The following is a 53,934-nucleotide window of genomic DNA, read 5'->3' on the forward strand; positions in this document are numbered from 1 at the left end:
GAGACAGGGGAAGGCAGAAGGGGGGTGGCAGGGGGACGTACGCTTTTGACACGTTGAAGCGTGTCAAAAGCGTACGTCCCCCTGCCACCCCCCTTCTGCCTCACGATATAATTTGTCCATGAGCTTCTCGGCCCCCACCACATATATTCCCCGGCAATCGCCCCTCCATGCGCTCGACGCGCGGGTGAAGCTGGTGCTGCTTTTGGCCTATTCCATCTCGCTGTTCTTCTTGAACACCTGGGCGGGGCTGGGGCTGGCGGCGGCCGCGTTAGTGGCAACCGTGGCCCTCGGCCGCCTACCCGTGCGCCCCTTGCTGGCGCCGCTTGTGCCCCTGTACGTACTAGTAGCCGTCACGGTAGTGCTCAATTGCTTAAATGGCGGCGGGGGGAACCCGGGGTTTGACGCACAGCGGATGCTCGCCGCCCTCATGGTGGGCGCCCGCATTCTGCTGCTGGCGTGGGCAAGCCTGGCGGTAACCTACTCCACCGCTTCCAACCAGCTGATGGAGGCCTTCGCCAGTTTTCTGCATCCGCTGCGGAAGCTGGGGGCGCCCGTTGACGACGTTGCCCTCACCCTCAGCCTTGCGCTGCGATTCATTCCCCTTGTTGCCCAGCAAATGGAAGCGGTGCGGCGCGCCCAGTACAGCCGCGGCGCCGCCTTCGATGCGGGGGCGTTGGCCGCCATCAAGGCCTGGGGCGACACGCTGGTGCCGGTGTTAGTGGGGATGTTCCGCCGGGGCGAAGTGCTTGCCACCAGCATGGAAGCGCGGTGCTACGGCGCCCCCGGCCCGCGCACGCGCCTTGCCAGCAACCCCTTCACACCGGCGAACGCCCTGGTAGCAATAGCGGGACTGGCTGGGTGCGTCTGCGCCTGCCTCTTTCTCTAACCTTTGAGCAAAAACAACCTCTACGCTGGGCAGATTTGTAGTCGGTATTGCCCAGCGCTCTGGTAGACTCAATGACTTCGTTTCCTCTGCAAGAAAGGAATGCCCCATGGAAAACGTTATCCCCGCATCCGCCACCCAAAGCCGCGTGCGATCCATCGTGTTCGTTGCCATCGCCATCGCCCTGACGGCCGCCTGCGCCATGGTCACCGTGCCCCTGGGTCCGGTTCCCTTCACCTTGCAGAACTTCGCCATATCCTTCACCGTTCTGGCGCTGAAGCCCAAGGAAGCTGTAGCCGCCATTGCTGGATATCTGCTGCTGGGAGCCATCGGGCTGCCGGTGTTCTCCGGGTTTGCCGGCGGCATTGCGAAGCTGATGGGCCCCACCGGCGGCTTTTTGTGGGGTTACCTGGTGGGCGGCATTGCCGCCTGCGCCATTGTGGCTTTCGGCCGGAAAATCAGCGGGCCGAAGGAGGCGGTTGCCGGTGCCCGCTGGAAGCAGGTGCTGCGCTCGGCCGGCTGGGAAATTGCAGCCATGCTGGTGCTCATTTGCATCATCGACGCATGTGGCTGCCTGCAGTATATGGCACTGTACCAGGTAGACTTCATGGGCGCCTTCGCGGTGTGCGCCGCGCCCTTCCTGGCAGTTGACGTGTGCAAGGCGCTGGCCGCCATCGTGTGCGCCGAAGCCGTCCGCGCCGCTCTGCCCACCAAATAGCGCCATCTCCCCGACACGAAAGAAGGCTCCCCGCGCGGGGAGCCTTCTTGGTTTCAGGCGAAATAACTTAGCAGCCGCAGCGGATGCTGTGCTTCACGCGGTCGTGTTCTTCGCTGCGCTTAGCATCGTTAAAGCGATCCAGCGTGCCCACTAGGTAGCCCGTAATGCGACGGATTCGGTCGAACTGCTGCGGGGCCAGGCCGTAATGGATACCCACCTCTTCGCCGTCCACATCCAGCGTCAGCGACTCCAGGTGCCCGTGGGGGAACTTCTCGTAGGCGCGCTTCAGGTATGCCGCAATTTCCTCATCCGACACCGGAGCATCGGTGCTATGGGCGTAGTTCAGGGTAATCTTCACGCCTTCAACGGTCTTAGTTTCCATCATGGCCTCCTTGTTAGCGGTAAAATATCCATATGTAGTTAGCGCATACGAATACTAGCACAATATCTAGTTGATTAGGCAATAGTTTTTCAGGTGTATAAAAAGAAACCGGCAGCGTGCCGAGGCGGGCTGCCGGAATAAATAACCCCATCCGCCACCAGAAGGATGAACCCACCTCAAAAGGTGGGTGCTCGCAGCTTGCTTCCCGGCTTTCGTATCAACGGACACGAATCTCCGTTCCGCCAGCTATCTTGAGCTCCCTCGTTGTAATACGTCGGTCCATCGCGTAAATGTGGTGGGGACGAGGTCTGATTTCAGTATAGCCAACCGCAATGGCAATGGAAGTCTTGACATCACCTGTAGCTTAGGCGTTGAATGGACGTCCCCGTCCCCAGGCGCAAAAAACGGGCCCCGAAGGGCCCGCTCAATTCAACCGCGGCTGAATGCGCTGGATTTTAAGGCTTACGCCTCAGGCACGGCCGGAACCTGGGTGGTGCCATAGTCGGAGTAGTCGGCAGTCACGTCCACCTTCACGGTAACCTCCTGGCCCTGGGTGGTAGTGGTGCCCTCCACCGACATGGTGTTCTTCACCAGCTGATCAGAGCTGTCGAACACATAGGTGGCATCGATATCGCCCACCGAGTCAACACCGTCGAAGTCAACGCCAGCAGCAGAAGCGCCATCGGTCACTACGGTGTAGGTTTTCTGGCCGTTCGACTCGGAAACCGAAATCTCCTTCGCAGCATTCACGATGGCAATGGCCTTCTCGTTGTCCACACCCATGGAGTCGTCCAGTTCGTCGGCCATCTCATCGCTGATGTCCACCGTCTGGTCGCCCAGGCGCACCACGGCCTTGCTGCCGTCCATGAAGGTTTCCATGCCGTCCATCTCGGTACCAGGGGCGGTGATCTTGGCATAGCCCTTGTAGCCATCGGCGTTGTCCACCATGGCCAGAATGTCCATCGACTGCGTGAAGCTTTGGCCCTGGGCCGAAACGGTGGTGTCGGTGGAGGTGTCCACGGTCACGTTCGTCGCCTGGCCATTGATGAGGTCCACCAGTTCGGACTTCAGCTCTTCCGGGCTCTTCTCAGCGGCGGCCGGCTGCTCCTGTTGAGCCGGGGCGTCGCCCTCCGCTTTCGGGTTGGGCGCCTGAGAACAGCCGAACATGGCCAGCGCCATAGCGCCGCAAACCGCAACGCTCAAAAGTTGCTTCTTCATTGTTTTCCTTTCCTCCTGCAAATCGGCAAGGAACGATATTAGCCGTTTGCGCTTAATTTCGCCAGCCACGCCCGGCTAATCCAGCGGCAGGTTGGTCACTTCCGCTTCCAGTGGCAGGCCGATGTCGTCCGCTTCCGCCTGCGCCGCCAGCCCGCCGTCCCAGTAGGGCTCTTCGTTGGGCAGCGCCATATTCAGCAAGATGCCCACCAGCGAACCCACCGCCAAACCGGAAAGCGAAATGGTGACAGCCCCCACCATGAAGGTGATGGCGCCATCGGCGCTGTAGGCAATGCCCAGCGACAGTACCAGAATGATGGCCGCCACCAGCACATTGCGGCTGCGCATGAAGTCTACGTGGTTCTCCACCAAGTTGCGGATGCCCACCGCCGAAATCATGCCGTAGAGCACCAGCGACACGCCGCCGATGACGCACGCGGGCATGCAGGAGATGACTGCCGCGAACTTCGGGCAGAACGAGAACACGATGGCGAACAGGGCGGCAAGGCGCACCACGCGGGGGTCGAATACGCGGGTAAGGGCCAACACGCCGGTGTTTTCGCCGTAGGTGGTGTTGGCAGGGGCGCCGAACAGCGAAGCCAGCATGGTAGCCAGGCCATCGCCCAGAAGCGTGCGGTGCAGGCCCGGCTCGGCGATGTAGTTGCGATTGCAGGTAGAGCTGATGGCCGACATATCGCCGATGTGCTCGATGATGGTGGCGAAGGCCAGCGGCATGATGGTGATGATGGCGGTGATGGCCAGGCCGGCATCGAACTGGGCACCGAAGATGGAGAACACCGTGTTGTCCCACAGCACCGGCAGGCCCACCCAAGCGGCATCCGCCACCGGTTGCCAATCAACTTCGCCCACCAGCGCCGCCACAACGTAGGCCCCGATGACGCCCAGCAGAATGGGGATAATGCGGATCATGCCACGACCCCAGATGTTGCAAACGACGATGATGGCGATGGCCACAATGGCCACCAGCCAGTTGGTTTGGCAGTTGGCAATGGCGGACGAGGCCAGAATGAGGCCGATGCAGATAACGATGGGGCCCGTGACCACCGGTGGGAAGAAGCGCATCACGCGCTTCGGGCCGAACACCTTGAAGCACAGCGACAGCAACAGGTACAGAAGCCCTGAACAGGCTACGCCCAGACAGGCGTAGGGCAAAAGCTCCGCCTCGCCGTTAGGGGCGATAGCAGCGTAACCGGCGATGAAGGCGAAGGAGCTTCCCAGAAACGCCGGCACCTTCCCCTTGCTCAGCAGGTGGAACAAAAACGTGCCGAGGCCGGCAAACAGTAATGTAGCGGAAACCGATAGACCCGTAAGGGTGGGCACCAAAATGGTAGCGCCGAACATGGCGAACATGTGCTGCAGCCCGAACAGGGCCATCTTGGGCGTCCCTTGAGTGCGCGCGTCGTATACGGCGTCGGGAGCGTCCTTTGCTCCCATAGTGGGCACGGGCTTGGTTTCCTTCATGAGGCCTCCTTACATAGCGGCCCCCTCGCCCCGCGCGAAAAGACCTTTGCCATTATGGCACCGCAAACGCCACCGCAACCCCTGTTCCTAAAAGCGCGGCGAGATTTTTTGGCAAAGGAAATACCCGGGGCGCACCGCTACGCCGAATCACCCATTTCGTTCTTTTGGTACACCAGGTCCAACAGCTCTTGCCTGTTGCTCACGCCGAGCTTTTTGTAAATATGGGCGATGTGGGTCTTCACTGTGTTCTCGGCAATGAACAGCTCTTCCTGGATGTAGAGACGGGTGCGGCCCTGGGCAAGCAACACCATAACATCGGTTTCACGCGGCGAGAGCCCTTTTTCGCGGGCAATTTCAAGGCAGCGCCCCTCGATGCTCTCCCCCAAACGGTCGGTAGCCGCCGGCGCTAATTCCGCCTCGACTGTTGGCGCCTGAACGGCGTCTTCCGCGGGCTGCTCGGCGGCGGGGCGGCGCCCCTCCCCTGTCTTCACCGCCACAATAGTAAGAATGTAGAGAATGGTGATGGCCGCCACCGAAGCCACTGTCTCCAGCATCTCGGCCTCGCCTATGAGCACTAACCATGCGATGGAGCTTGCCGCATAGGCCGCCAGCGCCAACCCCGCCAGATGGTGCGGGGCCATGCGCACGCTCCGCACAACGCAAAACACCGTTGCCCAAAACAGGATGTGGGCAAACGAATCGTTCAAGCACATGGAAGTGTACAGAATGGCGGACTGGGGCCCTTGGGTGTACAGGAGCACAATGGAGGTGAGCTCGGTAAGCACCACCAGCAAAAACGCCGGCTGAAAGCGCTTGAGAGCAGAGGCGCCCTCGGTATCCACCACGGCAAACCGGGCGAACAGGGCCACGCATACAGCGTAGAGCAGCACCAACCCCGCAGAAGAGGTCATCGGCGTGGGGTCAAACGGAGAATCCCAGGTACCCACGGGGCTCAGAGTGCGCACCGTGGCCAGCAACAATGCCGTGGCCAGCAGCATCACGGTTCTCGCCCGTGCCGCTCGCAGGCGGGCGGCCCCAGCCCCATCGGAGGGCCCAGCCAAGGCCGCTGCCCTACCACGGGCAAGAAGGCTTCGCAGGGAAAGCGATGCCTCCGCAACGGCAGAACCCGCCGCGGCCGGACCGGCCCCTTCCGTCCCTTCGCCGTCTGCCACCGGCACTGACGATTGGGCCCGCTCCACCAAACGCTGCGCGCCGTAGAGCAACCCCGCCGACACCAGCGGCAGTGCCACCGCAATGGCGGTAAGCGTCGACTGGTCGAAGGTGGATTCCAGCCCCACCCGTACAACCGGCTCCATGATAAGCGCCGCCGCTATGCAGTAAGCAATGCGGCCCACCGATCCGTCCCCCACAAACAGGAGGCCGTATCGCACCACGAACCAGCAATAGCTGAACCCCAGCGCAACCAACCCTGCAGCGCACAGGGCGCCCGGAGAAAACAATACCTGGAAAGGCGCCATCGCTATGCAGGCGGTGCCAACGGAACCCACTACCGGCATGAGCACCGCGAGGTGGGCCACTTTCCCCTTTGCCGTCCGCGGCAGAACCATGTAAGCCACACTGAGAACGAAAATGCCCACCAGGAAAAAAGCACGGGGGTTCACGCCAAGCAACTGGGGAAGGGAATCCCTCAGGCTGAAAGTATGGTCGGAAAGCGATGACCATACATACACCAGCATAAGCCCGATCGCCACAAATACGGAGCTTCCCATCGAAGCAGACGAACGACGCACCGGCAGCCTCCTCCCCCAATGCAAAATAGCCCTCCCCCATGACTTAGCAAAAGCATTTTATCCGAAGCCATTGCAAATGAAAATGCATCCCCCAAACCGGGCTATGCGGCTGACATGGGCATTTGCAAATTTCACCCCGTTTCGTTGATTGGAAAACTGGCCAACGGAAGGAAAGATGGGTTCAGGCGACAAAACGAAGGAGGGCGTCGCCGCGACAAACCCATAAGAAGAAAGGGGAAGGTATGGAACGAGGAAGGGGAGCAAAAGGGAAACTGATGCTTGCGGCGATTACCGTCACAGCGGCCTCTATGATTGCGGCCGGCTGTGCCCAAAGCGCGCCACAGGAACAGGCGGCGCCGGACGAGCCAGTGTACGAAAATTCCCTTGCCGAAGCAGAAGCCTATTTGGAAGAGGTGAACGCCCGTCAAAACGAAATCAATAAGGAGTACGCGCCGGAGATTCGCACGCTGAAGGACGGCACCAAGGTGCAGCGCACCCCCAGCGAATACGAGTGCTACCACTGGAGCAAGCCCTATTGGGGAGGCACTTCTTACAACAACTACTTCCTTGATGCAGACAACCGCGGCTGCAACGCCTGTCACGAAGACCTGGCCGACACGCTGCGAAATATGGAGTACACCCATCTGACAGTATGGAACGACTATCTGCAGCCTTGGATCACCGTCGACCAGTGCATGCTATGCCACAGCGAAGACGATGGCTACGAAATGGGCACTCTCATGCATGCAGTGCACTATGGCGAGCGCGTACGCACCACCTTCGAGGAACGCGGCGGCCAATGCATGAGCTGTCACAACATGACCGAGGGCGGCCAGGGCATCGAGTTGTGGGACCAAGTAAAATACGACCACATGGACGGCGTGGTGAAGGTTGAGGACGTTCAAGGCGACTTTGTTTTCGACCAGGACACCACAGTGCCTGGAGAAGAGCTGTTCACCTACGACTGGGTGCATTCCGATTACGACCATTTGATCAAAATCATGGGCAAGAACAGGCTGAATCTGGAGATGCCCCTCGATGTGGTAGAGAACTGGGAAATCAACATGAGCGGCCTGGTGAACAAACCCTTCACCGCCAAACTGGGCGACCTGATCAAGGAAGCCGAGAGCGCCGGCGTTACCGTGACCAAGCTTTCCAAGATGGAGTGCCTGGACAACATGCCTGGTGCTGCCGGAATCGGCCAAGTGGAAATCACCGGCATTCCGTTCACCTGGCTGCTGGAGAAAGCCGGAGGCGCTCAGGACGGCTTTACCGGCGTTATCTTCGATCGCCAGGAGTTCCACAACGATGTGCACCACAGCACTCGCGGCGTTGCGGAGAACAAATTCGCCAACGTGTATTTGGTGTACAAAATCGATGGCAAGCGCCTGACCCCCAGTCAGGGCGCCCCCTGCATCAACTGGGTTGAGGCTTGCGATGCCCAGGGCAACATTAAGCAATGCCGAGGCTACATCCTCACCGACGAGGACAAAGACTGGGCCGCCGTACTGGAATGCGGCTTCAACAACTACGGCACGGGCCCCTACATGAACAAACCCAACGTCACCGTGCTGAAGGTCCCCGAGGGCAAGATCATCGAAACCGGCAAGCCCTTCACCTTTGAAGGCTACGCCGATGCCTTCGATGAAGCTGTAACCACCATCGAGTTTTCCATGGACAACGGCAAAACCTGGACCACCTTCGACCTAGGCCAGACCGACCCCCGCCAATGGGTGTACTGGCACTTTACCTGGACGCCGGAAAGCGACGGCAGCTATGTGCTAATGGCTCGCGGGATTACCGAAACCGGCCTGGTAAGCGAAGAGCCCCAAAAAGTAATGGTTACCGCCAAGAGCAACCTGGAGGCATAACATGAAACACGCAACGGGAGTCAAGATTTTCAGCTGCACCATGGGCGCCAGCCTGGTGCTTGGCGGAATAGGCGCCATCACGCCGGCACTTGCCCAGCAATGGGGCGCCGATGCGCCGGCATGCGCCAACGGCGCCATCACGCGCAATGCCGTGGACTACCAGAAGATTGCCAACGTGTCGGGCAGCTTCTCCTTCACCCAAGACACCCTTACCCCTGCCGATGAGGTGTTCAACCTGTTCGGCACCGCCGTTACCTCAATGTGCGCCAAACCCGGCTACGCCTTCGACAAGGTGGCCTACGAGGAGTATTACCTGAACGTGGGCGGAATGGTAGACAAGGTGCACACCGTCAGCCTGGCCGAACTTGCAAACATGGACGAGAAGCAGCAGCAGAATATGCGCTGCTCCTGCGGCATGAGCCCAGCGCTGTCCATGGCCAATGTCACCGGCGTCAAAGTGTCCGACATGGTGGAACTGGCGGGCGTGTCGCCCGAGGCGAACACCATCACATTCAAGGACAAGGACGGCTACGGGCTTCCGCTTCCGCTTTCCTATGTGACGGAAAAGGAAGCGCTGCTGGTGTATCAGATTGACGGCCAACAGCTGCCCGAAGGCGAGCGGCTGCAGGTATGGATTCCCGACACAGTAGCCAAATACTTCACCCGCGCCGTTACCGACATCGAGCTTTCGGTTTCCGACGAGCTGCCCCCCGTTGAGGGCCCCGATGCGGAATACCGGGCAAAGGTGAATATCCTGAACACGGTAAACGGCACTTTTAAGGTGGGAGACATGATTTCCTTCGAGGGCTATGCCGATGACTGCGGCAACCAGGTAACTGCCGTGGAGTTCTCGCTTGACGGCGGCGAAACCTGGACCGCCTTCGATACCACCGCCTCCGGCACCGACAGCTGGGTATATTGGCACTTCGATTACGTTACCGAGGCCGAAGGCATTTTCAAGCTGGATGTACGGGCGGTCACCGACGACGGCACCGTGTCTCCCCTGGCTTCGAGCATGGTGTTCGAGGTGGAGGAATAGGCCTGCGCACTGCTTCAATTGTGAAAGCGAGTTGATATGGAACACAAGAACATAACGCGCCGCTCCCTGCTATGCGCTTCGGCAGCTGGCGCGGGCACGGTGGCCCTAGGAGGTGCATGGGGGCTGACAGGCCGGGCCCACGCGGATGACGCGGCGGGTACTATCGCTGGCGGGCCGGTCGAACAATACGGGTTTTTAGTGGCCCTCACCCGCTGCTCTGGCTGCGGCCGCTGCGTAGAGGCCTGCCGAAAGGGTAACCGCCTTTCCGATTCCACTGAAGACCGGCGCCACGTTGAGTCCTACACGCGCACTCGGGGGCGGACGTTTTTCGCCTCCACCTCGTGCATGCACTGCGCCGAACCCAGCTGCATGAGCGTATGCCCCGCCGGAGCCATCTGGAAGGACGAGAGAGGATTAGTGCGCGTTGACCAGCAGCGTTGCATGGGCTGCAAATACTGCTACCAGGCCTGCCCTTATGGCGTGCCCACCTATAACGAGGTTGCCATGGACAAGTGCGACGGCTGTCGCAGCGCCGAGCTGGATGACGGCGAAGACCCCTACTGCGTGCAGGCCTGCAAGTTTGGCGCCCTGGAGTTTGGCCCCGTAAGCCAGTTGAAGGCAACGGCTGGCGACGCCGCCGTGGCCATCGCCGAGGCGAACCGTCCATCCTGCTTGGTGCTGGCACCGGAAAAGGGGGTGTCGTGATGCAAACGATTTGGGGTTGGCAACCGGCGCTGTACCTGTTTTTGGGCGGCATGGGCGGCGGTGCGTTTTTAACCGCCGCAGTGCTGTACCTGCGCGATCGCACCGGCAACAACCGCGTGATTTGCGCCTCCATGTGGGCGGCGGTTATCAGCTTGGCCGTGGGCCTGTTGCTGCTGCTGTCCGAGCTGGTTACGCCGGCGCGCGGCCTGATGATGTGGCAGAGCTTTTCGCATTTCACCTCTTGGATGACCTACGGAGCATGGGGCGCCTTCGCAGCTATTGTGGTGTTTGGCGTATCCGCCTTGCTGGCCACCGAAAAGCTCATGGTGCCGGTACGCAAGCGCGGAGGCTGGCTGGCCGCCCATGAAACCGGACTGCGAAGCGGGTTGGCTATAGTCGGCATCGTGCTAGGCGCCTTTGTGGCAGTTTACACCGGCATGCTGCTGATGGCACCCGCCAGCGTACCGCTTTGGAACACGCCCCTGCTCCCGCTTTTATTTACGGTATCCGCCTTTGATACCGGCGTGGCTCTGGTGGAGGTGATGGCCGTAGTGGCAGCTCGCAAGGATCCACTGGGGGCCGACGCCAAACGATTCTTGGAACGTTGCGTAGTGGTGCTGGTGCTGCTGGAGGCCGTGGTGCTAGCTGCGTTCCTGGGCACGGCGCTCGCCGGCGGCACCGATGCTGCGGCAGCAACGGCAGCGGCCTCTGCTGCAATGCTGGTGGGAGGACCGCTAGCCGGCTGGTTCTGGGTGCTGCTGGTGGCGGCCGGTCTGGCCCTACCGCTGACGGTGGCCGTTGTCGGGCTGGTGCGCAAGCCCGCTTCCCCAAGCGCAAGAGACGCAGCAGCGGACACTGGAGACGGCGAGGGCACTGCGAACGCCGCAACCAAGTCGCAGCCGAAGCGATGGCTGCCCCTTGCCGGTGCCTGCGGTGCCCTGGCAGGCGGCTGCGCCCTGCGGTTCCTCGTGCTGGCGGCCGGCGTGCACGCAAACCTGGCCTCCGAAACCATCCTCAGGCTTCTCGGGTAGCTGCGCCCTCCTTTACCCGCAATAAAAGAGGGGCGGCCAACTGGCCGCCCCGTGTAGCACTTCGGTTGATGTTGCCTGGTGCTCTTACATATTTACACAGTGCGTTTTCGTACCATCGGCCAGGTAGGCCATTACTTCTTGCACTGCCATGATGGCGCAGTTGTCTTCTGCTTCCTCGGTGGAAGCTCCCAGGTGCGGGATGACGATGGCACGGGGCATCTGCATCACGGCGGGGTTGGCGAAGTCGGTCACGTAGGCGCGCACGCGGCCCGCCTCCATGGCGGCCGTCAGGGCGGCGTCGTCCACCAGGGTGTCGCGGGCGAAGTTCAGCAGCACCACATCGTCTTTCATCTGGGCCAGAGCCTCGGCGCTCACCATGCCCTTGGTGGCCGGAGTGGCCGGCACATGGATGGTGACGAAATCCGCCTGCGGGTACAGGTCGGCCAAATTTTCTACATATACCAGATTCGGCGAAATTTCCGCCGCCTTCTCTGCACTGCTGTAGGGGTCGTAGCCTACCACCTTCATGCCCAGCGCCTCGGCCGCCCGGGCCACCAGCTTGCCGATGGCCCCCAGGCCGATCACGCCCAGCGTCTTGCCGGTTATCTCGGTGCCGGCAAACTGCTTCTTGGCCTTCTCGGCCGCCTTGCCGATGTTCTCGTCGGCCGCATTGTCGCGGCACCACTGCACGCCGCCGATGATGTCGCGGGAAGCCATCAACATGCCCGCCAGCACCAGCTCCTTCACCGCATTGGCGTTGGCGCCCGGAGTGTTGAACACCGCCACGCCGGATTCCGCCAGTTTCTCCAGGGGAATGTTGTTTACGCCTGCGCCGGCGCGGGCCACCGCTTTCAGGTTCGCGGGGATATCCATCTCGTGCATGTTGGCTGAGCGCACCAAGATGACGTCCGCTTCCTCAACGTTGTCGGTCAGCTGGTAGTTCTCGTCCAACAGCTCCAACCCTTTGGCGGAAATGTTGTTCAAGCAGTGCACTTTGTACATGGCGCGCTCCTTTCGCAGATGGTTTCCTAAGGATAGCGCTCTTGGCCGCGCCCCCTTGCCGGCCAGCCCCTCTGCGGGGAAAATCGAAACCGTTGCGGCCGCCTGACGAGCTAGCCCACCTTTTCGCTCGAAGCGTTTCTCGACGACCGGTCAACCACGCGGGGCCACAGCAGGGCCGCTACCGGCAGCGCCACGCCTCCGCAAAGCAGCAACGAGCCCAGCACGTCCGAGGGCCAATGGACCCCCAGGTAAACGCGGGTGAAACCAATGTAGGCCACCCACAGTACAGCCGCTACCGCCAAGGCCGTGCGGGCTGGGCGCGGCCACCGGGGATGCAGCTTCAGAAGCACGAACACGGCAAGGCCCACTGCCACCACCGCTACAAAAGTGTGGCCCGAGGGAAACGACGCGTTCCAGGGAAACTCAATGAGGTTCATGCCGATGGGGCGCGGGCGGCTTAGCGCGAACTTGGTGCCCTCTACCAGCAGATACGTCACCACCAAAGCGCCCACGTACAAGCCGGCTGCCCGTCGTTGGCGCCGCACCAGCAGGTACGCCAGCATGGCCGTCGCCACTATCAGGCAGGGTATGGTGTCGGAAAGCTCCGTAGCGAAGGCGATGGCGGGAGTGATCGCCGGGTTGCGCAGGGGGAATATCGCCCCTTGCACAGCGCCGTCGAACGCCGCCACCCACAGCGCATTGGCGGCCACACTCACCAGCAGCGCGCCGTACAGCACGGCGCAAACCGCGGCTATCGCCAAAAGCGCGTTACGTTTTCCCATTTTCAACCCTCCGAACAAGTCTATTCGCCCCCACATGCCACACGGGACATTCCGCTTGGCGGAGCTAGGCGGCTATTCCTGCCAGGGGGCGGGGACGGCGCCGGTGAGCAGCCAGCCCTCGGCCGCTAAGCGCTGACCCACTTCCACATACTCCCGGATATTCTCGGCCAAGGACGCCCGCTCCGCCTCGGTGAGGGGGCGCACCGCCTTCGCCGGCGAGCCGATCACCAACATGCCGTCGGGAATGCGGGCGCCGCCGGTAACCAGCGCACCGGCGCCGATGAGGCAGCTCTCCCCCACCTGCGCGCCGTCCAGCACTGTGGCCCCCATGCCCACCAGCGTGCGGTTGCCAATGGTGCAACCGTGCACCACTGCCCCATGGCCGATGGTCACGTCGCTACCCACCACCGTGGGAGCGTTGGGGCTCACGTGCAGACACGCCCCCTCTTGCACGTTGCTGCGATCGCCTAAGCTGATATAGGTGCCGCAGTCGCCCCGCAGCACCGCGTTGAACAGGATGCAGCACTCTTCCCCAATGGTCACATCGCCAATTACCACGGCGTTCTTAGCCACATGGGCCGAAGGGGCCACTGCGGGTGTTTTTCTTGCAGGTTCCATAACCATCCTTTCTGTTTGGACGATTATCCCCTAGAACACGCGCCGACCTCCCACAAAAGTGGCCCGCACACAGGCTTTCTGGATGTCGGCCGCCTCGCACGTGGTCACGTTGCGGTCCAGCACGATGAAGTCGGCCAGATAGCCGGGGGCCAAACGGCCCAGCTCATGCCCGCGATTTGCCGCCGCGGCGCTGCCCACCGTGTAGGCACGCAAGGCCTCCTGTGCCGTAATGCACTGGGCGGGCAGCCAGCCTCCTTCCGGCTGATGGGTGTCGGCGTCCTGACGGGTGACGGCGGTGTACACCGCATCCAATGGGTTGGTGGCGGTAACCGGGGAATCGGTGCCGAAGGCCAGCGTCGCCCCTTCGTCCAGCAGGGTGCGGAAAGGCCACATGTAGGGCACCCGGGCCGGCCCCAGGTCGCGCTCGGGGCCGCCGGGGTCCAGCGTGATATGGCGCGGCTGCACCGATGCCACCACCCCCAAGCGAGCCAGCCGCCCCATGTCGGCCGGCTGGAAGTTTTCCAGATGCTCGATGGTGTTGCGGGGTTTCGCAAGCGCGCCATCGGCCGCCGCTTCCTCTTCGAAAAAATCCAGCAGCCGGTGAATGGCCTCATCGCCGATGGCGTGGATGCGCACCGGCTGACCTTCCGCATGGGCCTTTGCCAGCAGCCGCCGCATTTCCTGTGGCTCCACCGTGGGGCGCCCGTTGTCGCCGGGGAAGCGGGGGTTAGTGTAGGGGCTATGCACCCATGCGGTATGTTGACTGGAAACTCCGTCGAAGAACTGCTTGTAGCCCTGCGCCTGCAGCAGCGGATGATTGAGCTGTTGCTGCAGCTGAGCCAGGCGATCAGAGCCGTCCAACAATGTAGGGAACAAATGGGTGCGCACCGTAAGCTGTCCCGCGTCCAGCAGCTGCTGGTACAGGTCGTCCCGCACGAAATCCAGCCCTGGCAGCGCCATCAGGGACACGTCACACACGCTGGTGATGCCTTCGGCGTTCAGTTTGGCGAACAGGCCGCGATAGGCGTCCAGCAGCTCTTCCGGGGAAAACTCCGCCACGATGCGGGGCATCAGCTGCATGGCCGCCGCTTCCCGCACGATACCGGTGAGGCGGCCGCTGGCGTCTTTGTCGTAGCTGCCGCCGGCGGGGGGCACAGAGCTTTCCGTGATACCCAGCCGCTCCAGAGCGCAGGAATTGAGCCACAGGGTATGGGCATCGCCGGAATACATGGCCACCGGGCGGTTGGGATAGGCGGCATCCAGCGATGTCTTCGTCGGCGCAACGGGCGGGTTCCACAGGTAGTCGCGCCACCCCTGGGTGAGCAGCCAGCCGCCTTCGGGGCGCCGCGCCGCCAGCGGGGCCAGCCGCGCCACCGCGTCCGCCTCGTTTTCGCCGCAGTAGCGCTCCGCCAAAGGCGAGAGGTACAGCGCCGTATGGAACATATGGATATGCGCATCGTGGAATCCGGGCATGAGAAAGCCCTCCGGGAATTCCAACACCGGCAACGATGCCCCGCCAGCCATCGCATTTTTGGCACCTTCGAAAACGCCGCGGGGTTCCTTCCCGCTCCATGCTACCGCGTCTGCGAGCGCTGCAGGCGGCCCTGTCCACACAATCCGGTCGCCCCGCACCGCAACAGCCACCGCGCCGCCAAGCACCCCATCGCCCGAAAAGCCACATCCGGCCATTACCGCATAATCGGCACCAGCCCTCACCCTCATCACGCTTCCTTTCTGCCTGCGGTTGTCGCAGCCAGTATAGTTCAGCGCGCAACCGCCAGATGTTGATGTGACGAAATGGTGAGGGTTGCTGTTTTGGTCTGAAATCATACCGAGATTCAGTATGATTTCGTACTATCACTAGTACGCTTTCGTACTAAACCAAGAAACCACCTTGCTAGAATCAGGATCAGCGATGACGAGCCCCGCAAAAAACCGCACTGCCACCGAATGCATTGCCATGGTCAACCGCTTCAACGAAGAACTTACTGAGCTCTATCACGAATTTGCCCGGAAAAAGGGGCTCTCCGACAGCGCCTTCAACGTTCTGTACGCCCTTTACGAGCAGGATGGCCAACGGCAGCTGGAGCTCTGCAAAACCAGCCTCATGCCCAAGCAAACGCTGGCCTCGGCCCTGAAGCGGCTCACGACGCAAGACCTGGTGCGCATCGAAAACGAAAGCCGCCGCGTGTCGCGGGTGTTCCTCACGGAAAAGGGCAGGCAGCAGGCCGAAGCCGTAATTGCCCCTCTGGTACAGGCGGAAATCGCCGCCACCCGTGCCCTTCCCCCCGAGATGCTCCAACAGCTGCCGCGAATCTTATCCCGATACCTGGAAACACTCAGCGCGGGATTCGACGCCCTATAGGCGAGACGCCAGCTTCCCCCAATCCACGCCACACCGCCCTGCCCGCAAGCCCAGCCGTCAGGCAAGCACCGCTTCGCGGCTTCCGCCCAACGCAACTAAAGGATTACCCATGGCTCAAGACATGAACCGCCACTTCACGCTCAGCGCCCTGCTGAAATTCACCTTCCCCACCATTTGCATGATGATTTTCACCTCCCTCTACACGGTGGTGGACGGCTTTTTCGTGTCGAATTACATAGGAAAGACCGCGCTGGCCGCGGTGAACCTGGCTTGGCCCATCATCATGATCCTGGCTACCGTGGGCCTCATGACCGGCACCGGCGGCAGCGCCCTGATAGCGAAAACCCGCGGCGAGGGCGACGACGAACAGGCCAACCGCTACTTCAGCATGCTGGTTTTCTTCACCATCGCCGTGTCCCTGGTGCTGGGAGCGCTGGGGCAGGCCGCCATCGTGCCGGCCATGCAGGCGTTCGGCGCCGACGGCCCGCTGCTGGATTCCGCCGTCTCGTACGGCCGCTGGCTGCTGGGGATGCTGCCGTTTTTCGCGTTGCAATTCGCTTTTGAAGTGCTGTTTTCCACCGCAGGCAAGCCCCATTACGGCTTCTTCGTGGTGGTGGCCGGCGGCGTTACCAACGTGGTGCTGGACTGGCTGTTCATCTGCGTGCTGGGCTGGGGCATCGACGGCACCGCCATCGCCACGGGCCTGGGGCAAGTGGTGGGCGGCGCCATTCCGCTGGTGTATTTCGCCCGGCGCCACAACTCCAGCTTCCTGCGGCTGCGCTGGACGCGCCCCGAATGGCGCCCCATCGGCAAAGCGTGCCTGAACGGCTGCTCGGAGTTGGTGTCCAACATCGCCATGAGCCTGGTGACCATGCTGTACAACTTCCAGCTGATGGCCTACATCGGCGAAGACGGCGTGGCCGCCTACAGCGTCATCGGCTATACCGCCATGATATTCGGCGCCGTTTTCATGGGCTACGCGGTTGGGTCGTCGCCGCTGATGAGCTACCAGTTCGGCGCCGGCAACCATGGCGAAATGCGCAGCATCCTGTTGAAGAGCCTGGGGCTGATAGGCGCGAGCAGCCTGGCGATGTTCCTGGCGGCTCAATGGCTGGCGGCGCCGCTCTCTGCCATCTTCGTCAGCTACGACCCCGAGCTTCTAGACTTCACCGTGCACGCCTACAAGCTCTACGCGCTGGCCTTCCTCATCATGGGGCTGCCCATTTACCTGTCGGCCCTGTTTACCGCTTTGAATAATGGCGTGGTTTCAGCCGTCATCGCCTTCATGCGCACCCTGGTTTTCGAGTGCGGCGCGGTAATCCTGCTGCCGCTGGTCTGGGGCATCAACGGCATCTGGCTTTCGGTTTCAGTGGGCGAACTGGCGGCGGCCCTGCTGGCCGTGGGCTTTTTGGTGGCCCTGCGAAAGAGGTATGGATTCGCGAAGAAATAGCCCCGCAGGCCAAACGCGGCCGCTGCGAAAGGGGCGGCGGTTTGCTATAGTAACCTCCCCGTCGGCAGCGGAACTGGGAGGAGGGCAGCCGTGGGAAGCAAGAAAACGCGCAACCCTGCGCTGCGCCTGGTGACCCTGCCGCTGAAAGTGGCGCTGGGGCTGGTACTGGCGGCCGTGGCCGTAGTGGGGCTCACCAACCTGATCACCATCGGCACCACCCGCGGCGATGTGCATACGATTGCCGACGTGGCCGACTACAACGCCGACGCTATAGTGGTGCTGGGCGCCTCGGTACACGCCGACGGCACCCCCTCCGACATGCTGCGCCATCGGCTGGACACCGCCTGGGCCCTCTACGATGCCGGCGCCGCCCAGGCCATCATCGTAAGCGGCGACAACCGCGAAGCCAACTACAACGAGTCGGCAGCCATGAAGAAATACCTGGTGAGCCTTGGGGTCCCCAGCGAAGATATCTACGAGGACCACGCCGGCTACTCCACTTACGAGAGCATGTACCGGGCCCGTCATGTGTTTGGCGCCCAGCGCATCATCGTTACCACCCAGGCCTACCACCTCTATCGCTCCCTCTACGCCGCCCACGGCCTGGGGATGGAAGCGGTGGGCGTGGCCAGCGATCACGGTGCTTACCTAAACCAAACGTCTTACAGCCTTCGGGAAGCGCTGGCCCGCACCAAGGACTTCTTCAACACCTTGCTGCAGAACCCCCAAGGGAAAACCGGCCCCATAGCGGCCGAAGGCGAACGGGTGGATCTCGCGGAATCCGGCGATTTGTCGTAAGGAGCAGGGCAGGGCGTGTCCCCTGTCAGCTTCCCGGAAACAAAAGGGCAGAGATAGAATCTCTGCCCTACGAATTCGACCTGGATTAGCATTGTGGCTGGGCCGACCCGGCGGGTCGGAGCGAGGTCCGGTCAAGCGGAGCAGAGGGGAAATCCACTCGCGCGCCAGCGCGAGTTAGTTCCCCTCGTACGGAGCGTCGAGCGCAGGCCTGTCGGGTCGGCCCACCCTCCAGAAACGTTTGGTGGAGATAGAATCCCTGCGGTGCATTCTGCCCCCGCTCTTCCCCTTGCTCCGAAAATCTATAAACCCGCTATTTCGCCACGATGTTTACCAGACGGCCGGGCACCACGATTTCCTTCACGATGGTTTTGCCCTCAAGCGCGTCGGCAACCGCGGCCTTTGCAGCGGCCAACACTTCTGGCTGCGGGGCGTCGGCCGCCACCGTGATGCGGGCCTTCACCTTGCCGGACAGCTGTACTGCCAGCTCCACCTCGTTGTCTTTGGCCTGTTCGGGATCCCACGTGGGCCACGGCGCATCGTGCACCGAACCCCCTTGCCCCAGCACAGTGGTCCACAGCTCATCGGCCCAATGGGGGGCGATGGGGGCCATCAGCTTCACGATTACCTGGGCCACATCGGCGTCCAGCGCCTGATGGTCGGGGCACGCAGCCCGCGCTTCTGGCGAAAACGCGCGCAAGTACTCGCCGGTGGCGTTGGACAGCTCCATGATGGCCGCCAGCGCGGTGTTGAAGTTGTTGCGGTCGAAGTCGCCTTCCACCTTGCCCACCACGCGATGGCGCTCCCGCACCAGCTTCTGGGCCAGCTTCACCGCCGCCTCGGGGGCGGGCGCCGCCTCGAACAACGTCTCTTCTCCCGCCGCGCCGACCAGGTCGTTCACCTGGCGCCACAGGCGGTTCAGGAACTTGTACATGCCCGCTAGGCCGTCTTCGTTCCACAGCTTCTCCTTGTCGGGCGGACCCATGAACAGCATGGTTGCCCGCACGGCGTCGGCGCCGTAGTTGGCAATCATCTCCTCGGGAGACACCACATTGCCCTTCGACTTGCTCATCACTTCACCTTGGGAATCCAGCACCATGCCCTGGCACAGCAGGTTGGTGAAGGGCTCGTCGAAATCCAGCAGTCCCATGTCCCGCAGCACTTTGGTGAAGAAGCGGCTGTAGAGCAGGTGCAGGATGGCGTGCTCGATGCCGCCGATGTACTGGTCTACCGGCATCCAGGCGTTGGTTTTGGCAGGGTCGAACGGCGCGTGCACGTTGTGCGGGTCGGTGTAGCGCATGTAGTACCAGCTAGAGCAGGTGAAGGTGTCCATGGTGTCGGTTTCGCGCCGCGCCTTGCCGCCGCACTTCGGGCAGGTGCAGTCGGCGAACCCGGCATGGGTGGCCAGCGTTTCGCCCGCCGCCAGGTCGATGTCCTCGGGCAGCCGCACCGGCAGATCTTCCTCTGGCACCGGCACCACACCGCACTGGGGGCAGTGGATGGCGGGGATGGGGTTGCCCCAGTAGCGCTGGCGGGAAATCAGCCAGTCGCGCAGGCGGAACTCCACCGTGCGCTTGCCGCGGCCCATTTCCTCAAGCGCCGCCACGATGGCCGCCTCGCCTTCGGAATGCTTGCCGCCCACCAGGCCGGTGTAGGGGCCCGACTGCACCAGGATGCCCTCGGCGGCATAGGCCTGCGGCCAGTCCACCTCGGTCACCACACGGCCCTGCTGGCCGCTCAGCTGCGGAAAGAGCGGATCATCTTCGCTCAGGATGATGGGGATGATGGGCAAGTTGTACTTGCGGGCGAACTCGAAGTCGCGCTGGTCGCCGCAGGGCACCGCCATCACGGCGCCGGTGCCGTAGTCGGCCACCACGTAGTCGGCCACCCAGATGGGCACCTTCTCGCCATTGATGGGGTTCACCACGTAACGGCCGGTGAAGGCGCCGTGCTTCTCGTGATCGCCCTGGGCGCGCTCCACGGCGCTCACCTTCTTGGCGGCTTCCACCAAATCCATCACCGGCTGCTCGTATTCAGTGCCAGCCACCAGCGCCTGCAGCCCCTTGTATTCGGGCGCCAGCACGAAGAAGCTACAGCCGAACAGGGTGTCGGCGCGGGTGGTGAACACGGTGATGATGTCGTCTTCCGCGGGCTCGGCCGGCGCGTTGCCCGCCATATCGCACAGGATGAAGTCCACGTTGGCGCCCTCGGAGCGGCCAATCCAGTTGGCCTGCTGCTGCTTCACCCGCTCGGGCCAGCCGGTAAGCTGGTCCAGGTCATCCAGCAGTTCCTGGGCGTAGTCGGTAATCTTGAAGTACCACTGGGTGAGGTCGCGCTTCTCCACCTCGGAGCTGCAGCGCCAGCAGCGGCCCTCGGTCACTTGCTCGTTGGCCAGCACGGTGGCGCAGCTGGGGCACCAATTCACCGGGCTGTTGCGCCGCTCCACCAGGCCGCGCTCCCAGAACTTCAGGAATATCCACTGGCCCCAGCGGTAGTACTCGGGGTCGCAGGCCACCACGGTGCGGTCCCAATCGTAGGAAAAGCCCATGCGCTTGAAGCTGGCCTGCTGGGTGTCGATGTTCTGGTAGGTCCACAGGGCCGGGTGGCTGTGGTGCTTGATGGCGGCGTTTTCCGCCGGCAGCCCGAAGGCGTCCCAGCCCATGGGATGCAGCACGTTGAAGCCGCGCATCTTGGAATAGCGGGCCACCACGTCGCCGTAGGTGTAGTTGCTCACGTGCCCCATGTGGATGTCGCCCGAGGGGTACGGGAACATTTCCAGCACGTACTTGCGCGGCTTGTCGGAATTCTCATCAACGCTATACAGGCCCGCTTCCTCCCATTGCAGCTGAAGGCGCGGCTCTATCTCATGCGGGTTGTAGGGTTTCATAAGGCTCCCTCAAAACAGTTGCTTGCCGATAGCCGCATATTATAGCCGTGGCGGCCCGCTATTGGGGTTATGGGAATTCGCATGGCGCTTCGTTGGCGGGAAAGGCTGCCCTCCCTCTGGCGGTTTTTGCCCCGTAGGCACGCGCGCGGCTGCTGGCAGGACCTACCGCCACCGGGCGGCGCCGCAGTTCCAGCAGGTTTCGCTGTCCCCTTCGTTCTCGGCGGCGCACTTTTGACAGGTCCAGCAGATGCGCGGCACCTCTTCGGCAGCAACGGCCAGCGGAACTTCGGCGCCCGGCGCCCGGAGCACCTCGAACGCCGCTCGAATGCCCTCGGGCCCCGACAGGTGGGCCACCTCCACATGATCCCTATCCGCTTTTCGCTTCACCATGGCTCCCCTTCCGCCATCAGCACAAACACGCCTTGGAACTAGTGTATCCCATGTGCCAGGGAGCGTCCCCCTGACACGCCCTAATTACTCGCGCACCCGCCCCTTGGCACGAAAAAGGGCAGAGAATGCTCTCTGCCCTGGGGAGGAATGCAGGCGGGTTGGTTATTCGGCATCCAGCTCGATGGCTACGGGCATGGCAACGGGCGCCGGCTCCACAACCTCATGGCCCTTGGGGGTGCCGAAGAAGAACTTCATGTAGTGGGTGAACACGTAGAACACCATGAACGTGGCGAACGCGGTTTCCACGAAAGCCAGCACCTGGAAGGCCTCCAGGAAGGGCACCGCCACACCCGCGGCGGTGAGGGCCGCCAGCGCCTTGCCCAGCGCGGTAGCGGTAATGACGAACGGGAAGGTCATGGCCGCATAGCTGGGATAGAATTTCAGCGCCACGAACTTGGGCAGATGGAACAGCACCAGGGCAAACAGCGCCTGGGCCAGCACCGCCAGTACCGCCACGAACAGCGGGTTGGGGTTGGAAGTAACCGCCAGGTAGCCGGCCAGCGACAGGCTCATGGGAGCGGCATAGATGCAGAACAGCGGACGGGCCGGCTCAGGAATCTCGTGCTTCAGATAGCGCGCGGTGATAACCGCCAGCAGCACCAGGTAGCACACGAAACCGAACCAGAAGATCACGCTGCCCAGCGCCTCCATGCCGAAGTTAGGCGATGTAACCGAGGCCACAATGATGCCCACGTAGCAAATGAAGTAGGTGGGGAACACTTCTTTCAGCTGGAAACGGCGAATGTAGTTTCCGGTGAACCAAGCCATCAGGCCGAAGTGACCCACCACGGCAGCGCACCACAAGCCAAACGCAGGGGCGATGGCGAAGGGAGCCAGATAACCGGCCAGCTGCATGAGGGTCATGAAGAAGGTGGCGGACACGCTGGCCAAGATGGAGTTCTTGAAGTCATCGCGAATCATGGACGGGAACATGATCATCTTCGCCGCCAGCATGGCAGCCAGGAAAAACGACAGCAGTCCGCAACCGTAGTGAACCACTTCGCTGTAGGGAGCCAACAGATTGCCCAGCGCTGCAAGGCCCAGCGCAACGCCGGCGGTGGGGATGGGAACAGACTTTATCTTTTCGCGCATTATCATCTTCTTTCTTAACCTCGTTGGTTGTTCGCCGTTCTTACCACATGCGGCCGGCCCGAGCGCAGCCGCCTGCAGGAACAGTGCGTTCGGTTATTATGCAAGAAGGTAACCCTAATTCAAGCTTATATATATTTTGGCAACGATGATATATTCTTATCGTACCGAGATGGGCTGCAGGGGCCCGTCCGCAAGCGAACGGAACCAACATGCAAGACTTCCGCGTGAAAACTTTTCTCGCCGTATGCAAGACGCTGAACTACACCCGCGCCGCCGAGGAGCTGTCGCTCACCCAACCCGCGGTATCGCAGCACATCGCCTTTTTGGAGAAGGAGTATGGCGCCAAACTGTTCGTCTACCAGCGCAAAAAACTTGAGCTCACCCCCGCCGGCCGCGTGCTGCGCGACGCGCTTTCCACCATGGCCCACGACGACGCGCTGCTGCACCAGCACATCGCCGAGGTGGCCCACGGGGCCAAAACCCAGCTGCGCATCGGCATGACCCTCACCGCCGGCGAATACGTGATGGCAACCCCCTTGGCGGCGTTTTTGGCCGAGCGCCCGCAGATTCGCGCCCACGTGCGCTCGGGCGATACCAAGCGGCTGCTGGGGCTGATGGCCGACGGCGAGATAGACTGCGCCTTCGTGGAAGGACTGTTCGACAAAACCGCCTACGCCTGGGACACCTTCCGCACCGAGCGGCTGGTGTGCATCTGTGCAGCGGGGCGGCGACCGGCCCAGAAGGTGCGCAACTTCAACGACCTGCTGGGCGAGCGGCTCATCCTGCGCGAAGAGGGCAGCGGCAGCCGCGCAGTGCTGGAAGGCGCGCTGGCTCAACGCGACCTCAGCACCGCCGCCTTCGCCGACACTTGCGTGGTGGGCAGCTTGAACATCCTCAAAATTTTCGTGGCCCAAGGGCTGGGCATTTCGTTCGTGTACGAGGCCGCAGTGCAACGAGAGCTGCAGGAGGGCACGCTCGGCGTCATCCCCCTTCCCAAAGAGCACCTGTCCCACGACATCTCGTTTATTCGCCTGAAGAATAGCCTGTACGAGAAGGAGCTGCGGCTGCTCTACGAGGGCCTGAAGGAAGCAGCCGCCGCGAACCGCTTCTAGCGCCTGCGCCCGCAACGCAAAAGGCGGCCGCCGAGGTGGCAGCCGCCTTTCCAGGGAGAGCTCATTTGCAGGCCTTTCCAGCCGGAAGCACCCGGGGTGCGCCGCGGCTACTCTCCCTGCCAGTCGCGTTCCCGCAGGATGTACACAAACGCCGGCTTGTTGCCGGTATCCGGCACGTGGTGCAGGTCGGCCTCGGTGTAGGGGTTCACCACCTCCGCCAGCGTGGCGCGGTGGGCCATCAGCGTTTCGTAGCTGCGGTCGGTGTCGAAGCCGTCGGTCAACGTTTCGAAGCTCTCGATGCCCGCGTCCAAATCGCCGAAGAACCGGGCCATGCCGCCGCACTGGGCCACGCACTGGGGCAGCTCCCCTTGGGCCACCTTCTGCTCGCACAGCGTGCACTTCTCCACCACGCGCTCCTCTTCGTTCAGGTAGCGAACCCCGTAGGGACAGGCCATGGCGCAGAACTGGCAGCCGATGCACTTTTCCTTGTCGATCTGCACGGTGCCGTCGGCGGTTTTGTGGCTGGCCTCGGTAGGACACACGTCCACGCACGCCGGGTTTTCGCAATGCTGACACTGCATGGGCAGGAAATACAGGTCCACGTCGGGGAAGTGGCCCGAGCCCGCCTTCGCCGGATTGGGGCCGATGCGCAGCACCTTGTTCCAGTAGTTGCCCACCGGCACGTTGTTCACAACTTTGCAGGCCACGCTGCAGGCCATGCAGCCAACGCAGCGGTTGAGGTCGGTAACGATGGCGTACTGCGTCATCTTAGGCCTCCTTCCGAATCTCGTAATTGGGCAGCCACTCTTTCAGGCGCGGGTCGTCGCAAGAGACGATCATGGGAGTGCCATCGGTGTCGCAGGGCACCGGATTGCCGTTGGGGCTGTTCTCGGGAGTGGCCTTGTAAATTTTCACGTTGTAGGCGCGGGCGTTGGCGGCACCGCACAGCGGGCACTGGTTGTCCAGCGACGCCAGCGTGTTCACGTTCACCAAATCGAAGCCCTTGCCCAGGCCGGTGAATTCCGGCAGCCACCATTGGTGCTCGCAGTTCACCACGCCCTTGTTGATGCCGTAATACAGGTCGGCCGTCTGGCGAATCTTGCCGCGGGAGGTTTCAATCCACACCCAGTCGCCCTGCTGGATGCCCAGCTCGGCGGCGTCTTCGGGGTTGATCTCCACGCGCGGGGTGGGCCACAGCTCGCGGCACCAGGGCAGTTGGCGGTGCTCGCTGTGGAAGTACACGGGGATGCGGCGGCCGGTAGTCATGATGTAGGGGTATTCCTTGCACAGCTCGGGGTTGGCCACCGGACCCTCGGGCGGCTCGGTGAAGGTGGGCAGCGTGTAGCGTTCATCGGGGTAATAGCTTTCCAGCAGCGTGTTCCAAATCTCCTGCTTGCCGGTGGGCGTGGGGAAGCCGGGCAGGCCGTCGCGGCGCATCATGCCCACTTCGTAGCGGCGATAGGTGCCCCACACCGGGTACTTCTCCTTGCAGTCGGTCCAGCCGTTTTTCTGGAAGTGCTCCTTGTACTCGTCCCAGCTCATGCCGTACCCGGCCTGGGCCATCTGGTTCAAGTTGTAGGTGGCGTCGGGCCAGGGGTCGTCCCCCAGCGCCCACGGCACTCCCATGGCCTTGTATAGCCCGATGGAAATGTCCACGTCGAAGCGGGTGTCGGCCGGCGGCTCGATGCAGCGGCAGTGGGCCCCTTCCGCACCGCCCGAACCCTGAGAACGACGAGTGGAGTCCAGCTCCATCCAGTGCTGAGCCGGCACGATGACGTCCGCCAGCTGAGTGCCCGGGTGGAACCACAAATCGCACATGGCGAAGAAGTCCATCTGCTTCATGCCCTCGAAGCAGGCCTTCGAGTTGGGAGCATTCAGGAAGTCGCCCGACTGGCCGTAGCCGCCGCGGATGCGATAGGCGCCATCGCCGTTCATGGCCTTGATGATGTGCTGCGCGTCGCCCCAGTAGCAGTGGGCCAACGTGGGCATTTTGTCGATACCCAGCATCTTGGTGGCGTCCTGCTTGAAGGGGGCCGCTTCGCTCATCATGGCGAACTGCTCGGGGAAGGTGCCCACGGTGCCGCCGCGCTGGCCGGCCGGGGTGTCGAAGTTGCCGCAGATGCCGGCAAGCGCATCGAATACGCGGCAGTTCTGCACGGCGTTGGCGGAGTGCTCGATGGCCAGCGAGTAGTTGATGCCGCCGTTGCCGTAGCCGCTGTCCGGGAAGATGCGGGTGGCGTAAATCTTGGCAGCTTCCTCAATTTCCGCCGCCGGCACGCCGGTGATGCCCTCGGCGATTTCCGGCGCGTACTGGGCGCACAAATTGGCGTACTCCATCCAAGCAGTAGTTACGCTGTGGGTGCCGCCGTCTTTCAGCGTCACCTCGAAGGGGCCGCCGGAAATGGCCGGCAGCAGCTCCTGGGCACAGCCGCTGAAGTCGGTGGAATAGGCAATGCGCCCGGGCACCGTGCCCTTCACCAGGTTCTTCTGGGGCGATTCGTAGAACTTCGCCTCGGGGTACGTTTCCCCTTCCCACAGCATGGTTTCAGCGTCAAAGTAGCTCAGCTTGCCAGAGGGATCGTTGGCGCGCAGCGGGTGCGCGTCATCGGTGCCGGCCAGCTCGTCATACACCATGAAGCGCTTGGGGCTGCCGCCCTCTTTGATATCCGACTCCTTCAGAAGCCGCGTGGCCACGGGGAACGGGAAGCCCATCTCCGGGTCGGCCCCCATGAAGCCCGTGGGCTCGATGTCGGCGCAGTACAGGAAGGGGGCGTCGGTCCAGCGGCGCACGTACATCTCGTCGTAGAGGTTGTTGTCGATCACCACATGGGTCCAGGCCAGGCCCATGGCGGCGTCGGTGCCGGGGCGTAGCGGCAGCCAGTGCTTCGACTCTTTGCCCAAGTTGGTGCGGCGCGGGTCCACGATGATGTAGTCCTCCGCCTGCATGGTCACGTTCACGGTGGAACGGCAAGAGCTGTCGTAGTTGGACATTTCCTGCGCGCCGCCCCACTGCACGTACACCAGCGGCCGGTCTTCCTGGGCCATCCAGCTGTAGGCCTTGCCCGACTGCCAGGCGGTGGCCACATGGCGCGGCCCTTTGCAAATCTGGTACGCGGAATGGCCGTTGGGGCTGCCGAACAGCTGGTACAGGATGCCGCCGGCAGACTGCATGCACCAGTTGCGAGAGGTGCCGCAGAAGGTGGTGAGGCATTCGCCGCCGTATTTGTCGATGAGCTCCTGGAAACCGGTGGCCATCAGCTGGAAGGCCTCGTCCCAGGTGATGCGCTGCCAGCCGGGGTCCGCTTCGCCCTTGGCGGCGGTGCGCTTCATGGGGTGGTACATACGGGCGGGATGATAAGCGGCCTGCAGCGACGCCTGGCTTTTCGTGCAGCAATTGCCCTCCGAGGCGAACGCGCTCTGGTCGCCCTCGATTTTCACGGCGCGGCCGTTTTGCACGGTCACCCACACGCCGCATTCCATCTTGCCGCAGCCGCGGCAGCAGGTGCGGACGCGCTTCACGTCCCCCTGCTCCTGCGCCGGCGCCGCCTGCTCCGCCAGGGCCGCCCCCGCCGTAGTGGCGGCAACGGCGGTGGCCGCAGCCGTTGCCAGCGACAACTTCGCAAACGAGCGCCGCGACATGGTTAGCTTAGCCATAAGCTCCTCCTTTTCCTCTCCTCTTGCTCGCGCGTTGGGCGCGATGGTTCGAGTATGGGCCTGGCGGCAGCTGTATGGAAATGCTATTATTTGGTCACATTATTAGATTGCTTGCGAAGTTATACGTCAAGGCAATTTACTTATAAGCTTTCATGATAAGCAGGGGGGCACTATCATGAACATCTCCTACTTTGCGGAATTTGTAGCGCTGTCCGAAAGCCTAAACTTTTCCGCCACCGCCAGCCAGTTGAGTATCTCGCAGCCGGCGCTCAGCAACCACATCCAAGCACTGGAAGAGGAGCTGGGAGTAAAGCTCTTCGAGCGCACGCGCCGGTCGGTGGCCCTCACCAAGGAAGGACGCCTGCTGCTGGCCGATGCCCGCAACCTGCTGGATCAGTACGCGGACATGCACCGCTTCAGCCAAAAAAACCTCGCCGACAACTGCATCTTCACCGTGGGCGGCTGGCTGGAAAGCCCCATCGTGATGAGCCAGCTGGCCACCAGCGTACGGCGCTTCCACGACGCCTCGGGCGTGCAGCTGAAGATGATGAGCGTGCAGGGCTACGCCACCAACATGGCCGAAGAGCTGAACAGCGGCAAGATTGACTTCATTGCGGCACATCGCGGCACCTTCCCCGCCGAAAGCAACGAGCCGCTGGACTGCCTGCCGTTTTGCACCGATTGCTTTGCCATTGCGGTGACCAGCGAAAACCCCATGGCCGGAAAAGGCGAGACCACCATGGAGGACCTGGCGCAGCTCACCTTTATCCACCTCACCGGCCCCGGCTTCGAGGCGGGCTGGAACCAAGTGGTGGCCGCCTGCGAAGAAGCCGGCTTCACCCCGAGAGAGCGTCCCGTGTTCATGGAAAGCGCCACGGAAACCTCGATGCTCGACTTGGCCGACAGCGAATGCTTCGTGTTCTCGTTCGGCGGCCTGGCCAACGGCATGTTCTTCGCCGGCCGCCCCGACCTGACGGTAGTGCCGGTGCGGAGCGCCAGCTTCAAGGTGGACCTGTTCTACAAAGAGGCCAACCTCCACCCCACCCTCCGCCAGTTCGTGGAGTTCCTGAAGGGCTAACCGGCGCCACTTAAAGCGCTACCTCTTCAATGCAGTTGACGCCCATTTCCTGGCAGACGGTAACCAGCCTTTTGTCCAGGGTGAACAGGCAGCAGGCGTGGCGGCGAGCAAGCGTGGCGTAGAGCATGTCGTACACCGGATGTTCCCGAAGAACCGCCTCGGCGTAAGCCTCATCGATGTTGACGTCGGAGGGCACGAAGCTGTCCACAACACCCAAAGCCGTTTGAATCCACAAGCTGGCCTCTTTTTCGCTGAGGTGCCCGGCGCGGCGATACTTCCACACAACGTTGCGCAGCTCTATCTTCAAAAGATCGGGGGCCATCACCTGCTCCCCCTCCAATAACAGCTGACGCAGGGCCCGCCCCTTTTGGGTATTGCGGCACATCTCAATGACAGCCGAGCAGTCCATGACCACCATCGCTAATCCTCCTGGCCATTGCGCAGCAGGCTAAGCAAGTGCTCGTCTCGCTCCTCGCGCATCTCGCGAATCATGTCAACAGAGCTGGGCAGGCTGTCAGGACCGGGCGCGCCCTCGAAAGAGGCCTCCAGCCGCATAAAGCTGCGGCGGCGGCGCTCGATACGCGCCGAAGGGCCAGCGGCGCCAGCGCACGTGACATCCCAAGCCGCGCTTGCAGCCTCAGCCTCGGTCATCCCTCGCTGATAGCCTTCCAGAAAGCGCCGCAGCACGTACGTTGTTTGCTGAGAGATGCTCCTGTCTTGCTCGGCCGCGCAAGAGCGCAGCTGGTTGTACAGCTCTTCGGGAAAGTCTCGCACTTGAAGGGCTGGCATTGCACATCCTTTCATGCATATGTATGAAGTTTTCATAGTATAGCATGCACCGGCGAACCCTGCTCACATGGCGCGGCTTGTAAAGCTCGGAATAACGGCCGTTTTTGCCACCACAGCCGTCCCAACCGGCAAAACACCCCGTTTTTACGAGCACGCACCGCGCACGGCGGCGAGCCCGGGCCTCGCTCTGGCGCTTCGGCGGTGGCGGGCAAACGAAAGGCGCCCCGGAGGGCGCCTTGGCTCTTGGCTGTGGGTGCGACTGCGCGGATTGCGGCTAGCGCGTGTTGGAGGCGTAGGGGGCCTTGTCCTTCAGCAGCACGTCGTGGGCACCGCCCTCCACGATGGAGGTGGCGCTCACCAGTGTCAGCTTCGCCTTGTCCTGGAACTCAGGGATGGTGAGGGCGCCGCAGTTGCACATGGTGCTCTTCAGCTTAAGCAGCGTGATGGCCATGTTGTCCTTCAAGCTGCCGGCGTAGGGCACGTAGGAGTCCACGCCTTCCTCGAACGACAGGCTCTTCTTGCCGCCCAGGTCGTAGCGGCCCCAGTTGCGGGCGCGGGCGGAACCTTCGCCCCAATATTCCTTCATGTAGGTGCCGTTCACCATCACCTTGGCAGACGGGCTTTCGTCGAAGCGGGCGAAGTAGCGGCCCAGCATCACGAAGTCGGCACCCATGGCCAGCGCCAGGGAGATGTGGTGGTCGTACACGATGCCGCCGTCAGAGCAGATGGGCACATAAATGCCGGTTTCGCGGAAGTACTCGTCGCGGGCCTTCGCCACCTCGATGGTGGCAGTGGCCTGGCCGCGGCCGATGCCCTTGGTTTCGCGGGTGATGCAGATGGAGCCGCCGCCGATGCCGATCTTCACGAAGTCGGCCCCGGCCTCGGCCAGGAAGCGGAAGCCCTCGGCGTCCACCACGTTGCCGGCGCCGATTTTCACCGCGTCGCCGTAGTGCTCGCGCACCCACTGGATGGTGAGCTTCTGCCAATCGGAGTAGCCCTCCGAGCTGTCGATGCACAGCACGTCGGCGCCGGCGTTCACGAGCGCGGGCACCCGCTCGGCGTAGTCGCGCGAGTTGATGCCGGCTCCCACCATGTAGCGCTTGTGGGCGTCCAGCATCTCGTCGGGGTTGGACTTGTGGGAGTCGTAGTCTTTGCGGAACACCAGCGCCACCAGGCAATCGTTAGCGTCCACGATGGGCAGCGAATTCAGCTTGTGATCCCAAATGATGTCGTTGGCCACCTTCAGCGTGGTGCCGTCCTGGGCCACCACCAGCTTCTCGCGCGGGGTCATGAAGTCGGCCACCTTCTCGTCCAGGCTCATGCGGGACAGGCGGTAGTCGCGCTCGGTGACGATGCCCAGCAGCTTGCCGTGGGCGCTGCCGTCGGCGGTAACCGGCATGGTGGAGTGGCCGAACTTCTCGTGCAGCTCCACCACGTCGGCCAGCGTCATCTCGGGGGACAGGTTGGCATCGGAAGTGACGAAACCGGCCTTGTAGTCCTTCACGCGGGCCACCATGGCGGCCTCGTCTTCGATGGACTGGTTGCCGTAGATGAAGGAGAGGCCGCCCTCAGTGGCCAGCGCCACCGCCATCTTGTCGTCGGACACGGCGGCCATGATGGCGCTCACCATGGGCACGTTCAGGGTGAGGGGGCACTCCTCCTGGCCCTTGCGGTACTTCACCAGGGGGGTTTTCAGGCTCACGGCGGCGGGAACGCAATCGGCGGGCGTATGCCCCGGGACCAGCAGGTATTCGTTGAAGGTGCGGGACGGTTCGTCGAAGTAAAACGCCATGGCCAGTTCTCCTTTTCTTCCCATTTCGGCGGCTTGGAAATAATTTCTGCGTATTATAGTTTATTTGAACGAGCAAAACGGATAATCCGTCTAACTGGGCAAACACAACGCCAAACGCACGAGGAGTGCTGAAAAACACGGGCAGAACGAACCACTTAGGATATTCTGGGATATGCTCACTGTACCGTTTTGGGTACATATCCGAAGACGCAGAAAAGCCCCCTCCCGAAGGAGGGGGCGAATCTATATCTTGGGTTATTTTACGTACACCGCGCCGTGCCACTCCAGGGCAATCCACCCGCTGGGTATCAGACCCCACCAATCGGAGCCGGCCCGCCGCACCTGCGACACGGTGACGCGGGTTCCGGGGAGCAGCTGCCCCTCGTCGTTGGAGTGCCTCTGGCCGTCGGGGGTCAGCTCCGCCTTCGCCTTCTTCCGGCTGTCCGTGCCCGGCCCCGTGCGCACATTGAGCGCCGACGCCTTGGTGACGTAGGTCTTGCAGACGTACTTGTCGGCCGGGTCCCTGGCCGCGCCCGGCAGCTCCGGCTCTTCCGCCGTCAGCGCGCGGTTCACGGCCGCCTGCACCTCGTCCGGGTCGAAGCCGGCGGCCTTGAGCTTCTCGCGGCGCTCCTGGCCATTCCCGTACTTGCCGGCGATCACGTCCGCCACCGCCTGCGTGAGCGCGGTGCCGGGGAGCATCACCTGCGGCGGGGCGGCCGCCGTGGCCCCGGACACGACGATAACCGTGTGGGCGTTGCTGACGAAGATGGAGCCGGCGGTGGCCTTGGCGAGCATCTGGGCGTAAGTAAGCCCCCTGTGGACGGTCACCAGGCCCGTCTTCTCCAGGCGCTCCGCGAGGTTGCCGGTGTAGGCCAGGTTGCCGCCGGCGTACATGACGGCCTTTTCCGCCCCCGCCGCGATGGCGCAGACGCTCGCCAGGCTGGAGCAGTCGCACTCGCAGTCGGTCGTTATCTTGGCCAAGTCCCAGCCCGCCGCCTCCGCGAGGGGCAGGATGGTGTTGCGCTCATCCATGTCGTAGCCGATGTGGCGGTTGCCCACGGCGCCCTTGGCGGCGTTGGCACAGCGGATGCCGCGAGCTGCGTCCTTCCACACGACCAGCGTGTGCCAGTTCGCGTCGTAGGCGGCGCGGATGTTGAGCTCCGTGCCGGACTGGTTGCCGGCCTTGCCTCCCCTGCCTTTTCCTCGCTCGTCGATGGACGCCTGGGCTATCTGCACGACCACGCTATTCGCCCCTCTTGCCATTTCCGATCTTCGGCAGCGCCGCTCCGTTGTCCACCTCGGGGATGCCCTTGACGCTGAACGCAATTGACAAGACAGCGCCCCAGCACATTGCGCCGGCAATGTAGAGCCAGTCGAGGTCGGTGATGCTGATGATGTTCGACCCCATCAGGATGATCAGCACTTCCGCAGCCGTCTTGGCTGCCCGGATAGCTGCAGCCTCGACCCATGCAGCGATTAGATCCTTTTTCTGCGTTTTCTCCAGTTTCTCTTCCATCTCTCGTCCTTTCTAGTCGTTTTCTATGGGCTCGCCCTTGATGGGCACGCGCTCGTTCAGGTTCCGCATCACGGCGTGGATGTAGTGGTTCCCGCCGCGCGCGAAGTAGTGGTCCGCCAGATCGTTGGCGCTCTCCAGCTCCTTCGGCGTTATGTAGCCGCGCTCCGTCGCCGTCTTCTCGATGGCCACGATTTTGTTTTTGAGCTTCGCCACGGTCAGGCTGCGCTCGTCGGCCATCTCCGTCTCCAGCTTGTCGATGCGGCCGTCCAGCTCGTCGAAGCGGGCGTTGAGCCGCCGCTCCATCTCCCCTATGGCCGAGGGCAGCCCCATCAGGTCGGTGTGCTCGTCCGCCAGGCGCTTGGCCTTGTCGCGCTGCCCGCGCACCCACCCCGCCACCCATCCCATGACGCCGATGCATGTGGTCGCAATGATGGAGGGGAGCGCGGACTGGAAAGATTCGATCACTGGTGAAATCCTTTCGAGAACGGAGAGCCGGCATGAACGCAGAAGAAGCCATGGCCATGCCGCTGGGGGCCATCGCGATGAACCACTACCTCCCTGAGAAGCGCCGCCGCCGGCGCGCCAACACCGTGGACGGCTACGAATCTTCCATCCGCTGCCACGTGCTGCCCCGATGGGGCAAAAAGCTCCTGGGCAAAGTGACGAGGGACGACGTGCAGGAATGGGTGGACGAGCTGGGCGGGACGCCCGCCGGCCCCGGAGGCACCGAGAAGGCCTACAAGTGCCTGCGGCAGATCGTCCGCTGGGCGATGGACAAGTGGGGCATCTACATGGCCGACCCCACGCGCGGCATCGAGCTGCCGCGCAAGCGGGCCTACCGCCCCGAGACTCTGACCCAGCGGCGACTCAAGCGGTGGATTCGGGGCATGGTCGGCTGCGAGTGCGAGGCCACGGCCATACTGCAGTCGGCCCTGGGGTGCCGGCCCGGCGAGAACTACCACCTGGAATGGCCCGACATCAACTGGCGGACAGGGGCCGTGCCCCTGGACGGCTCGCTGCAGGAGACGTCCGAGGGGCTGATGGACTATCCAACCAAAACCGCCAAGGGCGAGCGGACGGGGTACCTACCGCCGTGGGCGCTCGACAGGCTGCACCAGATTTGGGTGGAACTGGGGCGGCCCAAGGGGCGCATCATCGGGTGCCTCTCTCCCTCTCAGGTGGCCTACCGCATCAGGGCCTGGGCGGAGAAGCGCCGGCTGCCGAAGGTCACGATGAAGAACCTGCGGCACACGTGGGGCACCCTGGCCGCCCAGGCCGGCGTGGCCATACAGGATTGCGCCGCGATGATGGGGCACTCCGACATACAGACGACCTACCGCTACTACTACGCGCTGACAGCGGCCCAGGCAAGGCGGGCGCAGCGCAAGGTGGCCCGCGCCGTGATGGGCAAAACCTGCGAGGACATGTACGCCGGCGTCAATCTGCGGTTCACGAGCGTGCCCGCCCCCATGGCGAGGGCGGCATAGGCATTCCTTATCCCAGGCTAAAAAGCAAAACCTTCTAAAGCCAATCAACGGCCAGGCGAAGCCGATTTACTGGAGCATGCACCAGGACTCGAACGGCGTGAGCAGGTTGGTGCTCTACTCCGAGGCAAGCGGTGCCGGCTCCGCTTCGTACGGCAATGGCGCTGTTGTGAACAAGCCGCCCTTCGTCACGCGAACCGTGAGCCGGGGCCTGACGGTAAAGGCGAGCAGCTACGGAAACGTGGCCATCAGCCCGCCCGCCGTTGCCGGGTACACGTTCCTGGGGGTTACGGGCGTTGGACACAACTCCAGCTCGAGGTTGAACATATTCGGATTTTCGTCAAGCTCGATCGGATTCCACAACTGGACATCGGGCGACTTGACCGCGACCATCACCATCACGCTGCTGTACGGCCGCAATGGTTCCTAGGGCATTCCTTATCCCAGGTATCGAAAGCCGCGCGCGAGGGTTGGGTTCCGCGCCTTTACTGGTACTCGAATTGGCCATGGAACAAGCCCGCCTCCATGCACGCGTGGGGGCGGTTCATCGTGTTGGAAAAAGATGTGGGGCTAGCGACCGAGTACTACGCCATAGGCGTCTCCACCAGCCAACTGTTTTTCGGCGCGAAGACGGAGAAGGCTGGGTCGTTCACGTGGTACAAGGCCACGGCCACTGCCGTCTAGGAGCCGGGCCGCCCCCGGTCATCCGGATGTCAGGCGGACGAATCGCGCTGTATGAGCTCGCCGTCGTTCTTCGCCGTAATCCCGTACATCTTGCCGGTTTCGGTCATGACGGCGAGCGCCCAAAATACGCCATTGGGCTTTTTGCAGCACAGGGCGTCGAACCCCGGCGAGCGCGACCACACCGCGCGGACAACCGAGAGCCCCGTGGGTATGTCGCTGAACACTCGTTTGATGACCGGAAGCGGCGTGCTCTCGCCCTCGTTGGTGTAGCAGGTGTACTCCTGAATAACTTGGGATAAGGAATCCCGGACATCATTGATTTGCTTCGAAAGGTCGGCGTACAGGCCCTCGATGGTGTGGCTCTCCTGCAGGAGCATCTTCGGCTCCTGGGGGTTGATGCCGTTGATGGCCACGCTGCAGATGGGCATCTCGGCCACGGTGTCGCCGGCGTTGAGGTCGCCTTCGATGTGGCCGGGCACGACCGCCGTCCCGGTGGTCTCCTCGCCCTTGATGGCGCGGAGCTCGCACTTGTAATCCGGGTACGTCTCGATGTGCGCGACAATCAAGTCCACCCGGTTGTACCCGGGGATGCCGTTGTCTATGTTGACCTCGGCGTAGTCCCCGGCCACGGCCCAGCGGTAGCCGCAGCACACGGCGTCCCCTCCGAGGACGCGCACCGTGTTCGAGTCGATGAGGGTGCAGGCCATCTTGCTCTTCGTGGGCAGCACGTAGCTGGCAGGGCCGAGCGTCCCGGCGTTGTAGCGCGCGTCGTTCTCCGGCGAGATGTGCGGCTCGCCGGCGTGCGCGGTGATCAGATGCAGAGACCCTTCCATCATCGACGCCCTTTCTCCATGTACTCGGTGAGCTGCGCCGCGAAGGCCTGGTGCATCTCCTTCCACACTTTGGCGCACTTGGGGCACAGGGTCGCCTTCATCTTCACCCCGTTCTTGTCGGTGTACTCCGCCGACAGCCACCTTCCGCGCTCCTTGTCGTTGGGCCCCAGGTACACGATGGGCAGCTCTCCCCCGTCGTGGTTGGCCTCGGCCCTGTCGCACGCGAACCGCGTGTAACCGTCTTCAGTAGCCATCGCTAAACCTCCGTTTCAGTCTTGGTCTCGTACTCCACGTGACCGTCTTTCAGAATCGCTATCTTCTGGGCGATCGAGGTGACGACCGAGAAGCCCTCCTCCACGGAGGAGCCGCCCACCACGTCGTCTATCTCGTACGCCCCGCTCTCTTCCGAGCGCATGGTGCAGGAGGAAAGCTCCCCCTGGCACTGCTCCAGGAACTTCCGCCCGTCCTCGCGGAGGGCCGTCGCGTCGGCGCTGGGACTGTCGTAGACCGCCCCGTTGTAGTCCTGGCCGAACAGCGTCTGCACCTCGCCGACCCTCCCCTTCGCGTCCGCGTACAGGTCTACGATGGTCCTGTTCGCGAGCTCGCCCGTACCCATGCAGTGCAGGTGGTTGACGGGCCGGCCCTTCGTGATGGAGAAGGCGTGGGACTCCCCGTCCATGTAGTTGTCCACGTAGTTGCCGCGCGGGACGGCCGAGAGGATGACGCGGCGGTCGGCGCCGCTGTATCGAATCTGCAGCTTCGCCCCCGCCGACAGGAGCATCTTGCGCATCGCAGTCCACCCGCCCATCTCGGAGCCGAGCCGGCTGAAGCGGTGGCCGCTGACGCGGAAGCCGCTGTCCGCCGCGGAGGCCTTGAAGATGTAGCCGAGGTTCAGCCTGGCCACCAGCATGGCCAGAATCGCGTTGCACTCCCCGGAGGCCTCCAGGTAGTCCTTGCCCTTGTCCGGCACCACCAGCGCCGACTCCAGCACCCCGTGCCAGGTTCTCCCGCCGATGGTCACGGTGTCCTTGGACGTGTCGACCGTCAGGGAGTCGACGATGCCGCCGAACTCCGAGTCCTCCATCATCACGTAGCAGCCCTGGGCGGTGCCCGTCCCCTTCGGGATATCGAGGGAGAAGTCGACCTCCCCCTCCACCTGCACGAAGAACTGGCCCTCGGCGAACTCGTAGATGCCGCGCTCCCGCCCGTAGCGGTCGGCCCAGAACAGCCTCACATCGCAGCCCATGCCGGTGCGCTCCTCTCCTCGAAAAGCTCCACCTCGATGGCGTTGTTGCCGCCCCAGGCCGCCGTGTGCCTGCCGGGCGGCACGGTCGCGAAGATGTAAGCCCCGGCGCTCCTCTCGCCGTCCGAGAGGGCCGAGGTCTCCGTGCCGTCGCTGTGGCGGATGACTATCTCCTGCTTCGGGCCGAACCCGCGGACGAGCAGGAGCTGCCCCCGCTCCACCGACCGGTGAACCTGGTAGCGGTTCTGCCCGATGCGCAGGTACGGCTCCGTGGCCGGCCCGGCGAACGCGATGTTCACCTTCGCCGCCGTGGGGAACGGGTTGGCTATCTGGTCCATGTTGTCGGAATGGCGCACGTAGTCGTACGGGTAGTCGCGCGGGTAGTCGAGGGTGCCGGCGATTTCGCCGCTGCCGCCCGTGAGCGTGTAGCGCTTCGACCGCACCCAGTACGGCTGGTCGGTCACGAGGGTGCACTCGTAGACCGCCTGGCTCTCGTACTTCAGGGCCTCGGAGACCTCGTACGACAGGAAGAAGCAGCTGATGTAGGACTGGCCCACCCACAGCTTGCCCGGCTTCAGCTCCCGCGCGTCGTAACTGATGATGTCCAGGAACCTGTCGCGCTCCGCCAGGCTCCCGCCGCGCATGAACACGGTGAGCCCTATCTCCCTGATGGAGCGGGAGATGCCGGTGATGCGGCCGCCGGTCGAGCGGTACTCCTGGTCCAGGTCGAAGAGGTTCGAGCGCCCGTACTGGAACGGGGCCTTGCGGCCCCAGAAGACCACCTCGTCCCCGTTCGACCCGACGTAGCGCATCTTGACCTTCATCGCCCCACCTCCTTCTTGACGAACCGCCCTATCGCCCGGTCGTCCAGCACCACTTCGGCGGCGGTGTTGTCGCTGATGACCCTCGGCAGCTCGCGGCGCATCTGCTGCACCTGGAAGGCGAGCTCCTGCACCGCCCTGTCCGACTGCGGGTCGCGCGTCACCTGCACCGTCTGGCGGACGCTCTCCAGGCTCTCCGCGCGCACCGTGGCGTTGGCCGCCATGTCGGAAACGCCGAGCGCCGCCGACATGGCCCTCTTCTGCTCCTCGGCCGCCTTCTCGGAGGCCATGCGGATGGCGGGGAGCGCCTCCAGCATGCCCTCGGCGTAGTTCTCCACCGAATGGCGGCCCCATCTGATTTCGCCCTCGCCGCCCTCGTGCAGCGGGCCCTCTTTCGCGATGGTGTGGCCGAGGACGGATTTGACCCATTCGCCCACCTTGCCCAGCGCGCTCATGAGCGTGGACTTGGAGCTGGAGTTGGCGATGCCGCCGGCGTAGTTCTCGGTGGTGTGCTGGCCCCAGAGCGGGGCGCTCTTCTTCACGCTCTCCAGTTTGTCCTGGACTGCGTTGCCGACGGTCTTCGCCTTGCCGCCGGCGTACGAGGCCTTGCTTCCCACGCCTGTGCCGAACGCCGCGGCGCCGGCGATGCCGGTGGTCTGGCCGGCGCCCGCCAGCTTCGCGAACTCCAGGGCGGCCGCGCTCGCAACGCCGGACGCCGCCGCCGTGACCTTCTGCCGGCCGCCGCTGATGCCCCCGGCCATCGCGGCCGGGCCGTCCGAGCCGGCCCTCTTGTTCTCGGTCACGAACGACTGCAGCGTCTTGCGAACGGACTGCACGGAGCCGTCGTAGCTGGAGACTATGGCCGAGAGCTGCTCGTCGGAGAGCGAGCCCAGGTCTTCCAAGGACACGCCCATGTCCTCCAGGTCGGCCTCCACGGCGTCGGCCTCCGCGCCGACCTTCTCCGCCATGGACTGTATGGCCATGGAGACGGCGTCAGACGCCCCCTGGGCCTCCGTGGCGGCGTTCTCGCGGGCGAGGTGCATGCGGGTCACCAGGGCGTCCCCGGCGGCGGCCCCGGCGGCGTCGTACTCGGCCGACAGTTGGGCCAGCTTGCCGGTCGTGTCGTTTTTGAGGTCCTCAAGCACGCCCGCGTACTCCGGCCCCATCCCCGCTATGTAGTCGATGAACCGCCGCTCCGACTCGCTCGCGGCCCCCTCGTAGAGCGCCGCGAGGTTCTGCGACCAGTTCTCGGTGGCCTTTCGGTTGTGCTCCAGCGTCTGGAGCATCTTGTCGAGCGAAACGTCCTGCTTTTGCTCGATTTCGTCGAACGCGTTGCACGTCTTGCTCGACAGGTCCTCGAACGCCTTGGTGAGGTCGGACGCCTCCTGCCCCGTGTCGGAGAGGTGCTGCGCGAGCTCGTCCACCGTCCACCCGGCGTTGCGGATGGCGTCGGAGAAGTACTTCGAGCCCGAGCAGTACTCGGACAGCGCCTCGGAGATCTTCTGGACCTTCTTGGACGCCTCGTCGCTCTCCTCGGCCAGCTCCGCCGTGGCCTGGACGGCCACCTCCGTCTCGGTGACGGCCTGCTCCAGCCCCTCGCCGTAGGCCTGCGCGGCCTCGGCCGCGGTCATCTGGCCGCTCTTCACGGCCTCCACGGCCTGGGCCAGCGCCTGGTCGTGGGCGGCCATGTCCTGGGCCAGCTTGAGCGCCCGCTCCATCTCGTCTGCGTTCTCGGACTGGGCGGCGGTCAGGTCGGCCACCTGCTGCTCCAAGTCGAGCTGCGCCTGGCTCGTCCACACCTGGACGCCGAACAGCTCGCCGTAGGTCTCCTTGCAGCGCCTGGTCTCGGCCTCCAGCTCCTCCTGCGCCCGCGCCAACTGGGCATCTATGGAGACGCTGTCCTCCATGAGGGAGTTGTAGCGCTTCATGGCCGCCTCGCCGCGGACGCGGTCGGCTTCCGCCTTCGCGAGGTTCCGCACGGCGTCGCCGGTGAGGTCGCAGGAATCGGCCACCTCGTCGTAGGCCACCGCCTCGCGCCCCAGGGCGTCGTTGAGCATGCGCGACATGCTGGCGAGCTTGGCCTTCTGATCGTCGCTGCGGTTCTCGACCTCCAGGAGGTCGGCGACGCTGCCGGCGAGGTTGAGGATGGCCCCTGCCTGGCTGGCCGCCTCGCCCTCCGCATCGCGCAGGGAGTCCACGAGCTGCCCGTGGGAGTCCACCGCGCCGCGGCACTCGTCCACGAGCTTTCCGAGCGTCTGGCGGCTCTCCTCGAAGGAGGCGTTCGCCTGCTCGTAGGCGTCCTTCGCCCTCACCGCCGCATCGGAGTTCTCGCCCTGGGCCGCTGCGGCCGATTCGTATTCCGATTTCAGGCGGGCCACCTCGTCCGCCTGCCTCTGCGACTCGGTCGTGAGCCGCTTGGTGGAGGACATGGCCTCCATGGCGCCGCTCGCGAAGGCGCCCAGGCCCGCGACGACCGCCGTCACGCCGGCGATGATGCCCACGAGGGGCAGCGCCATGAGGGCCGTCCGGAGGACGCCCACGCCCACGGCCGCCCCGGTGGACGCGGTGCCCATCGCGGCGGTGCCGGCGGCGCTCGTGGCCGCTGCGGCGCCCTGGGCCTTTGCGGCGGCGGCGGACGCGTTCGCCGCCGCGGTCTGCGCCTTCGTTGCCGCAGTCTGCTCGACCGCCGCCACCTTCGCCCTCGCCATGAACTCGGCGAGGGACTGCATGCCCTTGCCGATGGCGGAGACGTTGCGCACGCCGGTGCCGAAGATTTTCAGAAGAGGTCCCGCGGCGGCGGACAGGGCCACGCACGCGAGCACGGCCTTCTGCTCGTCCTCCGACATGTCCGAAAAGGCCTCGGCGCCGTCGGCTATGGCGTTGATGAGGGGCTCGGCGGCGTCCAGCACTTCGAGCATGGCGCGGCACAGCGGGCCGCCGTAGGACTCCGCTATGGCCGACACGCGGTTCTTCAGCATCCCGAACTGCGCGGAGAGCGAGTTGTTGCGGTTGGCCACCTCGGCGTCCAGGGCGCTGTTCTCGCGCCACGCCTGGTTGGCCGTGTCCACCGCCCTGCCCAGGAACTCGGAGTTGTTCGCCAGGCGCTTCATGGTGTCGGTCTGGCGGATGGACGTGATGCCGAGGTCGGAGAGCATCTTGGACATGTTGCCGCCGGACTGGACGGCGGAGTCCATGCCCACCAGCACGGCGGACAGCGCCCCCACGGCGTCCTGCCCCCATGCGGCCTTGAACTGGCCCACGGACATGTTGGCCGCCGACGCCCACGCCTCCAGCGAATCGGAGTTCATGGCCACCGCTTTGTCGATGGACGACATGATGGTGGAGATGGCGGTGCCGCCGGCCTCCGCCTCGATGCCCATGGACGCGAGCGCCGTGGACAGGCCCAGCACGTCCGCCTCGGTGAGGCCGATGGACTTCGCCGCGCCGGCGATGCGCATGGCCATGTGGGAGATGTCGGCCTCCGTGGTGGCGAAGTTGTTGCCCAGCGCCACGATGGTGGAGCCGTAGTTCTTGGTCTTGTCGTGGGCCATGCCCATGATGTTGGCGAACTGCGCGAGCTCGGTCGCGGCGTCCTCGGCGCTCATGTTGGTGGCGATGTCCAGGCCGCTCACGACCTCGCCGAACAGCTGCAGCTCGTCGATGGTGTACCCCAGCTGGGCGCCCAGGGCCTGGATGTCGAGTATCTGGGACGCGCTCACGGCGTTGGTCTTCGAGAACTCGATGGCGGCGCTCTTGAGCGCCATGTACTGCTGCTCGGTGCCGTCCACGGTCTTGCGCACGGACGTGAGGGAGTCGTCCATCTCGATGGCGGCCGCCACGGACGCGGCCCCGGCGGCGAGGATGGCCGGCGTCACCGTCTTGGTGAGGGCGGAGCCGACCTTGTCCATCTTCTCGCCCACGGGGGCTATCTTCTCGCCGAACTTCTCCAGCTTGATGCCGGCCTGGTTGAACGACGAGTTGGCGAGGTTCTGCTGCACGATGCTCTCGGCGAGCGCCTGGCGGTAGCCGTCCAGGGCCTGCTCTACCTTGGCGATGTCGCCCTGGAGCTTCGCCCATTGGGCGTCGTCCATCTTCACATCGCCCGCGGCGACCTGGCGCTCCGCCTCCTTGAGGAGCTTCAGCTGCTCTTCGGTGGACTTGATGGCGGCGCGGTAGCTCGTCTGCTGGGCCTCCAGCAGCTTCACGTTGCCGGGGCTTATCTTCAGCGCCGACTCGATTTTCTTGATTTCGCGCGGAAGCCCGCTCATGGTCTGCTTGGCGCTGCGTATGCCCTTGTCGAGGTCTACGGTGTCCACCCCGAGCTTCAGGGTCAGCCCGCGGAAAGTGATGGCCATGGGGCCTCCTTTGCTTTTCAAGGTGCATGGGTCGAATCCGCTCCGGGAGGGGCGGCGGGAGAGGAGGGGTTTCGGGGAACCGCCCCGCCCGGAGCGGATGCACCGAACGCGCGGTGCACCCATCCGTCACATGTAGAACGCGTCTATGTCCTCCTGGGTCGCCTGCCTGGGCGCGTCCGCGGGCTCCACGCCCTCCGCCGCGCAATCGGCATAGGCGATGAAGTCGGACATGGTCATGCGCCGCAGCTCACCGATGGAGAAGCCCATCCGCACGGCGGCCAAGACGTTTCGCCAGGGAGTCCAGGCATCTGCCGAGCCTCCGCCGGATTCGGCGGGACGGTCTGCCACGAAACAGCTCGGCGCTGATGGCCGAGTCGATCACCCCCACCGCGCCGGCGGTGTCGCCCAGCGTGAACTCGCGGGAGTCGAACTCCCTGATCCATTTCGGGAACGGTGATACGGCATCGTCGGCCGTCTTGGCCATGGCCCAGGCGATCTGCAGCAGCACCGCGATGTCCGGGGTGCCGTCCCCGAACGCCCCGATGGCGTCCGCCATCAGGTCGGTGCCGAACTCGCCCCGGTAGTTCACCAGCGCGAGCGGCCCGCCCTGCATGTCGACGGGCCTCCCGTAGATTTCGCCGGTGACCATTACTCAACGGGCGCGGAGGCGTCGAGCGCGGGCATGCAGACCTTCGTCCAGAAATTCGCCCAGGACTCGGCGTCGGTGGTGTCCTCCTGGAAGATGGCGCGGGCGGTGTACACGGTCGCGCCGCCGCAGTCGATTTCCTTGGGCACGGCGGTGATGGTCACCGTCTGGGTCTTCGGGGTGGCGCTCTCCTCGGTTGTGGCGCCGTCGGCGTTGGGGCGGGTGGCCGTGCAGCTGTAGAAGACGTTGCGGCGCTTCGCCTGGTCGCCCATCACCTCGAAGGCGAACGCGAACTCGCGGGGAACCGCGTCCGACACCTCGACCAGGGCGCCGTTCTTGTCCTTCATCCAGCCCAGGCACTCCGTGAAGAACTCATCGGGCAGGTTGGCCACTTCCAAATCTCCCGACCAGCCGGTGTTGGACACAGTGTTATAGAAGTTCGTGTCCTCTGCGTAGAAGGGGTTGGACGACCCGGAGGGCGCCATGGACACGTTCACGGCGCCGAGCGCCTGGATAGCCGTCCCGTGCCCGTCTTCGGTCACGGGGAAGAAGGTGGCCTTCTTGAGGCCGAAGTTGACCTTGTTTTTCTTAGCCATGTTTTTTGCTCCTTAAAAGAAAGGGCCCTCGTCAGAGGGCCGTGAAGTAAACTGCCGCCGTCACCGGGCTGCCTATGTCGTCTCCCCCGGCCTCGGTCGTCTCGAAAGTCCATCCGGCGCCGGAGACCGCAGCCTCCAGCGCGTCCAGCTCGTCGTCTCCGGGGCCGTCGGTGTACAGCTCGGCGCACCACCTGGGACGGATGAAGTAGTTGGTGTCGTCCGCCATGAAGTCGCTGCGGTCGACGCGGAAGAACACCACGTAGGGCAGCGGCGGGGGCGGCGAGGGGTCCCACGTCCTGTGGGCGCACGGCATGCCGCACCCCTTCAGGGCGTCGAACACCTTCCGGGTGATGTCCCTGTGGGCCATCGCGTCACCCCCTTCTCACGCGCTGCATGATGTACTCTTCGGTCTCGTCCGCCGCCGGGGCGATGTGGGGCCGCGCCGGCTTGCGCTTCCCGGTGTCGCGCCCCATGAAGAACTGGCGGTAGCCGTTCTCGATGAGGTGCGTGAGGTGCGGTTTGAGCTTGTTGTGGACGCGGATGTAGAACCCGGTCCCCCCGGCGTCCTCCTCCGACCACGCCCAGCCGCGCGCGTACCTCCCGGTGCGCTTCGGCGACTTCGCCCGCACGGCCTTCACCGCGAACCTGCCGGCGTCCTTGACTATCTCCACAACGTCCGCCCTGGCCTTGCCGGCGAACTCCTCCACGTAGCGCTCCATCTCGGCATGGAGCTCCACGGCGCCGTCCACCGTCTTAGTCTCCATAGGGCACCGCCCCGCTCCTCTTCCGCGAGGCGCGGATGAGCACCTCGGAGTCGCGCCCTCCCGTCTGCCCCACCGACGCGATGTCGAGCGGCTCCGGGTAGCCGGCCAGGCGCACCCGGCAGCGGGACGGGTTGAGGTGGGCGAGCCTGGCGCTGGGCCTGGCGAACAGCTTCACCGTCTCCTGCTCGTTGACGGCGCACGCCTGCCAGTACTCGGTGCTGCCCATCTCGCGCACCCGCACCCACCCGCGCCACACGGGCTCCTCGGACACGGACACGTTCCCGCAGTCGTCCTGGGACGCCTTCTTCTCCTCGATGACGGCGAGCACGTCGTAATCGCTCATGGTGGTCGCCTCCTAGATGAGGTTGAAGTCGAACGAGGACATGACGGCCTCCACCGTGCGGTTGGAGTGGGCGCGGCCCTCCATGTCGCGGTTGTCGAACATGTCCCGCGCCACCGCCAGCACCGCTATGGCGATGGACGGGTGCGCCGACATGGTCTGCTCGTCTATGCCGTAGGCCTCTCTCACGTGGTCGTAGGCGGCCGCCCGGCACGCCCTCGCGAAGTCGAGCGACGCGGGCTCCTCGTATTCGGGGTCAATGCGGAAATGGTCGAACAGCAGCTCATCGGGGATGTCGGCGGCGTCGAGCTCCCCCAGCTGCGCTGCCATCGGCGGCCCCCTATTCGGAAGCGCCGGGCTTGGCGGCGGTGCCCATCTTCAGGCAGGAGATGGCCTGCTTGTCCACCACTGCGGCGTCGACCTCCATCCAGCAGACGGCGCCGAGGGCGTGCTGCAGGGCGAACTTCTCGCGCAGCATCTCCACCGCGGGCTCTTCGGCGAACTTCACGGCCAGGCCCTTCATGTTGCCGTAGTAGACGACCTTCTTGCCGGACGCGGGGGCCGCCATGTTGTCCGACACGTACACGGGCTTGCCGAGCAGGACCTTGCCCCAGGGGGCGGTCACGTCGTCCAGCAGGTACTTGCGGCCCATCTTGTCCTCCAACTTGCGGATCATGCTGCGGGTGGCGCTGTTCATGATCCAAATCGCGCCGTTCTGCAGGGCGTCCGGCACCGCGTCCTGGGTGTCGATGAGCTCGTCAATGGTGATCTCGTCCTTGTAGTTGGTGGTGACCACCTGGGTCACGCCGGAAAGGCCGGCGATTTTGCCGGCGGTGCCGTTGAGCAGCTCGCCCTCGATCCAACGGGCGGCCTTCTCGGCGATGTCGGCCACCACGAAGGACACCAGCGCCAGGTCGGAGTTGTTCAGCATGGAGCGGGACACCTTGCACAGCGCGCCGGCCAGGAAGCCCTTGAGCGACACCTGGATGAACTGGCCGGCGCCGCTCACCAGGTCCTCGAACTCGGTGGCGTAGGCGACGGCGGTGGAGGAGGTCTTCTCGTCGTAGACGGGCACCACCAGCTCGCCCTTCACGTTGTAGCGCTGGGCGTTCTGCAGGATGGGCGACACGTCGTAGATCTGCTTCACGATCTTGGCCGCAATGGTCTTGGGGATGACGGCGCCCTCCGTCCCGGCCTCCAGGTTGGTGGCGGCGCGCAGCTCGTTGGAGCGGCCGCGGATGTAAGAGGCGAAGGCCCGCACCTCGGCGGCCTCGGTGTCCTCGGCGCGGTTCTCTCCGCCGCCCTCGCCCACCTCGATGGCCTCCAGGCTGTTCTGCAGGCGCTCGATGGTGGCGTCCATGGCGCGGACTTCCGCCTCCAAGGCCTCCAGCTGGGCGTTCTCCTCCTCGGTGAAGGCGCGGGTCTCCGCGATGGCCTTGCCGTTGATGGCCTCCATCTCGGCGACCTTATCGTTGCGCTTCTCAATCATCTTCTTGTACATTCTTTCTCCTTTTCAGGTCGTTTCCGGGCATAAAAAAACCGCCCTCCCGGGCGGCCTGCCTCTTGCCATCGCCGTTTACTTTCTGAGCGCGGCGATTCGCTCCTCCCACGCGGGGTCGGGCCCCTTCGGGCGCAGGTCGTGCACCTTCACCCCGCCGGCCTCCATGGCCCTGAAGCACACATCGTCCCCCTCGGCCCGCGTGAACACGCTAGTGGCCTCGTAGCAGGGGGTCATGCCGTCGGAAATCACGGACACCTCCGACAGGACCAGGTCACGCACGGCGCGGTGCGCCACGCCGCCCTCGTCCCGCGTCTCGTCCACGGAGACGGGGCGGAAGCCGAACGACCAGCCGACCAGCTTGCCCTCGGCGGCGAGCCCTATCACCTCGGAATCGGACACCACGGCGCGGGCGAACAGCCCCACCGGGTCCTCCGAGAGCTCCAGCCCCGCGCCCTCTTCAGCGAGGACGCGGTCGGCGCGGTGGTTCAAGAGCATCTGACGGCCCTCGTCCCGCTCCAGGGAGCGCCGGAACGCGCCGGGCTCGATGACCTCGACGAACCTCTCCCCGCTCCGCCTGTCCACGAGCGGCCGGGACTCGCGCCCCACGGCGTTGACGTACCCGCTGATCTCCACGGAGTCGCTTCTAAGCAGCACCTCCATCGTTATCACCCCCTTCCGGCGGCTCGTTTCCCGTATCGGTGGAATCGGGGAGGTCGTTGATGTTCACGGCCTTCCCCATGTTGGGGATGATCAGGTCTCCGTTGGCAGGGTCCAGAAGGACGTCGTTGAGCCCCAGGTTCACGTACCCGATGCCGAGGGGCTCCAGGTTCTCCTCGCGGCGAATCTCGTCCACGGGGCGGCACCCGCTTGCCTTCTCTATCTGGTGAATCTGCCACCGCTCCAGGGCGTTGCCCTTGGTCAGCTCCTGAAGGTCGAATTTGAAAAAGTGGTCTTCCTTTTCGTTTTCGAGGAGCATCTTCTCGTTGAGCGCGGCCTCGAACTGGGAGCAGATGGGGATGATGCAGAACCTGGTGTAGCTCTCGCGGGCCGATTTCGCGGCGCCCTCGGTGCTGCCGGCCTGGATTATCTGCTCCGGCACGTGGAAGATGCCGCTGATGTCGAGGGAGTTGCCCTTCTTCAGCTCGCTTATCTGCATCTCCGTGGACGTTGCGGAGGCTTCTTTGAACACCACGCCGTCGTTGAGGACGAGCGCCCGGCTGCCGCCGGACGTCACGAAGCGCGCCCAGGCCTCCCTCAGCGCGTTCATGGCCTTCTTTCCCAGCCGTTTTGTCGACTGGAGGAAACCCGGCCTGAACCCGCCGCTGCCTATCATCGTTCGCTCGTAGAGCATCGTGTGGTAGGCCACGGACAGGGCGGCCGCGTTCTGCGTCACCACCGAACTGCCGGTCACCCCGTCCCGTGACGCCCGCAGCACGTGCACCATGCGGGACGGGTGGATGGTCATGCCGCCGGCGTAGTAGACCTTCTCCTTGAACACGACGGCGTCCGCGCCGGCGATGTTGCAGGCGCACGAGTCGGAGCGGATGTAGCGCAGCGTCTTGATGCGGTTCTTTCGCGAGTACATGTCGAGGTAGATGTGGCCGCCGTTGTCGGACATGAGGAAGTCCTCGGTCACCGCGTACTTCATGTCGGGGCCGGTCATGGTGTCGCCGGTCTCGCCGTTGAGCATGCGGCACCGGTAATCGCCCACGACCTCCTCCACGGAGCCGTCCGCGCGCGTCCTGTAAAGGCGCACCGGCAGCGCCGCCATGGTGCCGGCGATGATGCCCACGCAGGTCGAGACGCTGGGGATGGCCATGGCCTCGTCCCGCGTGACGGCCAGGGACGGGTCCGGCATGAAGGACACCAGGTCGTCTGCGCTCAGCTCGTTGTCCTCCGCCTGCGCCTCCTCGGCGCGCTTCTCCGCGGAGAGCATGTCGAAAAATCCCATCCGTACCTCCTAGCACTGGACGATGAAGTCGCCCTCGCCGTCTATCTCGTCCTGCTGCAGCAGGCACACGGCGTTAAGGAGCGCGGCCACCATGTCGATTTTGCCGCTCGACTTCTTCTTGTTGATGTAGCGGTTGAGGTTGGTGTCGTAGGTGCACTTCGCGTTGGCGAAGTTGGCCACCAGCAGGTCGTTGCGCCCGAAGCGGAACGTCCCGCCCTCCACGGCCTCCGCCACGAGCTTCGTGGGGGCGTGCAGCACGCTGGAGTGCTGCTGAACCTCGATGCACTCGATGCCGAGGGCGTCCCATTTCTGCGCGGAGCTACGGCAGTTGTAGCGGTCGAAGCCCAGCTTCACCACCTCGCACCCCTCGCGCCGCTCCGTCTCCGAGACGTACTCCTCGATGTCGGCGTAGCTGACCACCATGTCCCCGCAGGGCACGCACCAGCCGTTCTCCGTCATGAGCCGGTAGTCGACCTTCTCCAGCTTCGACTTGTCGTCTATGCGGTCCGCCGGGAAGAAGGCGCACGATTTCGCGCACAGCCGCCCTTCGGAATCCCTCCACGCGAGGGACACGGCGCAGTTGTCCGACGTCATGGCCAGGTCCACGCCGACGTAGACGCGCTCCCCGCGGGGAGACACGTTCGCCTCCTGGCACTTCTTCAGCTTGTCGATGCTCACGTACGACTCGGTGCCGATGCCCTGGTAGCAGATGTTGCAGTGCTTCGTGAGGAAGTTCTCGCGCAGGTGCTCGTTGGCCATGGCCTTGGCGCGCTTGGAACCGAGGGCGTCCCACACCTTCTCGATTTCCAGCGCGAGGGGGTTGCCCTGCGCCATCACCGCGTCGTCGGTCATCCACTTGTCCGGCTCGTCCGGCTCGTAGAGCAGCGAGAAGGTGCGGTCGTCGTCTATCACGCCGTCCAGCACCTGCTTGGCAATCTCGACCTCGTCCTCCAGCGGGTTGCTGGAGGTGGGGTACTTGGTCGAGATGCAGAAACCGAGGGGGTTGCGCACCAGCAGCTGGCCGGAGCGCATGGCCTCGATGGGGTAGTTCGTGGAAAGGGCGCCTATCTCGTCGGCAAGGAACACGTTCGGCTCCTTGCCGTCCATGCGGTTGGTCGAGTAGTTCAGCGGGCGGTACTCGGTGTTCATCTTCTCGGAGCGGATCCAGTCGCGCCGGTTCACCAGGTCGCCCTGCAGCGCCTTCTCGTTCACCGAGATGAGCGGGTCGAGGGCCTTCTTTATCTCGCGGGCGAGGTCGCCGTCCGGCGCCACCGAGAAGAACCGGCTCCACGGCGGCTCGAAGTAGAAAAGCAGGATGAGCAGCACCGCCACGATGAACGTCTTGCCGTTCTTGCGGCAGATTTCCAGAAGCGCCGTCTCGTACCTGCGCTTCGTGGGGTCGTCGCGGTGCACGGCGCACATGAGGGCCGCGATTATGAGCCACTGGAAGCCCGCCAGCGCCTCCGCTATGGGGCGCCCGCGCCTGGGCCCCTTGGCCATGACCAGCACGGAGAGGACGTTCCCGATGCGGGCGAGCTTCCCCTTGTCGATGACGTACTTCTCGCTGTTGCCGTCCCACATGTCCAGGAACTCGGCGCACTGCTTCCTCACGTACTTCGGGGCCAGGGAGGCCGGGGCAGCGTCCACGTGGGGCGCCTCCAACGTGCCGGCCACCACGTTCCGCGCGTACTCTTCGGCCGGGTGCACTACTCGTCACCCACGAAGTCGAAGACGGTCGCGGCCTTCTTCACGGCGGACGCGGCGCGGTCGGCGATCTGGGCGCGGGCCGTGCGGCTCATGCCCAGGTCCTTCATGCACCGGGTCGCGGAGTCCAGCAGGTGCTTGCGCGCCCTGATGACGTCCGCGTCCTCCAGCAGCTGCGGGTTGGCGTCTATCCTCGCGTCCAAAAGGTGCTTTCTGTGCAGCGAGATGGCCAGTTCCTGCAGCAGCGGCGCGTCCAGGTTGCACAGGGAGTCCGTTGGGAACGCGCCCACGACCGACAGGTACACGCGCCGGCGCTCCTCGTCCCACTCCGCGGGCGGGTCCAGCTCGTCGGCCGCCCCCAGCTGCGCGAGCTCGACGGCCGCGCGGGTCTCGTTCTCCGCCTTCGTGAGGCCCTTGACGGGGCCGTCGGAGCTGACTGATTTCGGCAACCTGGCCATGCGGCGCCTCCTTCGGGGAAAAATTAATTGAAAAGTTCGCGGGCGAGCCCTGGGCGTGCGGTCTGGAAAAAACGCCCTCGGAAAATCTCGCGATGCCCGGGGGGGATTCACCTGAACCTGGCCCGGTGGGCGGCCATCCACTCCAGGAGCTGCTCCTTGGAGAAATCGCCCCTGCCCGCCTGCTCGTGGCACCTCTCGCACAGGGTCGCGAGGCGCGCCGCGTCCGTGGCGGACGGGCAGGAGGTCCCTGTTTCCGACAATGGGTCGAGATGGTGCACCTGCAGGCGCCTGTCGTTCACGGCTCCGTCCCGCTCCATGCACACCACGCAGGTGTTGCCGTCCAGCGCGCGCACCTCCTCGGCCGTCCTCTGCCACAGGGCCGAGGAGCGGAAGGCGCGGGCCTCGCTGCGGGCGTAGCGCCTGGGCTTCTCGGGCACGGCGCACGAGCCGAGCGCGTGGACGCGCCCGCAGCGCCTGCAGGTTATGAGCAACGGAGCACCTCCGGGTTGGGCTGGCGGGCGCGGGCAGAGGAAGGGGTGAAGGAGGCCCTGCGCCCATGTAGACGGCGAGAGCCGCCCCTTCGGACGGCCCCCGCGAACTTCGACGACCCTACCATACATCCCCCGGCGGCGGTCGTTTCGGTCGTTTTGGTCTTTTTGGTCTTTTCAGTCGCTTTTGGTCGAAACGGTCGTTTTGGTCTTTTCGGTCGGAAACGGTCGTTTTGGTCGTTTTGGTCGCCGGGAAAAGAAAAACGGCCTTGGAGGAACGGCGGTTCTAAGCCCCTCCAAGGCCGTTTCACATTCGATTCAATCAGATACTCGTGTTTTTCCGTTTCGCGTCTCCTAGGGCCATCAGGGCGATTCTGACGGCCATTTGCATAGCGCCTTTAATCCTCCGCTATGCCCGTGCCGCTCAAAAGGTGCCGCGCGCCGAACGAGTCCACCGCGTCCATCGCGGCCGCCGCGGTGTCCATCGCGCACGTCTTGGACACGCCCAGGATGCGCGCCGTCGACTCCCAGCTGCGGCCCTCCAGGTAGCGCCAGAACAGCGCGTCCGCGTAGGACGGCCCCATGGCCTTGGCCAGCCCGGCGTCCCCGGCCGTCCCGTAGAGCATGGCCGCGCACTTCCCCAGCAGCTCCTCGTCCGCCTCCATGCGCTTCCGGAGCCTGGACTCGTGGTCGATCATCGCCGCCATCCGGCCGCACCCCGTGGGGTCGGAGCTCGTCCCCGAGACCGAGGCCCCCTCGTAGCTCACGCCGGACAGCCCCTTGGCCACCTTTATGGTCGCCAGCTGCCTGGCTATGGAGTCGCGGTCGAGCGCGGCCGCCCTCGCCGCCTCGAACAGCTCCGCCGCGCAGGAGTAGACCGCCATCAGCGGCCCTCCCCCGCGTAGGGCACGCCGCCCAGGAGCGACTGGACCAGCTTCGCGTGCTCCGATGCCCGGAGAGGGTCGCCCGGCCTTCCAGTGCCCGTCCAGTACGCCGACTCGGCGAACCGCTCCGACAGCCCGCCCTCCGGCCTCTGCACTCCCGTCATGGTCATGGCTATGTCGCAGAAGCGCACGTAGTCATCGCTGCCCTCCTCCATGCTGTCGACGAAGCCGCACAGCAGCACCTTGAGCGCCGCCTTGTCCGCCACCACGGTCCCGGGGTACTTCGTCTCCAGTTTTTTACCGTTCCTTCTCGAAGCGGCCATTCTTCCTCCTTTTCCCGATTGGGGCATATTCTACACGTGTGGATTTTCTTTTTCAGGGGACATAGGGACACTGGCGGGGGTGCGGTGCGGACTGTAGTCCTGCGCGACACAAGGGAGGCGCGCCCTTGGCGCCTCCCGTGTCCGCACTGCACCCCCCGGTGTGGGGTATTTTCCTTATCCCTTTAGGGATAGGGTTTACACCCCCCTCCCCGTATGAACCCTATATAAGACTCATACCCCCTTTTTTCATACCCCAGGGTATGAAGCTGGTTTTATACCCCTCATACCCCCTCCTGCCATCCTTCGCTCGCACACTCCAGCTCTTCGTCATAGAGAACCCAAACGCCGTCGTCGTCCTGCCTTGACCGAATCGGGCTCCATTCCGCCGCCGCGACGGTCCACTGCTTGATCCCGGTCTTGGGCAGCTCGTAGCCCTCGCTTTCCAGTATTTCGCCGACCATGGCGGTTACCTTGTCCCTCGTCGGCTTCCATCCGGCGGCGGCGCACCGCTCCAGGGCCTCGCGCATCGCGGACACGCGCACGCGCCGTCTTTTCTCGGCGCTTTTGGCGCTCTGCTCCCTGCCCCTGGCCCTGCCGGCCTCCAGCGCCTCCGGGCTGCTGTCCCCCTCCGCGAACATCTTGGCCAGCTGGCCTGTTTCGTCCCTCACGTGGCGCGGCCAGTCGAACCACACGTTCACCGCGTCGAACCTGGGGAACTCGCGAAGGGTGCCCTCGATGCGCCACGCCGTCCTCGACCTGGCCCGCGCCCTCGCGGCATCCGCGGCCTCCTCCAGCGCCGGCGTGAGGCCCATGTTGTCCGTGAAGTTGCCGGCCATGCGCCTGAGCTCCGCCGCGCTCTTCAGGTGCCTCGGCTCCAGCAGCGTGCGCCATCCGCCCAGCTGCTCCTCGGCGTCCATGAACGAGCACACGGCGTCCACCTGGAACCGCTCCTCCATCTCCTCGCGGTCGCAGTCGGCCATGTGCAGCTCCACCATGTCCAGCAGCGCGTCCGGGTCGCGGGCGAACACGCCGGAGCCGCTCGCGCGGTCCATCGACTTCTTCCCGCCCTGGACGCCCTTGCTGTGGTGGTGGCAGTAGACCACCGCGCAGCCGATGGAGTCAGCCACCAGGTCGAACTGGTTGCAGAACCGCGCCATCTGGTCGGCCGAGTTCTCGTCCCCGGTGATGATCTTGTAGATGGGGTCGATGACCACCGCCAGCGGCCTGGTCTTGAGCGCCCGCCTGATGAGCGAGGGCGCCAGCTCGTCCATGGGCTTGCCCTTGCCGCGCAGGTTCCACACGTCTATGTTGCCCGTGTGCTCCGGCGGAACCCCCATCGCGGCGTACACGTCCCTGAACCGGTGCAGGCAGCTCGCCCTGTCCAGCTCCAGGTTCACGTAGAGGACGCCGCCGCGCTGCGGCACGTCGAAGCCCATCCACGGCACCCCCTCGGCTATGGCCACGCACAGCTCGATGAGCGCGTAGGACTTGCCCGCCTTCGACGGCCCGGCCAGGAGCATCTTGTGCCCCTGGCGCAGGACGCCGGAGATGAGCGGCGGGGCCAGCTGCGGCATGTCGTCCCACATGTCCGCCAGGCTCTCCGGGTCGGGCAGGTCGTCCGTCTGGTCGGAGTACCACTCCTTCCACTCGGCCCAGGACTCGCACCCCATGCCCACGGCCATGAGCCACTGCTTCCGCTCGCCGCGCATGACGCCGGGCATCCGGGAGAGGCGGCTGGGGTTCTTGTTCTGGGTGTCCACCACCAGGCCGTTGTCCCGGCAGATGCGGTACAGCTCGTCCACCCTCTGGCGGTACTCGCCGTAGTCCCTCGCGTCCACCCGCACGACCGCGTGGGCGCTCTTGTTCCCGGAGTTGACCAGCGCCGTGACCGGCAGCCGCAGCTCCCTGATGATGGCCACCTGCTTCTCGATGGGCAGCGAGTCCGACTCCACCAGCGCGTGCCGGAACTCGCTCACGTTCTCGTTGCGCACGCCGTTGCCGTCAAGCGGGTTCAGGCGCACCCACGCGCCCGCCGGCCTCTCGGTGGCGCCTATGGCCGAGTCGAGGTCGCCCTTGTGCTTCGCGATGCGCTCCAGTATCTCGCCGGCCGTCTCGGTGTGCGGCCCCTTTCCCGAGGGCAGCCAGCGGCCCTTGTCCGCGTCGAACCAGGAGGAGGTCACGTAGCCCACTATCTCGCCCGGCTCGAAGACCGCGCGCAGGTAGCGCTCCAGGTCCTTCCACCCCTCCCAGTCGGCCCCCGGCTCGTCGATTTCCGCGCCCTCGACCCACGTGGGGTCGACCACGCGCGCCTCGGACGGGCGCTCCGCCGGCGCCGAGTCCATGTCCCAGGAGAGCGCCTCGCCGAGGTCGCGCTCCCGCTCCCAGCCCCGGTCCCTCGCC

The 53,934-nt window shown here is 64.3% G+C and carries 53 protein-coding genes (1 of these 53 only partly in view); 14 read left to right on the plus strand and 39 right to left on the minus strand.

The window, feature by feature from the left end:
• Positions 1-118: 118 nt before the first annotated feature.
• Entirely contained in the window at positions 119-886 is a 768-nt protein-coding gene (locus DMP11_RS05920; RefSeq protein ID WP_123185590.1) for an energy-coupling factor transporter transmembrane component T family protein, read from the plus strand.
• Between the two features lie 106 nt (positions 887-992).
• Positions 993-1,601, plus strand: a complete 609-nt coding sequence (locus DMP11_RS05925) for a biotin transporter BioY (RefSeq protein ID WP_123185591.1) — start codon at positions 993-995, stop codon at positions 1,599-1,601.
• A 67-nt stretch (positions 1,602-1,668) separates the two neighbouring features.
• Here DMP11_RS05925 and nrdD read toward each other — a convergent pair whose 3' ends face one another.
• The 4 genes from nrdD to DMP11_RS05945 all read right to left on the minus strand — a co-directional run bounded on the left by nrdD (position 1,669) and on the right by DMP11_RS05945 (position 6,431).
• Complete coding sequence (gene nrdD, locus DMP11_RS05930) at positions 1,669-1,986, minus strand: anaerobic ribonucleoside-triphosphate reductase (RefSeq protein WP_211329075.1); 318 nt, start codon at positions 1,984-1,986, stop codon at positions 1,669-1,671.
• A gap of 459 nt (positions 1,987-2,445) precedes the next feature.
• On the minus strand, positions 2,446-3,201 hold the full coding sequence (locus DMP11_RS05935; RefSeq protein WP_123185593.1) for a hypothetical protein: 756 nt from the start codon (positions 3,199-3,201) through the stop codon (positions 2,446-2,448).
• Positions 3,202-3,276: 75 nt separating this feature from the next.
• Positions 3,277-4,680, minus strand: coding sequence for a uracil-xanthine permease family protein (locus DMP11_RS05940; protein WP_123185594.1), 1,404 nt, complete (start codon positions 4,678-4,680; stop codon positions 3,277-3,279).
• 137 nt (positions 4,681-4,817) lie between these two features.
• Complete coding sequence (locus DMP11_RS05945; protein ID WP_148041099.1) at positions 4,818-6,431, minus strand: helix-turn-helix transcriptional regulator; 1,614 nt, start codon at positions 6,429-6,431, stop codon at positions 4,818-4,820.
• Positions 6,432-6,706: 275 nt separating this feature from the next.
• Between DMP11_RS05945 and DMP11_RS05950 the strand changes: the two genes are divergently transcribed.
• Genes DMP11_RS05950 through nrfD form a run of 4 tightly spaced genes read left to right on the plus strand, consistent with a single transcriptional unit; the run spans position 6,707 to position 11,077 of the window.
• Entirely contained in the window at positions 6,707-8,302 is a 1,596-nt protein-coding gene (locus tag DMP11_RS05950) for a molybdopterin-dependent oxidoreductase (protein ID WP_214647076.1), read from the plus strand.
• 1 nt (position 8,303) lies between these two features.
• Entirely contained in the window at positions 8,304-9,341 is a 1,038-nt protein-coding gene (locus DMP11_RS05955; RefSeq protein ID WP_123185597.1) for a molybdopterin-dependent oxidoreductase, read from the plus strand.
• Between the two features lie 36 nt (positions 9,342-9,377).
• Positions 9,378-10,046, plus strand: coding sequence for a 4Fe-4S dicluster domain-containing protein (locus DMP11_RS05960; RefSeq protein WP_123185598.1), 669 nt, complete (start codon positions 9,378-9,380; stop codon positions 10,044-10,046).
• The gene (nrfD, locus tag DMP11_RS05965; RefSeq protein WP_123185599.1) at positions 10,046-11,077 is read left to right on the plus strand and encodes an NrfD/PsrC family molybdoenzyme membrane anchor subunit; all 1,032 of its coding nucleotides are present in this window, start codon (positions 10,046-10,048) and stop codon (positions 11,075-11,077) included. The genes DMP11_RS05960 and nrfD overlap by 1 nt, the downstream gene beginning before the upstream one ends.
• 84 nt (positions 11,078-11,161) lie before the next feature.
• Here the strand turns inward: nrfD and DMP11_RS05970 are convergent, their stop codons facing one another.
• The 4 genes from DMP11_RS05970 to DMP11_RS05985 all read right to left on the minus strand — a co-directional run bounded on the left by DMP11_RS05970 (position 11,162) and on the right by DMP11_RS05985 (position 15,003).
• Positions 11,162-12,079 (minus strand): 3-phosphoglycerate dehydrogenase, encoded by a 918-nt coding sequence (locus tag DMP11_RS05970; protein ID WP_123185600.1) that lies wholly within the window; start codon positions 12,077-12,079, stop codon positions 11,162-11,164.
• A 110-nt stretch (positions 12,080-12,189) separates the two neighbouring features.
• Entirely contained in the window at positions 12,190-12,861 is a 672-nt protein-coding gene (locus tag DMP11_RS05975) for a phosphatase PAP2 family protein (protein WP_161555308.1), read from the minus strand.
• A gap of 72 nt (positions 12,862-12,933) precedes the next feature.
• A complete protein-coding gene (locus tag DMP11_RS05980; protein ID WP_170155478.1) occupies positions 12,934-13,479 on the minus strand; it encodes a gamma carbonic anhydrase family protein in 546 nt (181 codons plus the stop codon).
• Positions 13,480-13,509: 30 nt separating this feature from the next.
• Positions 13,510-15,003, minus strand: a complete 1,494-nt coding sequence (locus DMP11_RS05985) for an amidohydrolase (protein ID WP_214647074.1) — start codon at positions 15,001-15,003, stop codon at positions 13,510-13,512.
• Positions 15,004-15,394: 391 nt separating this feature from the next.
• On the opposite strand from DMP11_RS05985, the gene DMP11_RS05990 reads away from it, so the two are divergent.
• The 3 genes from DMP11_RS05990 (at position 15,395) to DMP11_RS06000 (ending at position 18,092) form a co-directional block, all read left to right on the plus strand.
• Positions 15,395-15,844 carry a MarR family winged helix-turn-helix transcriptional regulator gene (locus DMP11_RS05990; RefSeq protein ID WP_123185603.1) on the plus strand — a complete coding sequence of 150 codons (450 nt, stop codon included), beginning with the start codon at positions 15,395-15,397 and terminating at the stop codon, positions 15,842-15,844.
• 109 nt (positions 15,845-15,953) lie between these two features.
• Positions 15,954-17,294: an MATE family efflux transporter gene (locus tag DMP11_RS05995; RefSeq protein ID WP_123185604.1), complete on the plus strand. Its 1,341-nt coding sequence runs from the start codon at positions 15,954-15,956 to the stop codon at positions 17,292-17,294.
• Positions 17,295-17,384: 90 nt separating this feature from the next.
• A complete protein-coding gene (locus DMP11_RS06000; protein WP_214647073.1) occupies positions 17,385-18,092 on the plus strand; it encodes a SanA/YdcF family protein in 708 nt (235 codons plus the stop codon).
• Positions 18,093-18,402: 310 nt separating this feature from the next.
• Here the strand turns inward: DMP11_RS06000 and leuS are convergent, their stop codons facing one another.
• The 3 genes from leuS to DMP11_RS06015 all read right to left on the minus strand — a co-directional run bounded on the left by leuS (position 18,403) and on the right by DMP11_RS06015 (position 22,518).
• A complete protein-coding gene (gene leuS / locus DMP11_RS06005) occupies positions 18,403-20,976 on the minus strand; it encodes a leucine--tRNA ligase (protein ID WP_123185605.1) in 2,574 nt (857 codons plus the stop codon).
• A gap of 162 nt (positions 20,977-21,138) precedes the next feature.
• Positions 21,139-21,366, minus strand: a complete 228-nt coding sequence (locus tag DMP11_RS06010; RefSeq protein WP_123185606.1) for a hypothetical protein — start codon at positions 21,364-21,366, stop codon at positions 21,139-21,141.
• Positions 21,367-21,528: 162 nt separating this feature from the next.
• Entirely contained in the window at positions 21,529-22,518 is a 990-nt protein-coding gene (locus tag DMP11_RS06015; protein WP_123185607.1) for a TDT family transporter, read from the minus strand.
• Positions 22,519-22,727: 209 nt separating this feature from the next.
• Between DMP11_RS06015 and DMP11_RS06020 the strand changes: the two genes are divergently transcribed.
• Positions 22,728-23,630, plus strand: a complete 903-nt coding sequence (locus DMP11_RS06020; protein WP_123185608.1) for a LysR family transcriptional regulator — start codon at positions 22,728-22,730, stop codon at positions 23,628-23,630.
• Between the two features lie 107 nt (positions 23,631-23,737).
• Here the strand turns inward: DMP11_RS06020 and DMP11_RS06025 are convergent, their stop codons facing one another.
• On the minus strand, positions 23,738-24,397 hold the full coding sequence (locus DMP11_RS06025) for a 4Fe-4S dicluster domain-containing protein (protein ID WP_123185609.1): 660 nt from the start codon (positions 24,395-24,397) through the stop codon (positions 23,738-23,740).
• A gap of 1 nt (position 24,398) precedes the next feature.
• Entirely contained in the window at positions 24,399-27,284 is a 2,886-nt protein-coding gene (locus tag DMP11_RS06030; protein ID WP_123185610.1) for a molybdopterin-containing oxidoreductase family protein, read from the minus strand.
• 175 nt (positions 27,285-27,459) lie between these two features.
• Here DMP11_RS06030 and DMP11_RS06035 point away from each other — a divergent pair, with 175 nt between their 5' ends.
• Positions 27,460-28,362, plus strand: coding sequence for a LysR family transcriptional regulator (locus DMP11_RS06035; RefSeq protein ID WP_123185611.1), 903 nt, complete (start codon positions 27,460-27,462; stop codon positions 28,360-28,362).
• A gap of 10 nt (positions 28,363-28,372) precedes the next feature.
• Here the strand turns inward: DMP11_RS06035 and DMP11_RS06040 are convergent, their stop codons facing one another.
• From DMP11_RS06040 to DMP11_RS06065, 6 genes are all read right to left on the minus strand, one after another.
• Entirely contained in the window at positions 28,373-28,780 is a 408-nt protein-coding gene (locus tag DMP11_RS06040) for a type II toxin-antitoxin system VapC family toxin (RefSeq protein WP_123185612.1), read from the minus strand.
• 2 nt (positions 28,781-28,782) lie between these two features.
• Positions 28,783-29,151 (minus strand): hypothetical protein, encoded by a 369-nt coding sequence (locus tag DMP11_RS06045; protein ID WP_123185613.1) that lies wholly within the window; start codon positions 29,149-29,151, stop codon positions 28,783-28,785.
• 274 nt (positions 29,152-29,425) lie between these two features.
• Positions 29,426-30,943 (minus strand): IMP dehydrogenase, encoded by a 1,518-nt coding sequence (locus DMP11_RS06050; RefSeq protein WP_123185614.1) that lies wholly within the window; start codon positions 30,941-30,943, stop codon positions 29,426-29,428.
• Between the two features lie 255 nt (positions 30,944-31,198).
• Positions 31,199-32,185 (minus strand): endolysin-like domain-containing protein, encoded by a 987-nt coding sequence (locus tag DMP11_RS06055; protein WP_211329076.1) that lies wholly within the window; start codon positions 32,183-32,185, stop codon positions 31,199-31,201.
• Between the two features lies 1 nt (position 32,186).
• Positions 32,187-32,459 carry a holin gene (locus DMP11_RS06060; RefSeq protein ID WP_123185616.1) on the minus strand — a complete coding sequence of 91 codons (273 nt, stop codon included), beginning with the start codon at positions 32,457-32,459 and terminating at the stop codon, positions 32,187-32,189.
• 12 nt (positions 32,460-32,471) lie between these two features.
• A complete protein-coding gene (locus DMP11_RS06065; RefSeq protein WP_123185617.1) occupies positions 32,472-32,924 on the minus strand; it encodes a hypothetical protein in 453 nt (150 codons plus the stop codon).
• 32 nt (positions 32,925-32,956) lie between these two features.
• Here DMP11_RS06065 and DMP11_RS06070 point away from each other — a divergent pair, with 32 nt between their 5' ends.
• From DMP11_RS06070 to DMP11_RS10600, 3 genes are all read left to right on the plus strand, one after another.
• Positions 32,957-33,946 (plus strand): tyrosine-type recombinase/integrase, encoded by a 990-nt coding sequence (locus DMP11_RS06070; RefSeq protein ID WP_123185618.1) that lies wholly within the window; start codon positions 32,957-32,959, stop codon positions 33,944-33,946.
• A 97-nt stretch (positions 33,947-34,043) separates the two neighbouring features.
• Positions 34,044-34,373 (plus strand): hypothetical protein, encoded by a 330-nt coding sequence (locus tag DMP11_RS10230; protein WP_148041100.1) that lies wholly within the window; start codon positions 34,044-34,046, stop codon positions 34,371-34,373.
• A 119-nt stretch (positions 34,374-34,492) separates the two neighbouring features.
• Positions 34,493-34,627, plus strand: a complete 135-nt coding sequence (locus DMP11_RS10600) for a hypothetical protein (RefSeq protein ID WP_257431290.1) — start codon at positions 34,493-34,495, stop codon at positions 34,625-34,627.
• A gap of 29 nt (positions 34,628-34,656) precedes the next feature.
• Here DMP11_RS10600 and DMP11_RS06075 read toward each other — a convergent pair whose 3' ends face one another.
• From DMP11_RS06075 to DMP11_RS06170, 20 genes are all read right to left on the minus strand, one after another.
• On the minus strand, positions 34,657-35,463 hold the full coding sequence (locus DMP11_RS06075; protein ID WP_123185619.1) for a hypothetical protein: 807 nt from the start codon (positions 35,461-35,463) through the stop codon (positions 34,657-34,659).
• On the minus strand, positions 35,460-35,714 hold the full coding sequence (locus DMP11_RS06080; protein ID WP_123185620.1) for a hypothetical protein: 255 nt from the start codon (positions 35,712-35,714) through the stop codon (positions 35,460-35,462). The genes DMP11_RS06075 and DMP11_RS06080 overlap by 4 nt, the downstream gene beginning before the upstream one ends.
• A gap of 2 nt (positions 35,715-35,716) precedes the next feature.
• Positions 35,717-36,706: a hypothetical protein gene (locus DMP11_RS06085; protein ID WP_123185621.1), complete on the minus strand. Its 990-nt coding sequence runs from the start codon at positions 36,704-36,706 to the stop codon at positions 35,717-35,719.
• Entirely contained in the window at positions 36,691-37,527 is an 837-nt protein-coding gene (locus tag DMP11_RS06090; protein ID WP_123185622.1) for a hypothetical protein, read from the minus strand. Before DMP11_RS06090 ends, DMP11_RS06085 begins: the two co-directional genes overlap by 16 nt.
• A complete protein-coding gene (locus DMP11_RS06095) occupies positions 37,524-41,879 on the minus strand; it encodes a phage tail tape measure protein (protein ID WP_161555309.1) in 4,356 nt (1,451 codons plus the stop codon). Before DMP11_RS06095 ends, DMP11_RS06090 begins: the two co-directional genes overlap by 4 nt.
• 247 nt (positions 41,880-42,126) lie before the next feature.
• Entirely contained in the window at positions 42,127-42,528 is a 402-nt protein-coding gene (locus DMP11_RS06100; protein ID WP_123185624.1) for a hypothetical protein, read from the minus strand.
• Complete coding sequence (locus DMP11_RS06105; protein ID WP_123185625.1) at positions 42,528-43,121, minus strand: major tail protein; 594 nt, start codon at positions 43,119-43,121, stop codon at positions 42,528-42,530. The genes DMP11_RS06100 and DMP11_RS06105 overlap by 1 nt, the downstream gene beginning before the upstream one ends.
• 31 nt (positions 43,122-43,152) lie before the next feature.
• Positions 43,153-43,488: a hypothetical protein gene (locus DMP11_RS06110; protein ID WP_123185626.1), complete on the minus strand. Its 336-nt coding sequence runs from the start codon at positions 43,486-43,488 to the stop codon at positions 43,153-43,155.
• Positions 43,489-43,492: 4 nt separating this feature from the next.
• Positions 43,493-43,885, minus strand: coding sequence for an HK97 gp10 family phage protein (locus DMP11_RS06115; RefSeq protein WP_123185627.1), 393 nt, complete (start codon positions 43,883-43,885; stop codon positions 43,493-43,495).
• Entirely contained in the window at positions 43,875-44,228 is a 354-nt protein-coding gene (locus DMP11_RS06120) for a hypothetical protein (RefSeq protein ID WP_123185628.1), read from the minus strand. The genes DMP11_RS06115 and DMP11_RS06120 overlap by 11 nt, the downstream gene beginning before the upstream one ends.
• 12 nt (positions 44,229-44,240) lie before the next feature.
• Positions 44,241-44,555, minus strand: a complete 315-nt coding sequence (locus tag DMP11_RS06125; protein ID WP_123185629.1) for a hypothetical protein — start codon at positions 44,553-44,555, stop codon at positions 44,241-44,243.
• Between the two features lie 10 nt (positions 44,556-44,565).
• On the minus strand, positions 44,566-45,726 hold the full coding sequence (locus DMP11_RS06130) for a phage major capsid protein (RefSeq protein ID WP_123185630.1): 1,161 nt from the start codon (positions 45,724-45,726) through the stop codon (positions 44,566-44,568).
• Positions 45,727-45,801: 75 nt separating this feature from the next.
• Positions 45,802-46,386, minus strand: coding sequence for an HK97 family phage prohead protease (locus tag DMP11_RS06135; RefSeq protein ID WP_123185631.1), 585 nt, complete (start codon positions 46,384-46,386; stop codon positions 45,802-45,804).
• Positions 46,370-47,677, minus strand: coding sequence for a phage portal protein (locus DMP11_RS06140; RefSeq protein ID WP_123185632.1), 1,308 nt, complete (start codon positions 47,675-47,677; stop codon positions 46,370-46,372). The genes DMP11_RS06135 and DMP11_RS06140 overlap by 17 nt, the downstream gene beginning before the upstream one ends.
• A gap of 9 nt (positions 47,678-47,686) precedes the next feature.
• Positions 47,687-49,384: a terminase large subunit gene (locus DMP11_RS06145; protein ID WP_123185633.1), complete on the minus strand. Its 1,698-nt coding sequence runs from the start codon at positions 49,382-49,384 to the stop codon at positions 47,687-47,689.
• Positions 49,384-49,839 (minus strand): hypothetical protein, encoded by a 456-nt coding sequence (locus DMP11_RS06150; protein ID WP_123185634.1) that lies wholly within the window; start codon positions 49,837-49,839, stop codon positions 49,384-49,386. Before DMP11_RS06150 ends, DMP11_RS06145 begins: the two co-directional genes overlap by 1 nt.
• A gap of 107 nt (positions 49,840-49,946) precedes the next feature.
• Positions 49,947-50,459 carry an HNH endonuclease gene (locus tag DMP11_RS10690; RefSeq protein ID WP_123185635.1) on the minus strand — a complete coding sequence of 171 codons (513 nt, stop codon included), beginning with the start codon at positions 50,457-50,459 and terminating at the stop codon, positions 49,947-49,949.
• Positions 50,460-50,725: 266 nt separating this feature from the next.
• Positions 50,726-51,211, minus strand: a complete 486-nt coding sequence (locus tag DMP11_RS06160; RefSeq protein WP_123185636.1) for a hypothetical protein — start codon at positions 51,209-51,211, stop codon at positions 50,726-50,728.
• A complete protein-coding gene (locus DMP11_RS06165) occupies positions 51,211-51,534 on the minus strand; it encodes a hypothetical protein (protein ID WP_123185637.1) in 324 nt (107 codons plus the stop codon). Before DMP11_RS06165 ends, DMP11_RS06160 begins: the two co-directional genes overlap by 1 nt.
• Positions 51,535-51,815: 281 nt before the next feature.
• Positions 51,816-53,934: the 3' portion of an AAA family ATPase gene (locus DMP11_RS06170; RefSeq protein ID WP_123185638.1), read on the minus strand. It continues 239 nt past the right edge of the window; only the last 2,119 of its 2,358 coding nucleotides appear in the window; the start codon falls outside the window, past its right edge; it ends in the stop codon at positions 51,816-51,818.

The sequence above is a fragment of the Parvibacter caecicola genome, assembly GCF_003725335.1.
In the GTDB taxonomy this organism is placed as follows: Bacteria; Actinomycetota; Coriobacteriia; order Coriobacteriales; family Eggerthellaceae; genus Parvibacter; species Parvibacter caecicola.

What these genes read in the sequence shown, in the direction of transcription:
- DMP11_RS05920 (WP_123185590.1), top strand. Translation starts at nt 119, where the DNA reads ATGAGCTTCTCGGCCCCCACCACATATATTCCCCGGCAATCGCCCCTC.
- DMP11_RS05925 (WP_123185591.1), top strand. Translation starts at nt 993, where the DNA reads ATGGAAAACGTTATCCCCGCATCCGCCACCCAAAGCCGCGTGCGATCC.
- nrdD (WP_211329075.1), bottom strand. Translation starts at nt 1,986, where the DNA reads ATGATGGAAACTAAGACCGTTGAAGGCGTGAAGATTACCCTGAACTAC.
- DMP11_RS05935 (WP_123185593.1), bottom strand. Translation starts at nt 3,201, where the DNA reads ATGAAGAAGCAACTTTTGAGCGTTGCGGTTTGCGGCGCTATGGCGCTG.
- DMP11_RS05940 (WP_123185594.1), bottom strand. Translation starts at nt 4,680, where the DNA reads ATGAAGGAAACCAAGCCCGTGCCCACTATGGGAGCAAAGGACGCTCCC.
- DMP11_RS05950 (WP_214647076.1), top strand. Translation starts at nt 6,707, where the DNA reads ATGCTTGCGGCGATTACCGTCACAGCGGCCTCTATGATTGCGGCCGGC.
- DMP11_RS05955 (WP_123185597.1), top strand. Translation starts at nt 8,304, where the DNA reads ATGAAACACGCAACGGGAGTCAAGATTTTCAGCTGCACCATGGGCGCC.
- DMP11_RS05960 (WP_123185598.1), top strand. Translation starts at nt 9,378, where the DNA reads ATGGAACACAAGAACATAACGCGCCGCTCCCTGCTATGCGCTTCGGCA.
- nrfD (WP_123185599.1), top strand. Translation starts at nt 10,046, where the DNA reads ATGCAAACGATTTGGGGTTGGCAACCGGCGCTGTACCTGTTTTTGGGC.
- DMP11_RS05970 (WP_123185600.1), bottom strand. Translation starts at nt 12,079, where the DNA reads ATGTACAAAGTGCACTGCTTGAACAACATTTCCGCCAAAGGGTTGGAG.
- DMP11_RS05975 (WP_161555308.1), bottom strand. Translation starts at nt 12,861, where the DNA reads ATGGGAAAACGTAACGCGCTTTTGGCGATAGCCGCGGTTTGCGCCGTG.
- DMP11_RS05980 (WP_170155478.1), bottom strand. Translation starts at nt 13,479, where the DNA reads ATGGAACCTGCAAGAAAAACACCCGCAGTGGCCCCTTCGGCCCATGTG.
- DMP11_RS05985 (WP_214647074.1), bottom strand. Translation starts at nt 15,003, where the DNA reads ATGGCTGGCGGGGCATCGTTGCCGGTGTTGGAATTCCCGGAGGGCTTT.
- DMP11_RS05990 (WP_123185603.1), top strand. Translation starts at nt 15,395, where the DNA reads ATGACGAGCCCCGCAAAAAACCGCACTGCCACCGAATGCATTGCCATG.
- DMP11_RS05995 (WP_123185604.1), top strand. Translation starts at nt 15,954, where the DNA reads ATGGCTCAAGACATGAACCGCCACTTCACGCTCAGCGCCCTGCTGAAA.
- leuS (WP_123185605.1), bottom strand. Translation starts at nt 20,976, where the DNA reads ATGAAACCCTACAACCCGCATGAGATAGAGCCGCGCCTTCAGCTGCAA.
- DMP11_RS06010 (WP_123185606.1), bottom strand. Translation starts at nt 21,366, where the DNA reads ATGGTGAAGCGAAAAGCGGATAGGGATCATGTGGAGGTGGCCCACCTG.
- DMP11_RS06015 (WP_123185607.1), bottom strand. Translation starts at nt 22,518, where the DNA reads ATGCGCGAAAAGATAAAGTCTGTTCCCATCCCCACCGCCGGCGTTGCG.
- DMP11_RS06020 (WP_123185608.1), top strand. Translation starts at nt 22,728, where the DNA reads ATGCAAGACTTCCGCGTGAAAACTTTTCTCGCCGTATGCAAGACGCTG.
- DMP11_RS06025 (WP_123185609.1), bottom strand. Translation starts at nt 24,397, where the DNA reads ATGACGCAGTACGCCATCGTTACCGACCTCAACCGCTGCGTTGGCTGC.
- DMP11_RS06030 (WP_123185610.1), bottom strand. Translation starts at nt 27,284, where the DNA reads ATGGCTAAGCTAACCATGTCGCGGCGCTCGTTTGCGAAGTTGTCGCTG.
- DMP11_RS06035 (WP_123185611.1), top strand. Translation starts at nt 27,460, where the DNA reads ATGAACATCTCCTACTTTGCGGAATTTGTAGCGCTGTCCGAAAGCCTA.
- DMP11_RS06040 (WP_123185612.1), bottom strand. Translation starts at nt 28,780, where the DNA reads ATGGTGGTCATGGACTGCTCGGCTGTCATTGAGATGTGCCGCAATACC.
- DMP11_RS06045 (WP_123185613.1), bottom strand. Translation starts at nt 29,151, where the DNA reads ATGCCAGCCCTTCAAGTGCGAGACTTTCCCGAAGAGCTGTACAACCAG.
- DMP11_RS06050 (WP_123185614.1), bottom strand. Translation starts at nt 30,943, where the DNA reads ATGGCGTTTTACTTCGACGAACCGTCCCGCACCTTCAACGAATACCTG.
- DMP11_RS06060 (WP_123185616.1), bottom strand. Translation starts at nt 32,459, where the DNA reads ATGGAAGAGAAACTGGAGAAAACGCAGAAAAAGGATCTAATCGCTGCA.
- DMP11_RS06070 (WP_123185618.1), top strand. Translation starts at nt 32,957, where the DNA reads ATGAACGCAGAAGAAGCCATGGCCATGCCGCTGGGGGCCATCGCGATG.
- DMP11_RS06075 (WP_123185619.1), bottom strand. Translation starts at nt 35,463, where the DNA reads ATGATGGAAGGGTCTCTGCATCTGATCACCGCGCACGCCGGCGAGCCG.
- DMP11_RS06080 (WP_123185620.1), bottom strand. Translation starts at nt 35,714, where the DNA reads ATGGCTACTGAAGACGGTTACACGCGGTTCGCGTGCGACAGGGCCGAG.
- DMP11_RS06085 (WP_123185621.1), bottom strand. Translation starts at nt 36,706, where the DNA reads ATGGGCTGCGATGTGAGGCTGTTCTGGGCCGACCGCTACGGGCGGGAG.
- DMP11_RS06090 (WP_123185622.1), bottom strand. Translation starts at nt 37,527, where the DNA reads ATGAAGGTCAAGATGCGCTACGTCGGGTCGAACGGGGACGAGGTGGTC.
- DMP11_RS06095 (WP_161555309.1), bottom strand. Translation starts at nt 41,879, where the DNA reads ATGGCCATCACTTTCCGCGGGCTGACCCTGAAGCTCGGGGTGGACACC.
- DMP11_RS06100 (WP_123185624.1), bottom strand. Translation starts at nt 42,528, where the DNA reads ATGGTCACCGGCGAAATCTACGGGAGGCCCGTCGACATGCAGGGCGGG.
- DMP11_RS06105 (WP_123185625.1), bottom strand. Translation starts at nt 43,121, where the DNA reads ATGGCTAAGAAAAACAAGGTCAACTTCGGCCTCAAGAAGGCCACCTTC.
- DMP11_RS06110 (WP_123185626.1), bottom strand. Translation starts at nt 43,488, where the DNA reads ATGGCCCACAGGGACATCACCCGGAAGGTGTTCGACGCCCTGAAGGGG.
- DMP11_RS06115 (WP_123185627.1), bottom strand. Translation starts at nt 43,885, where the DNA reads ATGGAGACTAAGACGGTGGACGGCGCCGTGGAGCTCCATGCCGAGATG.
- DMP11_RS06120 (WP_123185628.1), bottom strand. Translation starts at nt 44,228, where the DNA reads ATGAGCGATTACGACGTGCTCGCCGTCATCGAGGAGAAGAAGGCGTCC.
- DMP11_RS06125 (WP_123185629.1), bottom strand. Translation starts at nt 44,555, where the DNA reads ATGGCAGCGCAGCTGGGGGAGCTCGACGCCGCCGACATCCCCGATGAG.
- DMP11_RS06130 (WP_123185630.1), bottom strand. Translation starts at nt 45,726, where the DNA reads ATGTACAAGAAGATGATTGAGAAGCGCAACGATAAGGTCGCCGAGATG.
- DMP11_RS06135 (WP_123185631.1), bottom strand. Translation starts at nt 46,386, where the DNA reads ATGGAGGTGCTGCTTAGAAGCGACTCCGTGGAGATCAGCGGGTACGTC.
- DMP11_RS06140 (WP_123185632.1), bottom strand. Translation starts at nt 47,677, where the DNA reads ATGGGATTTTTCGACATGCTCTCCGCGGAGAAGCGCGCCGAGGAGGCG.
- DMP11_RS06150 (WP_123185634.1), bottom strand. Translation starts at nt 49,839, where the DNA reads ATGGCCAGGTTGCCGAAATCAGTCAGCTCCGACGGCCCCGTCAAGGGC.
- DMP11_RS10690 (WP_123185635.1), bottom strand. Translation starts at nt 50,459, where the DNA reads ATGTATGGTAGGGTCGTCGAAGTTCGCGGGGGCCGTCCGAAGGGGCGG.
- DMP11_RS06160 (WP_123185636.1), bottom strand. Translation starts at nt 51,211, where the DNA reads ATGGCGGTCTACTCCTGCGCGGCGGAGCTGTTCGAGGCGGCGAGGGCG.
- DMP11_RS06165 (WP_123185637.1), bottom strand. Translation starts at nt 51,534, where the DNA reads ATGGCCGCTTCGAGAAGGAACGGTAAAAAACTGGAGACGAAGTACCCC.